32 protein-coding genes (1 of these 32 running past the window's edge) are annotated in these 45739 nt (G+C 51.4%); 14 read left to right on the top strand and 18 right to left on the bottom strand.

Annotated elements, in window-relative coordinates; translation table 11 throughout:
• The coding region (locus tag BFC17_RS05425; RefSeq protein WP_175439504.1) for a transposase at positions 1-575 on the top strand (575 nt) is incomplete at its 5' end.
• Between the two features lie 346 nt (positions 576-921).
• On the opposite strand, the gene BFC17_RS05415 is transcribed toward BFC17_RS05425, so the two are convergent.
• Positions 922-2925 carry a glycoside hydrolase family protein gene (locus BFC17_RS05415; RefSeq protein WP_070175428.1) on the bottom strand — a complete coding sequence of 668 codons (2004 nt, stop codon included), beginning with the start codon at positions 2923-2925 and terminating at the stop codon, positions 922-924.
• A 461-nt stretch (positions 2926-3386) separates the two neighbouring features.
• On the opposite strand from BFC17_RS05415, the gene BFC17_RS05405 reads away from it, so the two are divergent.
• The 4 genes from BFC17_RS05405 to BFC17_RS05390 all read left to right on the top strand — a co-directional run bounded on the left by BFC17_RS05405 (position 3387) and on the right by BFC17_RS05390 (position 11461).
• Positions 3387-6050, top strand: coding sequence for a TonB-dependent receptor (locus BFC17_RS05405; protein WP_070175426.1), 2664 nt, complete (start codon positions 3387-3389; stop codon positions 6048-6050).
• A gap of 74 nt (positions 6051-6124) precedes the next feature.
• Positions 6125-9295, top strand: coding sequence for a beta-galactosidase, LacZ type (gene lacZ / locus BFC17_RS05400; protein WP_175439529.1), 3171 nt, complete (start codon positions 6125-6127; stop codon positions 9293-9295).
• 92 nt (positions 9296-9387) lie between these two features.
• Positions 9388-9942 carry an NUDIX hydrolase gene (locus BFC17_RS05395; RefSeq protein ID WP_229681039.1) on the top strand — a complete coding sequence of 185 codons (555 nt, stop codon included), beginning with the start codon at positions 9388-9390 and terminating at the stop codon, positions 9940-9942.
• A gap of 67 nt (positions 9943-10009) precedes the next feature.
• Complete coding sequence (locus tag BFC17_RS05390; RefSeq protein ID WP_083271599.1) at positions 10010-11461, top strand: M20 family peptidase; 1452 nt, start codon at positions 10010-10012, stop codon at positions 11459-11461.
• A 214-nt stretch (positions 11462-11675) separates the two neighbouring features.
• On the opposite strand, the gene BFC17_RS05385 is transcribed toward BFC17_RS05390, so the two are convergent.
• From BFC17_RS05385 to BFC17_RS05375, 3 genes are all read right to left on the bottom strand, one after another.
• Positions 11676-13943 (bottom strand): alpha-N-acetylglucosaminidase, encoded by a 2268-nt coding sequence (locus BFC17_RS05385; RefSeq protein WP_083271598.1) that lies wholly within the window; start codon positions 13941-13943, stop codon positions 11676-11678.
• Between the two features lie 61 nt (positions 13944-14004).
• Positions 14005-16644: a TonB-dependent receptor gene (locus BFC17_RS05380; RefSeq protein WP_070175424.1), complete on the bottom strand. Its 2640-nt coding sequence runs from the start codon at positions 16642-16644 to the stop codon at positions 14005-14007.
• Between the two features lie 190 nt (positions 16645-16834).
• A complete protein-coding gene (locus BFC17_RS05375) occupies positions 16835-17848 on the bottom strand; it encodes a LacI family DNA-binding transcriptional regulator (protein WP_070175423.1) in 1014 nt (337 codons plus the stop codon).
• A gap of 186 nt (positions 17849-18034) precedes the next feature.
• Here BFC17_RS05375 and BFC17_RS05370 point away from each other — a divergent pair, with 186 nt between their 5' ends.
• The 5 genes from BFC17_RS05370 to BFC17_RS05350 are packed head-to-tail and all read left to right on the top strand — an operon-like array spanning position 18035 to position 23552.
• A complete protein-coding gene (locus BFC17_RS05370; protein WP_070175422.1) occupies positions 18035-19120 on the top strand; it encodes an acyltransferase family protein in 1086 nt (361 codons plus the stop codon).
• Between the two features lie 53 nt (positions 19121-19173).
• A complete protein-coding gene (locus BFC17_RS05365; protein ID WP_070175421.1) occupies positions 19174-20055 on the top strand; it encodes a glucosamine kinase nucleotide-binding domain-containing protein in 882 nt (293 codons plus the stop codon).
• Between the two features lies 1 nt (position 20056).
• A complete protein-coding gene (gene nagB-II, locus BFC17_RS05360; RefSeq protein WP_070175420.1) occupies positions 20057-21058 on the top strand; it encodes a glucosamine-6-phosphate deaminase NagB-II in 1002 nt (333 codons plus the stop codon).
• A gap of 5 nt (positions 21059-21063) precedes the next feature.
• Positions 21064-22185, top strand: a complete 1122-nt coding sequence (nagA, locus tag BFC17_RS05355; RefSeq protein ID WP_070175419.1) for an N-acetylglucosamine-6-phosphate deacetylase — start codon at positions 21064-21066, stop codon at positions 22183-22185.
• Positions 22186-22229: 44 nt separating this feature from the next.
• The gene (locus BFC17_RS05350) at positions 22230-23552 is read left to right on the top strand and encodes a sugar MFS transporter (RefSeq protein WP_070175418.1); all 1323 of its coding nucleotides are present in this window, start codon (positions 22230-22232) and stop codon (positions 23550-23552) included.
• Between the two features lie 158 nt (positions 23553-23710).
• Here BFC17_RS05350 and BFC17_RS05345 read toward each other — a convergent pair whose 3' ends face one another.
• The 6 genes from BFC17_RS05345 to BFC17_RS05320 all read right to left on the bottom strand — a co-directional run bounded on the left by BFC17_RS05345 (position 23711) and on the right by BFC17_RS05320 (position 30394).
• Positions 23711-24001, bottom strand: coding sequence for a mannonate dehydratase (locus BFC17_RS05345; protein ID WP_070175417.1), 291 nt, complete (start codon positions 23999-24001; stop codon positions 23711-23713).
• A 258-nt stretch (positions 24002-24259) separates the two neighbouring features.
• Positions 24260-27073 carry a glycoside hydrolase family 3 C-terminal domain-containing protein gene (locus BFC17_RS05340; RefSeq protein ID WP_070175416.1) on the bottom strand — a complete coding sequence of 938 codons (2814 nt, stop codon included), beginning with the start codon at positions 27071-27073 and terminating at the stop codon, positions 24260-24262.
• 133 nt (positions 27074-27206) lie between these two features.
• Positions 27207-28136, bottom strand: a complete 930-nt coding sequence (locus BFC17_RS05335) for an electron transfer flavoprotein subunit alpha/FixB family protein (protein ID WP_070175415.1) — start codon at positions 28134-28136, stop codon at positions 27207-27209.
• A complete protein-coding gene (locus BFC17_RS05330; RefSeq protein ID WP_070175414.1) occupies positions 28136-28885 on the bottom strand; it encodes an electron transfer flavoprotein subunit beta/FixA family protein in 750 nt (249 codons plus the stop codon). Before BFC17_RS05330 ends, BFC17_RS05335 begins: the two co-directional genes overlap by 1 nt.
• 122 nt (positions 28886-29007) lie before the next feature.
• On the bottom strand, positions 29008-29772 hold the full coding sequence (locus BFC17_RS05325; RefSeq protein WP_070175413.1) for an SDR family NAD(P)-dependent oxidoreductase: 765 nt from the start codon (positions 29770-29772) through the stop codon (positions 29008-29010).
• A 229-nt stretch (positions 29773-30001) separates the two neighbouring features.
• Positions 30002-30394 carry a (R)-mandelonitrile lyase gene (locus BFC17_RS05320; RefSeq protein WP_070175412.1) on the bottom strand — a complete coding sequence of 131 codons (393 nt, stop codon included), beginning with the start codon at positions 30392-30394 and terminating at the stop codon, positions 30002-30004.
• Positions 30395-30534: 140 nt separating this feature from the next.
• On the opposite strand from BFC17_RS05320, the gene BFC17_RS05315 reads away from it, so the two are divergent.
• Positions 30535-31542, top strand: a complete 1008-nt coding sequence (locus tag BFC17_RS05315) for an amidohydrolase family protein (protein ID WP_070175455.1) — start codon at positions 30535-30537, stop codon at positions 31540-31542.
• A gap of 802 nt (positions 31543-32344) precedes the next feature.
• Here BFC17_RS05315 and BFC17_RS05310 read toward each other — a convergent pair.
• The 4 genes from BFC17_RS05310 to BFC17_RS05295 all read right to left on the bottom strand — a co-directional run bounded on the left by BFC17_RS05310 (position 32345) and on the right by BFC17_RS05295 (position 38184).
• Positions 32345-33556 carry an acetyl-CoA C-acetyltransferase gene (locus BFC17_RS05310; protein WP_070175411.1) on the bottom strand — a complete coding sequence of 404 codons (1212 nt, stop codon included), beginning with the start codon at positions 33554-33556 and terminating at the stop codon, positions 32345-32347.
• Between the two features lie 32 nt (positions 33557-33588).
• Entirely contained in the window at positions 33589-35007 is a 1419-nt protein-coding gene (locus BFC17_RS05305; protein WP_070175410.1) for an aldehyde dehydrogenase family protein, read from the bottom strand.
• Positions 35008-35143: 136 nt separating this feature from the next.
• Positions 35144-36397, bottom strand: coding sequence for an NAD(P)-binding domain-containing protein (locus BFC17_RS05300; RefSeq protein WP_139142001.1), 1254 nt, complete (start codon positions 36395-36397; stop codon positions 35144-35146).
• Positions 36398-36522: 125 nt separating this feature from the next.
• Positions 36523-38184 (bottom strand): sigma-54 interaction domain-containing protein, encoded by a 1662-nt coding sequence (locus tag BFC17_RS05295; protein ID WP_070175408.1) that lies wholly within the window; start codon positions 38182-38184, stop codon positions 36523-36525.
• Between the two features lie 258 nt (positions 38185-38442).
• Here BFC17_RS05295 and BFC17_RS05290 point away from each other — a divergent pair, with 258 nt between their 5' ends.
• Positions 38443-38844, top strand: coding sequence for a Zn-ribbon domain-containing OB-fold protein (locus tag BFC17_RS05290; protein ID WP_070175407.1), 402 nt, complete (start codon positions 38443-38445; stop codon positions 38842-38844).
• 58 nt (positions 38845-38902) lie between these two features.
• Here the strand turns inward: BFC17_RS05290 and BFC17_RS05285 are convergent, their stop codons facing one another.
• Genes BFC17_RS05285 through BFC17_RS05275 form a run of 3 tightly spaced genes read right to left on the bottom strand, consistent with a single transcriptional unit; the run spans position 38903 to position 41361 of the window.
• Positions 38903-39700: an enoyl-CoA hydratase/isomerase family protein gene (locus tag BFC17_RS05285; RefSeq protein WP_070175406.1), complete on the bottom strand. Its 798-nt coding sequence runs from the start codon at positions 39698-39700 to the stop codon at positions 38903-38905.
• The gene (locus BFC17_RS05280; RefSeq protein ID WP_070175405.1) at positions 39697-40170 is read right to left on the bottom strand and encodes a MaoC/PaaZ C-terminal domain-containing protein; all 474 of its coding nucleotides are present in this window, start codon (positions 40168-40170) and stop codon (positions 39697-39699) included. Before BFC17_RS05280 ends, BFC17_RS05285 begins: the two co-directional genes overlap by 4 nt.
• A 24-nt stretch (positions 40171-40194) precedes the next feature.
• Positions 40195-41361, bottom strand: coding sequence for a thiolase family protein (locus tag BFC17_RS05275; protein ID WP_083271596.1), 1167 nt, complete (start codon positions 41359-41361; stop codon positions 40195-40197).
• Between the two features lie 290 nt (positions 41362-41651).
• Between BFC17_RS05275 and BFC17_RS05270 the strand changes: the two genes are divergently transcribed.
• Both BFC17_RS05270 and BFC17_RS05265 read left to right on the top strand, forming a co-directional pair.
• Positions 41652-42848 carry an acyl-CoA dehydrogenase family protein gene (locus tag BFC17_RS05270; RefSeq protein ID WP_070175404.1) on the top strand — a complete coding sequence of 399 codons (1197 nt, stop codon included), beginning with the start codon at positions 41652-41654 and terminating at the stop codon, positions 42846-42848.
• A 304-nt stretch (positions 42849-43152) separates the two neighbouring features.
• Positions 43153-45243 (top strand): acetate--CoA ligase family protein, encoded by a 2091-nt coding sequence (locus tag BFC17_RS05265; RefSeq protein ID WP_070175403.1) that lies wholly within the window; start codon positions 43153-43155, stop codon positions 45241-45243.
• Positions 45244-45341: 98 nt separating this feature from the next.
• Here the strand turns inward: BFC17_RS05265 and BFC17_RS05260 are convergent, their stop codons facing one another.
• Positions 45342-45739 carry the 3' portion of an MFS transporter gene (locus BFC17_RS05260; RefSeq protein WP_070175402.1) on the bottom strand. It continues 874 nt past the right edge of the window, so only the last 398 of its 1272 coding nucleotides appear in the window; the start codon falls outside the window, past its right edge; its stop codon occupies positions 45342-45344.

Genomic DNA, 45739 nt, shown 5'->3' with positions numbered 1-45739 from the left:
TGGAAAGGCTATGTCGGTACATCGCACGACCTGCTATCAGTGAACAACGATTGAGCCTAACTGATTCCGGTAAGGTGAAGTATGAACTCAAGACACCTTACAGAAACGGTACTACCCATGTTTTCTTTTCCCCACTTGATTTCATCGGCAAACTTGCTGCATTAGTGCCACCACCCAGACTTAATCTTACCCGATTTTATGGCGTATTTGCTCCCAATGCTAAGGTGCGTGCCGAGGTAACGGCTTCACAACGTGGAAAGAACAGCCCGCGCTTAGCAGAACATCTGAAAGATTCAGATAAGCCATACCATGCGCGTGCAATGTCATGGGTTCAAAGGTTAAAAAGGGTGTTCAATATCGATATCACCCAGTGCGAAGTGTGTGAAAAGCGCAACGTAAAAATCATTGCCTGCATTACGGATCCGGCTGTTACCCATAAGATATTGGCGTACATTGACAAGCAGATTTTGCTAGGTGCAAAAAAAGAAACTCTTATGCCGCCACTTCGAGCTCCACCGGACGTTGCCCCATTAAGCGACTATATCATTCAACGCGACTTTGACTTTGGTGCTTAATACTCAAAGCCATCCTGATACCGACAATCCTTATATTTTGCCAAGAGTATTAAGTTTACCTGTAACTCGCCATTCCTGAAATCAAAGGCAGGTAAGTCTCGAGTAAGCAGCACTGCCAATTCAATCAACTCACAGCAACTAGCGAAACGAAAGATGTTGGCAACAAAAATGTGTGGCTGCTCTTTTGGGTAGTAGATAGTGTTAATCCTACTTATACTTGAGACCGACAGGGTTGCCAGCGAGCATACTGTCAGCGCCACTGCCCGGGATGAGGCAGGCAAGCTGCACATAAAACATGGGCGTCTGGCTATTAACACCTTCGCCATTGCTTTTAAGCCCGGCATCATTACTGTGCCGTCAGAAACTGTTTCGCCCGATCCTCTGACAGCATTTCCCAGATAGAAGCCACGACCCAGCCTGGTGCAAAATCATCGTTGTAGAAGCCTTTGCCGTTATGGTGATACTGCCAGTTAGTGTGCTGCACCACTTCCGGGTGATAGCCCACTTTCGCCATGCCGGCCATGTATCCTGGACGCGGCAGCAGCTGACTGGTGAGCGAAGTCTGGATAACATCAGCCATATTGGCCGCACGCTTGTCCTGCTTCTCTTCTGCTACCCAGCGCATCACGTTGAGGTAACCGAAGATGTACGCATCAATGTGATTATTCTCAGCAGACACGTTGCCCCAGCCACGGGTTCTCAGGCCGATATCACCCAGCATCTGACCCGGCGCGAACGGCACATCCCATAAATAAAACCAGGACATCACAAAATAATTCGCTTTTGCTGCGGCATCAACGTAGCGCTGGTACTGCTGCTCGTGATCGGTGAGCATAGACAAATAATACAGCGCCATGCCGGTGAACAGTGCGGCTTCCTTATCGATACTGTTAGCATCCAGCGTGGAAGAGTAGTATTCGGCGTTTTTCACCGTTTCATTCACCAGATAGTCACCGGTGCGGCGTGCCGCTTTGAGATAAATAGCATCACCAAAATAACGATGGGCGAAAGCCAGCGCCAGTACCGCAGATGCACTGCTGCCTTCAGCCTCATCCACCACTCTCATATTGATGTCGAACTTGCGGGGGAAACTGCCGTTATCTTTCTGCAACGTCAGCATATTGCTGAGTAAACGACGGATTTTGGTTTCCAACTGGGGATGAGATTTCCCCCGCTGGTTTTCGTATTGCAGATACAGAAACAGCGCGTACAGCCCCTCAGACTGACGACGAATAGAATAGTCCGACGTTTCCCTGCCCTTTTCAAAATTCACCACTTCACGGAGGAAGCCGCCGCTGTTGAAACCCTTGTCGGTGTAACTGCTAATTACCGCTTCACCTTTTGCCACCAGCACTGGCTGATTATGTGCGCGGCCATATTCGATGGCATTAAAAGCGTTCAGCAGTACCCGTCCTATAAAGCCCACCTCAAAATTCGGGCGAATTTCTGCGTTTTCTACAGTGATGTTCTGACCGGAGAAGCCCGCCAGCTCATAGTCGTCGGTAAAGCTCTGTTGATAAAACTGCGACAGAATGCTTTTCACCTGTTCGGTTGGCAAAGGGTTATCAACCGGCTGCGGCTGAAATTCATCGTAAGCCTGTTCCCACACGGCGGCCACGAAGGACGAGAAATCCCCTGCGTCTACGGTGCTGATTTCATAGTTCAGGGTGACCGTCTGGCCCTTTTTCATTGGCAGAAAAGCCTGGGACAAAGGCGCAAGATGCAGTTTTTTGGTGTAAGTGTACGGCGCTTCTAAAAACGGAAAGCCTACCTGCAGGGCGACCTTGCCCCCGATATCGGCAAAGCCTGCGCTGCCGATGTCGCTCTGACCGGACAGAATCATTTCACCTTTACCCGGCAGAGAGATAGCGTCCTTCTGATGTTTGTCGGTACGCATCACCATCATGCCCTGTCCGTCTGCTGGACTGAACACGCTGGTCAGCGGAACACTCAGGCGATCTTCGCGAAACGACCAGTGATGACTGACGTCGGCCGACGGTGCGCCCTCGGAAACTTTGAGGTTTTTCTTGTACCAGAACCCGGGAAGAAACAGATCGCTGTCGCTGAAGTCGTAGGCAGTTGGAATGTGCAGCTGAAGATTGATGTTCACATCGGCGGTGGCCTCGATAGTCACCGCCAGAGTTTCACCTTTTTTGTGCATCATGATGCGTGCACTGTCGAATTGTTCAGTCACTAACTGCCAGTCTGTGCCGTTTTCAGTCTGCCATTGATGCGGCACATCCTGCGCCGGATTACCTGCTGTTTTCACCGCCAGCGTGGCTGAAAACGGCGGCTCTGCGGCAGCGAGACTCGCGGTTACAAAAAAAAGTCCGGCACAGATTACTCTCATGAAACGTCCCTTGTAGAATTTTAGTTTTGCCGCTAAGCGCAGAATACGCCCACCAGACAGGCTAAATCAGCTGATTAACATTTATACCAATAAACTAAAAAACGCACACAGTCAACGTTGTCAACCGAAGAATAAAGATTTATTTTCACAATGTTTTTACCGGATATTGACGATGAAAATGCAGTTTCTTATCAAGTAGCAAAAACCGAATATAAACCGCGCTTATTAGGATATTCATCATATATAAAAACCAAAAGCACCAAAAACGCCCCCTCTTGCACCGGCAAAGAGCAATTTCATAACTGCCACAAAATTTCCATATTTGTGTTTGACAACGTTGACAACTGTTGATAGCGTGAAATTCATACGATGTTCACTAATTGCTCCGGAGAGAGCGAACGGCAGAAGTCGGTAAGCAGGTAAAACGTTAAGAACGTACAAATAAAATCAGGGAATTTAACATGACCAAAAGAAGCAACATGAAACTGTTGGCCAGATCTGTTCTGGCAACCTCAGTGCTCTGCGCGCTTAACACCGCTGCATTCGCTCAGGAACAGGATGGTGCAACACCGGAAGATATTGAACGAATCGGGGTAACCTACCGTTCCAGTCTTGCCGAAGCGGCATCGATGAAAAAAGAAGAGACCAAAGTAACCGACATCATCACTTCAGAAGATATCGGTAAGTTCCCTACCGAGAACATCGCCGAAGCGATTCAGCGTATTCCCGGTGTACAGATTTCTAACATTAACGGCCGTGGTTCCACGATCAGTGTTCGTGGTCTGGGCGCACAGTATGCGCGCACTACCGTTAATAACCAGTCCATGGCCAGCGCCGACTTCACCAGTGGTTTCCGTTTTGACATCATTCAGTCTGAACTGGCTTCTGCTATTGAAGTAGTTAAATCGCCGACGGCGGATATGGATTCCGGTGGCTTGTCCGGTACCATCAACATTAACACTACCCGCCCGCTGTCTTATGACGAGCGCAAGGTGCTGGTATCTGCGAAAGGTCAGTACTCTGAGCTGTCGCCTTCTGGTGATGTTACGCCTAAAGCCAACGTGACTTATGTTGATCAGTTCGCCGATGAAACGTTTGGTGTATTCCTGAACGCCGGTTACCAGGAGCTGGACGACCGTGTTGACGTTATGTTCATGGATCGCTGGTTACGCGACGACAACGATAACATTTATGCTGAACAGCCACGTTATCGCCGTATCGACCGTGAAACCAAGCGTTATATGGCTAATGGTACGTTCCAGTATCGTCCGTCTGACGAACTGGAAATGGTTCTGACCGGTATTTACGTGGAAGATCAGACCTACAACGATCTGCTGCAGCAGGTTTTCTCCATGAGCTGGATGAGTGAAGACTTAACGCCAGTGGGTGAGCCTGTAGGCGGTGCCTATTACAACACCACCGTTAGCGACTTCGTAATTGGTAACAACCGTCAGCTGGAAGATCAGACCGCTAAAACTGAAGCCCTGACTTTCGAAACCACTTACGACACTGACAACTGGAAGCTTTCCGGTGTGCTTCATCACACTAAAGGTACGCTGGACAGCAGCGAAGAAGCAGCCATTGTAGAAGCCATGATTGGCGGTGCAACTATGGATCTGTCCAACCCGGACAACGTGGTATTTACAACCGCTGAAGATCTGACTGATGCGTCTATCTACACGCCAGAGCGTACTATTCGAAACACCTACCCGAACGGTGCGATTCGTAACATGGCATCAGAAGAGAACTCGGTTCAGTTTGACGCCGTTCGCTTCATTGATGACAGCATTATCACCAAGGTGTCCATGGGTGCGAAATACCGCGAAGAAACCTTTGAGCGTGAAGTATATCGCGTAGACCGCCGTACTGTGGGGGAAGCAGATCCGGATACTCAGCCACAGCTGGCTGATTACTCTTATATGGTTACTGACTTCATGGACAATGACATGTCGGTTCCTCACGAGTGGATAGCACCAGACATCCAGGCTTATGTTGACGACCTGGCAGCGGAAGGCATCACCATTCCTGCCCTGTTCAGCCCGCAATCAAGCTATAGCTTAGAGCGTGACATTCTGTCGGTATATGCACAGGCTGATTTTGAAACTGACATTGGCGACATGGTGCTGCGCGGCAACATTGGTGGCCGTTATGAAACCACAGACCGTGATGTAAACACTTACCTGACCGGTGAACCACACCCGGATAACGGTGGCGTGCGTCTGGCGATTGGTGAGTACACCACCAGCTTTGACTACAATAACTTCCTGCCTAACCTGAACATGGTGCTGGAAATTACTGACAGTCTGCAGGCCCGTTTTGCAGCAGCAAAAGTACTGGTTCGCCCTATCCTGACTTCACGTTCCCAGATTGCGCCGTCTCAGCAGTCTACAGAGAATTCTTTCGATACCCGTTCATACTCCATTAACTTAGGTCAGCCTGAGGTGGAAGCAATGACTGCGGATCAGGTGGATTTGGGTCTTGAGTATTACTATGGCGAAGGTGACAGCGTAACGCTGGCGCTGTTCTGGAAAGACATTAAGAACGGTACTGTGTCTGAATACATCTGCCCTGATCAGTATGAAGGTATTTCACTGTCGATGAACGGTTCAGACTGTATGGACGCAGCGGGTAACTTCTACGACATCATGAGCACTTACAACGATGACAGCAAACTGGGCATGCGCGGCTATGAGCTGGGCTGGAACCAGGGCCTGGACGAGTGGTTACCGATTGAAGGCTTCGGCTTCAGCGCTAACTACACCTACATCGACGCGGATGATTCAGATGGTTACATTCTGTCTAACTCATCAGAAGAAACCTGGAACCTTATCGGTTACTGGGAAAACGAAACCTTCACGGCTCGTGTGATGCTTAACCACCGCAGCCCGTACGTTCAGACGCAAACCGACTCGTTCTTTGCCCGTCAGGGACGTGTGGTAGACGGCAGAAACCAGATCGACATTCTGCTTGGCTACAACGTAACTGAAAACCTGAACATTCGTTTCGGTGCACTTAACATCAACGGCAACGATGAAGACGCGTACTTCTCTGAAGCCACGCCAGTATGGCAGACCTCTACTGCTATCGGCAGCAGCTACTACCTGAGCGCGCTTTACACGTTCTGATGTAGCCACCCTAAGGCAGATTACATATCACTATGTTTTCTGCCTTTTCTAGTTTCTTTATTCCCAGGCATTCTATGACTCATACCCGTTTTCCGCTTAAACGTAGCCTGACCATGCTGTCTTACTGCATTGGTCTTTCTCTGGCTGCGCCTGCTGTAGCAGCAGACAAACCTGAATGGCAGGATCTCAGCGTTTATAAAGTGAATACGCTGCCGCCTCACAGTACCTTGTATCCGTACAGTTCAATGGCCCAGGCTAAAACTGACGAACAGACTGCATCGCCTTATTATCAGAGCCTGAACGGCACCTGGCGATTCAAATACTACGAGAATCCACTGAATGTAGCCGCCACCGATTTTGCTGAAACCGGCAGTGAGAAAGGCTGGAACGATATGCCTGTGCCATCGAACTGGCAGCTGGAAGGCTACGATTATCCGATTTATGCCAACATCGATTATCCGTACCCGCGCAAGCCTCCGTTTACGCCGGACTACAACCCGACCGGTCTGTACCTGAAAACCTTCAGCGTGCCGGACGACTGGAAAGACAAACAAATCACCATACATTTTGGTGCAGTAAAATCTGCCTTTTATCTTTATGTGAACGGTAAAAAAGTGGGTTACAGCGAAGACAGCAAAACCCCGGCTGAATTCGATCTGACTCCCTATCTGAAAGACGGCGAGAACACTCTGGTTGCCGAAGTGATTCGTTTCTCTGACGGTAGCTACCTGGAAGATCAGGACTTCTGGCGTCTTGCCGGCATCGAGCGCGATGTGTACCTGGTAGCGACACCAAAAACTTATCTGTATGACATGTTCGCCAAAACCGGCCTTACCGACGATTTCAAAACCGGTACGCTCTCGCTGAGCACTATTTTCCGTAACGTGACTGACACGCCGGCTAAAACAGAATTCAGTTACTCGCTGTACTCGCCGGACAACAAACTGATTAAACAGGGTAAAACCACCTATGCAGTTTCCGGTGATTATGCTCCTCAGGATGCGATTTCTCTGACCGTGCCGGATGTTCAGGCCTGGACAGCAGAAACCCCTAATCTTTACACCCTGGTATTCGCCGCTAAAGAAGGCGATAAACCGGTGTTTTATTCCACCCGCATTGGCTTTCGCGATGTGCGGATTGAAGATGGTCAGCTGCAGGTAAACGGCCAGCCCATCCTGATCAAAGGCGTGAACCGCATTGAGCACGATGAGCGCACCGGGCACGTGGTATCACGGGAAAGTATGCTGCAGGACGTGCTGCTGATGAAGCAGAACAACATCAATGCGGTACGTACCTCCCACTATCCCAACGACCCGTATTTCTACAAACTGACCGACGAATACGGTTTGTATGTGGTGGATGAAGCCAACATTGAATCTCACGGCTTCGGTTTTGAACCGGACGCCACACCCGCAAACATTCCTGAATTTGCCGGTATGCACCACGACCGTATTAAACGCGTTGTTGAGCGTGACAAGAACCATGCGTCAGTAGTGTTCTGGTCACTGGGTAATGAAGCGGGTGACGGCCCTACGTTTATCGACGCTTACAAGTGGGTAAAAGATTTCGATGACTCCCGGGTAACACTTTACGACAAAGCGGAACGCCGTGATGACGTATTTACTGAGCGCCACACCGACGTGGTGACCTGGATGTATGCATCAATCGATGAAATTCACCGTCGTCATTTATCCAAAGACAAAACCCGCCCGTTTATCTGGGTGGAATACGCCCACGCCATGGGTAACAGCACCGGTAACCTGACCGAACTGTGGGACATGGTGCGTAGCGAGCCACGGGTTCAGGGTGGCTTTATCTGGGACTGGGTGGATCAGGGCTTACTGATCGAAAACGAAGACGGCGAAACCTACTGGGGTTACGGCGGCGACTTCGAACCGGAAGGCGTACGTAACGACGGTAACTTCCTGCTGAACGGTCTGATTAACGCCGACCGCACGGCCCATCCCGGCCTGCATGAAGTGAAGCATATTTATCAGAACTTCCATTTCAGCGGCAACGTAAAAGACGGTTTTTCGGTATATAACGAGAACTTCTTCACTGACAGTGACGACTACAATTTCAGCTGGTCGCTGCTGAAAGATGGCGCAGTGGTAAAAACCGGCACGCTGGATATTGACGTAGATGCCCAGCAAACCGAAGCGTTTAAGTTGCCGCAGTTGTCTTCTGCGTTGAAGGGCGACGGTGAGTATTTCGTAAACTTCACCGTAACACCGGCTGAGGATTTTGCTTTCACCGATACCAGCAACGTGCTGGCGGCAGACCAGCTTGCCCTGAAAGGCAGTTTCGCCAGCTACGCGCCGGCGACCACAGGTTCGCTAAAAGTGAGCAAATCAGCTGGCGGAACCACCGTTTCCGGCAAGCAGTGTGAAATCAGCTTTGATGAGCAGGGTTACGTTGCTGCGCTAAGCCGTAATGGCGACGCCATTCTGTCATCGCCGCTTAAGCTGAACTTCTGGCGTGCGCCCACTGATAACGATTTCGGTAACAAAATGCCGGTGCGCAGTAAAAACTGGAAGGCGGCGACCCGCAATCAACAGGGCGAACTGACTGATGTGACTGAGAACGGTAATTCTGTAGTGGTTAAGCAGCACGTTATGCTGGCAGAAACCAGTGCTCAGGCAGATATCAGCTACACCATCGCACCAGACTGTACGCTTACGGTAGATACGCAGCTTAACGTTGCACCAGCAGACGAAGCACTGGAAATTCCGCGTATCGGCTTCAACACCCGTTTACCGATGGCCTACTCCAACGTGCATTACTATGGTCGTGGTCCGCATGAGAACTACGCAGACCGCAAAGCATCTGCGTTCCTCGGACTGTTTGCCGGTGATGTGGACGATTTAGGTTACGACTATACCCGTCCGCAGGAGAACGGTAACCGCACCGATACCCGCTGGCTCACGCTGACCAACGATGCACAGGGCTTGCTGGTTCGCGGCGCACCAGAGTTTGAGTTCTCTGCTCACCACTACGGTATCGACCAGCTCGATCCGGGTGAAAGCAAGCAACAGCGTCACACTATTGATGTGAAAAAGCAGGATTTTGTGGATCTGAACATCGACTACAAACAAATGGGTGTGGGCGGCGATACCAGTTGGGGGCAGAAACCTTATGACGCCTACCTGCTGAATGACACCGCTTATTCGTTCAGCTTTGTGATTGGCCCGGTAACCACCCGCTCATCACTGCTTAAACCAGCGTTTACCGCTATTTCAAACTAATCACAGAAAGCGGTGCAACGCCGCTTTTTTATGAAAGAGTCTCCGTTGGTACCCGGGTGTTTTTACGTTTTTTAGCGCTCGGGTACCCTTTTATGGCATGCTATCGGTCATTAATTTTCCGATTTCACTGCGTGATGAATCCCAAGCCTTTCCAGTTCTGCCCTTCCTGTGCCAGCGACAGCTTCCGGTTAACCGAAAACCGCTATAATTGCGACCGCTGCGACTTCACCTTTTTCATCAATGCCGCCACCGCCGTTGCCGGTATTCTGGTATACAACGGCAAGCTGCTTTTTACTGTGCGCGGCAAAGCGCCTGGCAAAGGCAAGCTGGGACTGCCTGGCGGTTTTGTGGATTTTCACGAATCGCTGGAACAAGCGCTGATCCGTGAAACCCGTGAAGAGCTTGGCATTCACGTGACCGGCTGGAAATATCTGATGTCGGCACCGAATATTTACGACTATGCTGATGTGCGTTATCACACCTGTGATGGCCTGTTTGTGGCGTATCTGAATGAAAAGCCGGAGTTCACCCTGCAGGCTTCAGAGATTGAGGCTGTAAAGTGGTTGCAACCTGACAAGGTTAAGCTGCAGGATATTGCCTTTCCTTCACTGCGACAGGCCGTGAAAATGGTGATCGATTCACTTTAGCGAGTTTCGCTGTTAAAACTATTATCGAATGACGTAATTTGCAGGACGCCATTTAAAGGATTGATTTATGATGCGTTTTTTCAAAATTGTCGGAATTTTGCTGATTGGCCTGCTGGGCATACTCATTTTCAACGTCGTACGCTACACGCCAGTGGAAAACGCGCCATTAAAGCCGATGACGCTTGTTCAGCCCGATGCTAAGGCGCTGGCTAATCAGCTTTCAGAAGCGATCACCTTTCAAACCATTTCCTGGGAAAGCGGCAATCCCGATGACTATGCCAGTTTCATCGCTTTTCAGCAGTGGCTTGAGTCTGCCTACCCGAATGTATTTGCCCAGCTTGAACTCACACGAATAAATACTCACACCCTGCTTTTTCGCTGGCAGGGCGCTGAAGGAACCGGACAGCCAGTGCTGTTTTCCGCCCATTATGACGTGGTGCCGGTAAATCCGGGCACTGAGAATGAATGGTCTCATTCGCCGTTTGCCGGTGACATTGCCGACGGGTACGTGTGGGGCCGGGGCGCACTGGATGATAAAAGCGCGGTGGTAGGCCTGATGGCGTCGTTGTCTGGTTTACTGAAAACCGGTTTTACGCCCGAACAGGATATTTATGTTGCTCTCACCCACGACGAAGAGCTGGGCAGCGAGGACGGCGCGGTGGCACTGACGCAGTGGTTCCGTGATCAGAACATTACGCCTGCCTGGTCGCTGGATGAAGGCTCGTTTGTACTTGATGGTATTGTGCCCGGCGTGGATAAAGGCATTGCCAGCATTAATGTTGCCGAAAAAGGCTATCTTACCCTGAAACTTACTGCCCACGGCGAAGGCGGACACAGTTCCATGCCGCCACAAAACACTGCCGTAACCATACTGGCTGAAGCGCTGGTAAAACTGAAGGACGCACCGTTACCCGGCGGTCTGGAAGGGATCAGCGAGAAAATGTATGGTGATATCGCCCGCAATATGGAATTTAGTAAGCGCTTACTGTTTGCAAACCTCTGGTTATTTAGGCCATTGCTGAGCAGCGTACTCGACGACACCAAAAGCGGTAACGCAATGATGCGTACCACTACAGCGCCTACCATGCTATCTGGCAGCGTGAAATCCAACGTGCTTCCCGCGGCCGCCACGGCCACTATAAACTTCCGTCTGCATCCCCGGGACACGGTTCAGGACGTGGTGGATTGGGTTACCGCTGCCATTGATGATGAACGCATTGATATTGAAGTCGGCGAATTCACTGAAGCCTCGCCGGTCGCCGCCACCGACAATGCAGGATTTGCCCAGCTGGTACAAACCACCCGCGCGGTATACCCCGACACAATCATTACACCGGGCCTGACCATTGCCGCGACCGACAGCCGGTTTTACGGCGATATCACCAATGCCTACCGGTTCAACCCGATGGTAATCAATAACGATGATTTGGAAGGCTTCCACGGTACTAACGAGCGTATCAGCATTGAGAATCTGGTGCGTGCCACCCAGTTTTATACCGCGTTGATGCAGCAGCAGTAGCTATTTACGGCTAAGGAAAGTAAAGCTAAGCGCGCGAAACGGGGAGTGAGTCGTTACCCGGAACCGTCTGCCGCTGGGATGCGGCAGCCGAGGCTCCAGGGACGGATTCACGCCGCGTGCCGGGGAACAGCTCACTTCCGTTTCAGGAGCGCTTAGCTTTTCAGAGGGGAGTGTTCGCCTGCCCAACCACAGGCGAACACGGGTCTGTTAACGATTAACGGCTTCCATCTGCCTTAATGGTTGCCATCAGCTCGCTAACGAGAGACACAGGGTTTTCAGGTTTGTTCAGCGCAGGGATACCGCCTTGCTCAATCCACTCACGTTCCCATTTGATCATCGCCTGCTGCTGGGCTTCGTCATCGAACTCTGTGCCCTGCTGCATAGCCTCGCGGTATGCGGTCAGGTACTGAGTCCAGCGCGGCAGATAGAAATCGGCATACATGCCCTGCCAGGCTTTCGACGCGTAGTCTTTCAGCGATGAACCGCCCCACTGGGTAATTTGCTGACGGGCATTGGTGATGTAGAACGCCGATTCTTCTGCACTTTCACCATAGGCAGAGGCATCGCTCAGCCACGAATGCAGCGTTTCCTGATGCCAGCCCATAAGCGCATCCAGACGGGTGACCAAATCGGTAATTTCCTCTACCAGCGCATCGCCTTTCTCAAACTCTTTGTTCTGATAAGCCTGGATTGCCGCCTGCAGCTTTAAGTCTGTGTGCAGTGATACCGACTGCTTGGTCATGTCAACCAGGTCATAAACAAACAGTGGCGAATCCTGGTATTCGTCAGCTACTGCCAGCAGTTGCTCGATGCCAGAATCCAGGCTTTCCAGATCGCCGGGACTGCCTTCAAACTCAGTGAGCTTGTAGGTAGGACGCTTGAACAGCACATAGGCTCCAGCAGAACCTTCCCACCAGCGCGTCGTCCAGTAGCGTACGGAGTACACACCTTCGATGAGATCATCCCAGGCAGACTGAAGCTCAGCGGAGGTTTTACCGTAGCGGGCATTAGTGTATTCAGACACCCAGCTCTGCATATCCGGCTGTGCTTCCCACGGCAGATCAAACAGGAACTCGTAAGCCACCGAGTTGTTGTTTATGCCTTCCGGGAATACACCAAAACCAGACAGTGCGCCTTTGTTCTCTGAATTGGTGACCACGTCGAGCTGCTCCACGTAATCGCCGAAGTCAGCGTATACAGGATCAGAGCCGCCGTAGTTATGGATGAAACCAAAAATCCACGGCTTACCTTTAAAGCCTTCGGTACGTTGCCATACGTGATAGCGGTCGTTACCGATATCGTGGATCATGGATTTCGCATCCGGCACGTCACGCAGGAACGCTTCGATAGACTGTAAATCCCAGAATTCCTCATCTGCACCGAACATCCAGCCCTGCATCACCCAGGTGGCTTCAGGGGCGGCCTGTTCGATAGACTGATAAATGCGTTTTCCGTAAGACGCTAAGTCGTCGTAACGGGTTTCTTCTGATACCGGCGGCAACATTTCGTTGAACGCATCAGACAGATAATATTCCTGTTCGCCGTAGGTCTCGCTGTAGATTTCAATAAAGCGTTTGGCCACTTTATTAAACAGCGGATCAGCCGGATCCAGCCAGTAAGTCTCGCGATCAAAACCAGACCAGGGAGTCATTTGGTAAATTTTTGCATCAGGGAACAGTTCCACAAATGCTTTTGGTACATAGCCACTGAACGCAGGAACGACTGGTTTCATGCCAAGTTCATCCATGCGGGCGAGAATTTTCTTCTGCAGATCGTGCTTTTTGTTTATCCAGCTTTGCGGCAGCGGACCAGCATGGCCTTCAATATTACCCATACGCTGCCATGGCGTGAACGCCGGGCCGGAGAAATACGAGGTAAGCTCGTCTTCGCTAACGTTAAACTCACGCCACAGTGCCTGCCAAACGTACTCCTGACCTTCCATCGCCACCGGGTTGTTCACCCCGTGCAGTGCCATCCAGTCAATTTCCTGTTCCCAGCGATCCCAGTTCCACCACGGTGTGGTGTAACCATAGGCACAGACGTTTAAGTAAGCACGCTGGTCGAACGGCGTTGCTACAGGTTCGCCGTCAAAATCCGCAAACGAAGCCGGTAAATCTACACGGTTACCTTCCCAGCTAACCGACAATGCACCCTGTTCACGAAGAAACTGATAAGCACCATATGCCATGGCGGCATCACTGTTGCCGCTGATTTCCGCTTTACCGTTGCGTACATCAACTTCGTACCATTCCGGCTTATCGTCAGACACTTTTCGGGTAGACAGATTCGTCAGCTGGCTGTCTGTAACACGGGCCAGTACAGCTTCCACGGCGGAGTGCTCAGAAGGGGTCTGTGAAGCAACACTGCTTTCACTGCCGCCTGCCGGTGGCTGCGGTGCTTCAGCTGTTTTATCACAACCGCTCAGCGCCATCAGAACAGCGAGACATAAAGCGCTGACAGACGCGTTTTTTGCATTGCTCATACGATAAATTTCCTGCATGAATAACAAACGCGCTGCAACGATGGTTGCAGCGCAATAAGGTTTAGAACGAGTACAGTGCACTCAGGTAATAGCTGGTACCAATTACACTGGTAGTCTGCCATACCGGACGTTCATCTGTGTAGTAGGCTTCTTCATCGTTACCGTTGATGTTCAGCGCACCGAAACGCAGGCTGAAATCTTCGGTCACGTTGTAGCCCAGTACCAGGTCGACCTGGTTGCGACCGTCAACAACACGGCCTTCGCGGGCGAAGAATGCATCGGTGTTATCCTGAATATACGGGCTGCGGTTATTCACTGCTACTCGTGCACTGAAGGTTTCGTTTTCCCAGTAACCGATGAAGTTCCAGGTTCTTTCCGATGAGTTGGTCAGCACAAAGCTCTGGCTGTCATCTGCATCGATGTAGGTGAAGTTTGCGGAGAAACCAAAACCTTTTACAGGTAACCACTGATCAAGCCCCTGGTTCCAGCCAAGCTCAAGACCTTTGATGCTGGTGCCTGCGTCATCGTTGTAGGTGCTGGTAATTTCATAGATATTACCGTCGGCATCCAGACAGTCAGTGGCCGTGCCACTAAGAGCAGTACCCTGATAGTCATCAGGACAAACAAACTCGGTCACCGAACCGTTCTCGATTTCTTTCCAGAACAGGGTCAGCGCCAGGCTGTCGCCTTCACCGTAGTACCATTCCAGACCTAAATCGACCTGATCCGCCGTCATTGCTTTCATTTCAGGCTGACCCAAATCGATGCTGTAGGTAGTAGTACCGAAAGAGTTCTCCTGTGAAGTTTCTGACGCAGCAATTTGTGAACGTGAAGTCAGGATTGGGCGCACCAGTACTTTGGCAGCCGCAAAACGGGCCTGCACTTCGTCGTTGAGTTCCAGTACCAGGTTCATGCTGGGCAGGAAGTTGTTGTAGTCGTAATCGATATCGTATTCACCGATAACGTCACGAATCTCGCCATTGAACTCGTTGCGTTCACCGGTGAGGTAAGTGTTTACTGTGCGGTCAGTGGTTTCGTACCGGCCACCGAAATTACCACGGAACGGGAAATCGCCCAGCATGGTGTCGAATTCTGCTTCCGCGTAAAAAGAAACAATATCACGCTCAATGCCGTAAGAAGACTGTGCAGCAAAGAAAGTCGGTACGGTTACACCTTCGGCTTCCAGCGCATCGCGGTATGCCTGCACGTCCGGTGCGATCCAGGCGTGTTCCACAGACATCTGGTTATCGAGGAAGTCCGTGACCATGTAGTTATAGTCAGTCATCAGCGGCAGGTCGGACGGATCAGCTTCGCCAATAGCAAAACGGTCAGTACGATAAAAATCCCGGTTGAACTCTTCTTTACGGTACTTGGCACCGAATGCTACTGAAGTGAAGAAATCACCGTCCAGCGCACGGATTGCATCTACCTGGAAAGCGGTTTCTGACGTATCCATATAACGGGTTGCGCCGTTAGGATACTCGTTGCGCGGCATATCGTAAGGATAGAGCGCCGGATCCGTGAGATCTTCGTCTACGTTGAAAATCACATTGTCGCGGTTTGAAATGTCCATGTCGGCTGAGACCGTAGTCGCCAGAATAACCGCTTCCTCACCGTGCACCGCTTCACCCTTGGTGTAGTGCGCTACGCCAGAGATTTCCCAGTTGTCAGTGGTGTATTTAGACTCCAGGGTAAACGCCTTACTGGTCGCATCTTTCTGCTCCATCTGGCGGTTATTTTCCAGTGTGAAGTTGTCCACACGAACACTTTCGTAAACCCCGTTTACTGGCGAACCTAACAGCGTGATGTCATCACGGTCGAACAGGAAAACCTGCTGATTCAGATCCTGCTCGGTGTCGTCATCGGCATAGATTGCCGTCAGCGTGGTTTCGAAATTCGCAGTCGGACGCCACTGCACCGCACCGTTCATTAGATAACGCTTGGTTTCACGATCGATACGACGATAGCGCGGACGACGGGGATAATCATTGCCGTCATCATCCTGGAACCAGCGACCCATCCACGCATTGTCAACGCGATCGTCCAGCGCCTGATAACCGGCATTCAGGAAAATACCCACAGTGTCGTCAGCGAACTGATCGATATAAGTGATGTTCGCTTTTGGCGTAACATCATCGGTAGGAGAAAATTCCGAGTACTGACCTTTTACCGACGCGACTACTTTACGCTCGCTGTACGACAGCGGCTTAGTTGTATCGATATTGATAGTACCGGATAAACCGCCGGTATCCATGTCGGCACTCGGCGATTTAATGACAGAAATGGACGATGCCAGTTCTGACTGAATAATGTCGTAACGGAAGCCGCCGGTGAAGTCGGCATTCGCCATTGTCTGGCCGTTTACCGTGGTGCGTGCGTATTGCGCGCCCAGGCCACGAACACTGATCGTGGAGCCACGTCCGTTGATGTTAGAAATCTGTACGCCCGGAATACGCTGAATCGCTTCGGCGATGTTTTCTGTGGGGAATTTACCGATATCTTCTGAGGTAATGATATCAGCCACTTTGGTTTCGTCGCGCTTCAGCGCTGACGCTTCTACCAGGCTGCTACGATAAGTAACACCGATTCTTTCGATGTCGTTCTCGTCTGGTACGACTGCTTCCTGAGCAAACGCGGCGGGAGCCAGCGCGCATAGGATGGCACTGGCAATGAGGGTTTTAGTCGGACGCGTGTATTTCATACATGGTTCCCATCAGTTCAACATTTTATTGTTATCCAGCCACTGGCAAGGCGACTGAAAGGGTTTATTTCGTTGTTATTATCACGGTGAATTTTTCGTCACCCTGTTTTCGACGCTATCACCGCGTGTCAACGTTGTCAAACAGTCAGATTAAAAATTTATTACAGAGAAGGAGTGTGTGAGAACCTGATTAAGCCGGTTTTGTGGCTGAGTCGCGGATCACCAGATCCAGTGAAAATCCCTTAGTTTCTGCGGAGTGTACGTCTTTTTCCTGCATCATTTTAATGACCATGGCAGCGGCGCTGGCAGCAATATCAAAATTTGGCTGATTCACTGTGGTCAGATGTGGCCAGGTCTGCACGGAGAACGGGCTGTTCTCGAAACCGACGATAGAAATGTTTTCCGGCACCTTGAAGCCACTCAGGCGAGACTGAAAGACTGCACCGGCGGCGATTTCATCGTTACACGCAAAAATGGCAGTAGGATTGTGCTTTAACGCTTCACGGGTCATCGCCATACCGGAATCGAAAGTAAACTCACCATCAATAATGAGATTTTTATCTACCGGCAGGCCCCGGTCTGTCAGGGCTGCACGGAAGCCCTCAAGGCGACCGAGACTGGATTCGTGAGACGAGTGATAACCGAGAAAGGCAATTTTCTGATGACCGAGGTCGAGCAGGTAGTCCGTCATTTTACGGGCGGCACCCACGTCGTCCACGTGAATAACCGGTGCCAGCGTGTCAGGTGCTTCTGCGCCAGACAGAATGCGTACCACTTTGGCATCGCGGTTTAACAGAAAGGTAACCAGTTCACGGTTTTCCGACAGCGGCGGAGTAAGAATAACGCCACCAATCTGGTTTGAACCGATCATGGCCACCAATTCCTTCCCCACTTCTTCGGAACGGGAATCAGTAGGATGAATAACCAGTTCGAAACCCCGTTTACGGCACTCGGAAATAATGCCGTTCTGCATTTCAATCACGTAGTGACTGTTAGGGTTGTCATACACGAAAGCCAGAGAGAACGGCGCTTTGCGCATCACCCGGGCGGTATGATTTGGCTGATAGTTTAGCTTTTCGATGCATTCGAGAACTTTTGAACGCACTTCATCGCTTACGCTGGCTTCTTTATTCACAACCCGTGAAACAGTCTTGAAGGATACCCCTGCCAGCTTGGCAACGTCCTTAATTGTTGGCTTCTTCATAATTTCCTTTCGCGATGAAAAAATGCATGACATTCAGGAGCATAATAACATTCCCCCTGCCCCGCAACATTCCTGTCTACCCCATAAGTAGGACGTTGGTCTATTTTTATACCCAAATAAGATTTGACAACGTTGACAAAGCAAGGTTAACGTAAAAACCCTGATTGCAAAAGAAGCAGTTCACAGATGACAGCTGAAAATAACAAAAAGCGATTACTGTCTCTCGACGTATTTCGCGGGCTAACCATGATGGCGATGATCGTGGTGAACAGTCCGAATACCTATGGCGAACTCTCTCACGCATACTGGGATGGGATTTTCTTTGCCGACCTGATTTTCCCGTTCTTCATCATTATCGTTGGTGTTGCCATCGCGCTGGGCTTTAAGAATGTCACTCCGGATTCACCGAATCTGTCGGCGGTACTTAAAAAAGTGTGGAAGCGAACGTTCATTATGTTCGCGCTGGGTATGGTAGTGAATCTGTTCTATACCCATTTTGAACAAATCCGAATTCTCGGTGTGTTACAGCGTATTGCTCTGGTTTACCTGGCCTGCTGTTATTTTGCTATTTACTGTACACCACGGACCATTGTGAAGTCTGGAATCGCTATTCTTGTACTGTACTGGCTGTTTATTCTGTGCGTACCGGCACCTGGGCTGCCTGCGGGTCACCTGGAGCGCGGCGAAAACATCATCAACTGGTTCGATCGCTTTATGCCCGGCATGTTATGGCGCGGCGAGTGGGACCCGGAAGGACTTCTGAGCACCTTCCCTTCTATCGTCACCGGTATCATTGGTCTGCTGATGGGACGAATTCTGATTAGCGCTAAGCAGGATTTAAAAGAAGCGGTAATGCATCTTTCAGTCTTTGGTTTCGCCTGTTTTGCTATTGGTTGTGTATGGAGCCTTGGCTTCCCATTCATCAAACAAATCTGGTCGAGCTCATTTGTACTGGCTACCGGCGGCATTGCTGCACTGATCCTGGCCTGTATGGTGTGGTACATCGATATTCGTGGCCACCGCGCCGGCACAACCCTGCCGGTAATCTTCGGCGCCAACGCGATTACCGCTTACGTGCTGCATGTCATCATTGAAAAGTGTCTCGACTGGGAAGTTAACGGAACATCTGTTCATCAGATGTGGGTGGACTGGTCGCTGCAGGTTGGAATGAGTGAATTTATCAGTGCAACCATCTGGGTAGTGATGTTTGTGGGTGTGTGTTTCATTCCGGTTTACTGGCTCTGGCGTAAGCAGATTTTCATCAAAATCTAACGCTGCTATTTAACTTTTCATGTGATTTCTAGAGATTCAGTAAGGAACCGTTTGTGATTCATCAACAGTATTTTCTCGGCATCGACGGTGGCGGAACAAAGTGCAAAGCCCGGCTTGAGTCACTGAATGGCGAGCTGTTGGGCGAGGGGCTTTCCGGACCAGCGAATCCGGCTCAGTCTGCCGACATCGCTTTAAACAGCATCATTGATGCCGCTGCACAGGCTGTCGCCGCAGCGAATCTGCCCGCAGAAACAATATCAACACTTCATGTGTGTCTTGGTCTGGCGGGGGTGAATATCCCCGCCTACCGGGATTTAGCTGAAGCCTGGCAGTTACCCTTTGCCAACACCCTGCTGACCACCGACCTGCACGTTGCCTGCGCGGGCGCCCATGGCGGTCAGGAAGGCGCCATCATGATTACCGGCACCGGCAGTTCAGCCTTTGCCTGTGTGAACGATGTACATACCATGATGGGCGGTCACGGCTTTCCGTTAGGGGATAAAGCCAGCGGTGCCTGGCTGGGCTGGCGCGCGCTGTCATCCACCCTCGAAGCGATGGACGGACTGTCGGACACTACACCGCTGACAGACGCCGTGTGCGAACAGCTACATGCTTCCAGTGCTGAGGACATTGTTGCCCAGGCGCTGCACTACCGCTCTGCCGACTATGCCGCGCTGGCGCCAGTAGTAGTTGGTCAGGCCCGGCAGAACGAAGCGCTGGCAACAGCAATTATTCAGGAAGGTGCTGCATACCTCACCATGGTGTTGCAGCGTCTTTCGGATTTAAAACCACAGCGCCTGACTATGATTGGCGGACTGGCCTCCTACTGGAGTGCTCACCTGCCCGACCACATTCAGCGCAAGTTAAGCCCCGCGCTATGCTCACCGGAATACGGTGCGGTAGCGCTGGCCAGACAAGCTTTTAAGGAGGCCTGATATGGCACTCACGACTAAAATGGCCACCGAGGCCGCCGAAACACCCCAGGTATTCCGTAATCAACTTAAAGAAAACAGCGCCAGTGTTGCTGAACTCGCTGAAGCGATAAAGCAGCACGACCCGGCTTTTGTTTACATGATTGGCCGCGGTACCTCTGATCACGCCGGCGTATTCGGTAAATACCTGATTGAGACCGAACTGGGTTTATCCGTGGCTGCCGCAGCCCCTTCAGTTAACAGTGTGTACGGTAAATCACTGCGCCTGAAAGAAGCGCTGGTGTTTGTAATTTCCCAGTCTGGTCGCAGCCCGGACATCATCGCTCAGGCGAAAATGGCCAAAGCACAGGGCGCCCTGTGTGTTGCGCTGGTGAACGACGAAAGCTCACCTATCGCAGACGTGGTGGATTTCTTTATTCCGCTTAAAGCCGGCCCTGAAGTTGCTGTTGCTGCAACCAAAAGCTATCTGGCAAGCCTGTTTGCGCTGCTGCACATTGTTTCTACTTACTCAGAAAACAAGGCGCTTGCTGCATCACTTGAACAGTTGCCCGCGCAGATGGAGCAAACCATTGCTGCCGAACCGGTACTCAGCGCAGAAGCACTGGGCCCGATGGACAGATGCGTAGTGCTGGGTCGTGCTTTCGGTTATGCTGTTTCAAGAGAAATCGCGTTAAAAATGAAAGAAGTATGCGGTATTCAGGCTGAAGCGTTCAGCAGTGCAGAATTCCTGCATGGTCCTATTTCACTGCTTAACCGCGGCGTGGCCATTCTGGATGTGAACATTCCTGACGCCAGCAGCCCGTTCCACGAGGCGCAGATAGCCGAAGTGAAGAAGCGCGGCGCGACGGTTTATCCGCTGCTGACGCCGCCGGAAGATATTCATCCTCTGGTATCGCCCCTGCTTATCATGCAGCGTTTTTATCTCGATATCGAAATCGCGGCCAGAAAACTGGATATGGATCCTGATAATCCGGTAGGCCTGAAAAAAGTCACAGAAACGGTATAAACATCATGCGCTATTTTGCTCCACAATTGTTCGACGGTACCACGCTGCTTTCTGATGTCAGCTTTGACATTGAGAATGGCAAGGTGTCGTCTCTGACCCCGAATTCCGAAGCCGGTGAAGCCACCGTGCTCAACGGGTTAGTGAGCCCGGCGATGGTGGATATTCAGGTGAATGGCGGCGGTGGCGTGCAGTTTAATGAAGCGCCGACGCCAGAAACCTTAAAGCAAATGGCGGATGCTTATCTTACCGTGGGTACCGGCAGCATTATGCCCACGCTTATCACAGATGATCTTGAAGTGATGAAGCGTGGTGCCGATGCCATCGCCATTGCCCATGCCGACAATTCTGCAGCGATTCCCGGTGTGCATTTTGAAGGCCCACACCTGTCGCAGGCTAAAAAAGGCATGCACAGCAGCAGCTTTATTCGTCCGCTAACCGACGAAGAGTTTGCTGTTTTTACCCGCAAGGATTTAGGCGTGGTGCTGGTAACGGTAGCGCCGGAAATGGTATCTCCGGAAGACATCACCCGCCTCGTAGACGCCGGTGTGATTGTGTCTGTTGGCCATACCAATGCCGATTCTGAAACCTGTCTGCGGGCATTTGACGCTGGCGCGACCTCGGCCACTCACCTGTACAACGCCATGTCTGCGTTGAACAGCCGTGAACCCGGCGTGGTAGGCAGTGCCCTGTACCGTGACGATATTTATTGTGGTCTGATTGTGGATCATCAGCACGTTCATCCTATCAGTGCTTCTCTGGCGATTCGACTGAAAGGCGATGACAAACTGATGCTGATCACCGATGCCATGGCTCCAGCGGCCAGCGATGCTGACCATTTCATGTATCAGGGCATTAAAGTGCTGCGTCAGGGGCCGACCCTGAAGCTCGCTGACGGCACGCTTGCCGGTTCGGTGCTTACCATGGAAGAAGCAATTCAGCATACCCATTTCGATTTGGGCTTTCCGCTGGACAGCGTGCTGAAAATGGCTACCGCAACGCCGGCTGCTTTCCTCGGTTTAAGCGACGCTCTGGGCGCGCTGAAGCCCGGCGCTGCAGCAAACTTCATTACTCTCGACGACGAGCTTGGCGTGACCGCTTATTGGCGGGACGGTCAGCGCATGTCGTAACACTTCCCGGGCGTCGCCCTGGTAATACGTTCAAAGGAAAAATAATGACAACAACTGAGCAAGCGACTCCAAAGGGTTCCACACTGTTGCCGATGGCGATCATCGGTACGCTGTTTTTTGTGTTTGGTTTTATAACCTGGCTGAACGGCGCACTTATCCCATTTCTGCAGATTGTCTGTCAGCTTACCGGCACTGAAGCACTGCTGATTTCTTTCAGTTTCTACATTGCCTACGTGGTAATGGCGCTGCCTATGTCTTTCGTACTCAACAAGACTGGTTATAAAAATGCCATGTCGCTGGGCCTGGTGCTTATTGCTGTTGGCTGCTTCCTGTTTGTACCAGCCGCCGAGGCACAGACTTTCCTGCTGTTCATTACGGCACAGTTTATTGTGGGTTCAGGACTGACTATTCTTCAAACCGCATCTAACCCCTATCTGGTAAAAATTGGTCCGGCGGAAACCGCTGCGGCCCGCATTTCCATTATGGGTCTGTTAAATAAAGGTGCAGGCTGGCTGGCTCCTATCGTGTTTACCGCCCTTGTGCTGGGTAACTTTGCAGATGTGTCCGCGCAAAGCATTGAAGCCCTGCCTGCTGCTGAAAAGCAGGTGCAGATTCAACAGCTGGCCGACAGTCTGGTAACGCCATATATCGGTATGGGCATTGCCCTGCTGATCCTGGCTGTAGCGCTGCGCTTCTCTGGTCTGCCGGAACTGGATTTACATCAGGAAGATGACAAGCTTGATGCTACCGGTGCTGCGGAAGGTTCCATTCTGCAGTTCCCGCAGCTGGTTCTGGGTGTGGTTGCCCTGTTCTGTTACGTGGGCGTTGAGGTAATTGCCGGTGATACCATTGGTCTGGCCGGTGCAGCGCTGAACGTAGACGGTCATATTGGCCTGACGTCTTACACCATGTTCTTTATGGTAATTGGCTATACGCTGGGTCTGTTGCTTATTCCCCGTGTGCTTACCCAGCACCAGTTGCTGACACTGTCTGCAGCGCTGGGGATTATTCTGGCGGCACTTATCCCGTTCACTAATCCTGAAAGCGATACTCTTTCTGCAATTCTGTGGGGCTGGACAGGCATTGGTACACTGCCCGACCCGATTACACTGATTGCGCTGATGGGCCTGGCCAACGCTATTGTGTGGCCTGCAGTATGGCCGCTGGCACTGGAAGGTCTGGGCCACTTCACCGCCCGAGGCTCTGCCCTGCTGATCATGGGTATTGCCGGTGGTGCGATTCTGCCTATGTTTTTTGGTGCTATTGCCGACAGCGCCGGCGTGCTGAATGCCTACTGGATGACTATTCCCTGCTACGGCTTCATTCTGTTCTACGCCGTGAAAGGCTGCCGCCTGACGAAGTGGTGATAGTTATTTAGCTGACCAAATAGAAACGGCACCTTGCAGGTGCCGTTTTTGTTTTTAACGCAGTAATCTTGAGCGCAGCAGCTCATCACCCATCAGCCCTTATCGGGCTGACATATAAGATACCGCTCTAATCAGGCCACGTAATTCTGCAAGACCTTTCAGGCGGAATAGCCTGGCTTGAGGTCTTTTTTGTCCTGCTCGTCGGTCAGGGTGTGGCCGTGATCAGGACGCATCGGGATCTGACAACCGATGGACGATTCACAGTTCAGCAGAGCCTGTACCAGACCCACCATGTCGTTATCGCCGTCGAGGTGTGCAGCTTCGTAGAAAGAGCCGTCTTCCTCGCGGGTCACGTTACGCAGATGCACGAAGTAAATACGGTCTTTGAATGCGTTAACCATGGCAATCAGGTCGTTGTCACCGCGGGCGCCATAGGAACCGGCACACAAAGAAAGTTAAGTTGTCGTCTATGAGCGAGAGAATGCTGCGCTTTTCTTGTTGAATAGGGATTAATTCTCTTTAGTAGGAGAATCAAATCTGACTTTCATGTCCGGTTCTCGATCAAAGCGGCCGAAGCGGTGAGTATGAAATCGTATTGCTCAGAAAGATACTTTCACACTTAGTATCAGACGTAATTACTCTCCTACTCCAACAAAAAAGCCACTCTATTTCGAGAGTGGCTTTTATCGACTTTAAGTAAAAGGCGCTTAACGCACGTTCACTTTTGCTGATACGCCCTGTTTTGCCAGCACATCGTCAGCCGATGTTCCGCCAACCACAATGTTGTATTGCCCGGCTAAAACATTCCAATCATGAATAGTCTCGTCAAAGTAAGCAAAGTCACTGCGGCTCAGTGTCAGTGTCACCACTTCAGATGCACCCGGTGCCAACAGCGCTGTTTTGGTAAAGCCTTTCAGCTCTTTTGGCGGACGGTCGTCACGAGGTGTTTGAGACGCCACATACAGCTGCACAATTTCCCGGCCAGCCACCTTACCGGTATTGGTCACTTTCACACTCACTGTCAGGCTATCGTTATCTCCTTTCAGGCTGCCTTTCGATAAGGCAATATCGCTGTAAGCATAGGTGGTGTAAGACAAACCAAAACCGAATGGATAGGCAACATCCTGTGGATGACGATCGAAGTGGCGATAACCCACAAATATATCGTCGTTGTATTCAATCTGTACGTGGTGGGTAGTGGGCGCCTGGCCGTGTACCGGCGAATCGGTCGCCAGTCGAGGCCAGCTGTCGGTAGTTTTACCCGACGGGTTCACTTCACCACGCAGCACGTCTGCAACGATATTAGAGCCATAGTTACCCGGCATACCGATATACAGAATAGCGTCTGCAGAGTCTTCCCACACCGAAGTGACTACCGGGTGAGCGATGTTCAGCAACACAATCAGCTTTTTACCCACGCTGTGATACGCCTTGGACATATTACGGATCATGGTGATTTCATCATCGGTCAGGTCAATCGACGTATTGTCGGTATTTTCCTGCCCCGGGCGACCAATCAATACAATACCCACATCGGTATCTTTGGCTGCGGCTTTGGCCTGTGTCAGACTCATTCCTTCCTGCCAGGCATCGTCATGTTTTACTGCGAAGCCGCCATTTTTAAGGCCCTGGATGAGCGACACCACATCGTCAATATTTACCGTTACCCGGGCACTTCCGCCGCCCTGGAAGATAATACCTTTTTGCGGGGCACCCCAGATTGGGTCACCACCGACAAACTCATCACGGGCGTAACTGCCTACCACAGCACCAACCAGGCCTTGCGCCAGCGGTAATGTACCCTTAGCATTTTTCAGCAGGATCATGCCTTCGGCCGCCGCCTTCTTAGAAAGCTCATTGCCCGCTACTTTCAGCTCATCACTCAGATCGTGCAGCGCCTTAAACTGGCTCTTATCGTAAATCTGCTCCTTAAATGAGCGCGACTTCAAAACGGTTTTCAGTACATTAGTCAGGGCCGCGTTAATATCAGCTTCACTGATTTTGCCCGAGGCAATCTCGTTAACGTGCAGATCAGGACCACCCAATAAGCCACCCAGCAGGTTTCCTCCCGGCGTGTTTAAATCCAGACCATTGCTGTATGAAGAAATCGCATTGTGGTAAGCACCCCAGTCAGGCATTACAAAACCATCAAAACCAAACTCATCACGCAACATCTGGTTTAGCAGGTAATCGTGCTCTGACGAGTGAACATCGTTCACTAGGTTATAGGCCGCCATAGCGCCCCAGGGATTGCCTTTACCCACAGCGATTTCAAAACCGCGCAGATAAATTTCGCGCAGCGCTCGTTCGCTTACCAGCACATTCACAGTACGACGGTTGTTCTCATACTGGTTTACCGCATAGTGCTTAATAGTAGCCCCGGTGCCAGCTTCCTGAGTACCGTTGATCCAGGCTGCCGCCAGTTCACCGGTAATCAGCGGATCCTCTGAGTAATACTCAAATACACGGCCAGCAACCGGATCACGATGAATATTCATACCCGGGCCAAGGATAATATCGGCACCGTAGTATGCCGTTTCCTTACCGATAGCATGCCCAACTTCTTGCAGTAACTCTGTATCCCAGCTCGACGCTAACAGCATAGGGTTAGGGAATGCCGTTGCATAACGTCCACCCAGACGAATACCCGCAGGGCCATCAGCCAGTTCTAGCGAGGTGATACGTAAACGTGGTATTGCCACGGTTGCCGATGCTGCGCCTAATTCGGTTGAGGTACCGGTTAATAGCTGGGTTTTCTCATAATCGCTCAGCTCTGCAATAACCGCCGGAATACTTGCTTCATCGGTAAGTACCCTAAGTGATTTATCCTGCTCAAGCTTAAAGGTTGCCACCGGGCTGTCCGGTAAACCGGCTTTTACTGAGATGGCTTTGACCGTGGCCTGTTTGCCTTGTCGGCTCAAATCAATCGGCCCGCTGTAACGCTTACTGTCGCGATCCGGCTCACTGCCATCCAGTGTGTAATAAATGGTAGCTTCAGGCGTTGCTGATTTTAGTGTAAACGCCTTTGGTAACGACTTATAGCGGCCACTTTGATACATACTGTTTGGCGTATCTGCCGTTACCATATAATCAAAGCTCACCACGCCACTGGGCTTTTCACCATCGCGAGCCGCGATCATTTTTAAGGTAGTCGGCTCGGTAAAGGTGAGCGGACCATAAAACTTCAACGAGCCACGAATACGAGGAATGTACTCCGTGCTTTCTACCGTTGGCTCAGTACCATCGGTGGTAAAGAAAATCCGTGCAGTCGGATCAGGATGATACGGTAAAACCTGCACCCGCCCTACATAGCGCGAAGGTGCCGGGCGCGCCCGTGGACGAATAGTTTGATCCCCGGATTTGAGGTTAATTTTGATTTGCCCCTGCACCCGGTCGCTGTTCTGGATTGGCTTGGCATCAGGGTTATCTATTTGCTGGGCCATGGAACCGGCAGACAAACCGATAGCACAAGAGAATAAAGACGCCAGCAGCGTCGTCTTTGAGGCGATGTGAAGCTTCATAATGCTCGTCTCTTACTTATTAGAATTTTTGTCGTGCTAAGAAAACACCCGCGTCCGGCGGGTGCTGCACAGGCTTAATACTCTCAGGTATTGCACGCTGGTGGCATACCTGCACACCAGCAATATTGCTTGGTCAGAGCTGCTCAGAAAGCTCCGGCAACGCTTCAAACAAGTCTGCAACCAGACCATAATCCGCCACCTGGAAGATAGGCGCGTCTTCGTCTTTATTAATTGCCACGATAACTTTGGAGTCTTTCATACCGGCCAGGTGCTGGATCGCACCAGAGATACCTACGGCAACATACAGCTCAGGCGCAACGATTTTACCCGTTTGACCCACCTGCATATCGTTAGGTACAAAGCCAGCATCAACCGCGGCACGCGATGCACCCACCGCACCGCCAACCTTATCGGCAATGGCTTCAAGCAGGGCAAAGTTGTCGCCGTTTTGCATACCACGACCACCAGATACCACCACTTTGGCCGCGGTTAGTTCAGGGCGGTCAGACTTAGCCACTTCCTCACCAACAAACGAAGAAATACCGGCATCGTGAGCGGCACCCACATTAGTTTGTTCCGCGCTGCCGCCTTCTGCAGCACTTGCGTCAAAGGCTGCGCCACGCACAGTAATGACTTTAATGGCTTCTTCGTTTTTCACCGTGGCGATAACGTTACCGGCGTAAATAGGGCGCTTGAAGGTATCGGCAGACACCACGGCAATGATGTCAGACACCTGGTCTACATCAAGTAACGCAGCAACACGAGGCATCAGGTTTTTACCTGAGGTTGTCGCAGGTGCCAGCACATGGCTGTAGTCACCGGCAACTTCTGCAACCAGTGGTGCCAGGTTTTCAGCCAGCTGATGGCCATAAGCAGCGTTATCCGCTACCAGTACCTTGCTGACACCGGCAACGCTGGCCGCGGCATCAGCGGCAGCCTGACAATCACTGCCAGCAACCAGAATATGAATATCACCGCCAATTTCACTGGCCGCAGTCACGGTGTTAAGAGTGGCCGCCTTCAATGAGGCATTATCGTGTTCAGCTACAATTAAAATACTCATCAGATAACCTTCGCTTCGTTTTTCAGTTTTTCCACCAGCTCACTTACGCTTGCTACCTTGATACCCGCCTGACGGGTCGCTGGTGGCTCTGCGCTCACCAGTGTAACCTTAGATACCGTGTCGACACCCAGCTCACTGGCAGTGAGAGTATCCAGCGGCTTGCGCTTGGCTTTCATGATATTAGGTAAAGATGCATAACGCGGCTCGTTAAGACGCAGGTCTGTCGTGACAATTGCTGGCAGAGCCAGTGATACGGTTTGCAGACCACCGTCGATTTCGCGGATGACCTGAGCTTTACCGTCAGCGATGTCGAGTTTAGAGGCGAAAGTGCCCTGCGGACGGCCGGTTAATGCAGCCAGCATCTGGCCGGTCTGGTTGTTGTCACCGTCGATGGATTGCTTACCCATGATGATCAGTTCGGGTTCTTCGCGGTCGACGACGGCTTCAAGCAATTTAGCAATGGCCAGCGGTTGCAGGCTACCTTCAGCTTCCACATGAATACCACGGTCGGCACCTAACGCCAGCGCGCTGCGGATTTGTTCCTGACAACTCTTATCACCTACTGATACGATAACGACTTCAGTGGCAACACCCGCTTCTTTCAGACGTACTGCTTCTTCTACAGCAATTTCGCAAAATGGGTTAATCGACATTTTTACGTTACCGAGCTCTGGCCCGGTGCCGTCAGACTTGGCTCTGACTTTTACGTTGTAGTCCACCACACGTTTTACCGTTACTAAGACCTTCATACATTCTCCATCATTCAAACCGGGGATCAGGCAAAATTAACAAATCCCACATATTGACATTTTACACACAATTAACAGATTAGCAAAAACAGTGCAATCAAATTGTGCTGTCCGCTGACCACTTAGCCAGCCATATAACCGCCATCAACAATAAAGTTAGCACCGGTTGCATAAGTCGCACGGTCTGATAGCAGCCAGCAGGCCATTTCAGCCATTTCCAGCGGCGTCGCCAGACGTTCAAAAGGTATTTTCGATAAAATCAAGTCGCCACGACGGGCCATGGAGTCTTCAATCATCGCGGTATCCACATAACCCGGGCACAGTGCGTTGATTCGAATTTTCGGCGCATATTCCAGCGCTGCGGTTTTTGTCAGGCCGGTTAACGCATGTTTACTGGCTGCATAACCTGCGGTAGTCGGAAAACCGGTTAACGCCGCCAGCGACGTGGTATTCACAATAGCACCGCCGCCTTGTTTTTCCATCTGCTCGATTTGCGCACGCATCAGATGCCAGGTGCCCAGTACGTTTACCCGCAGAATTTGTTCAAAGGCGTCTTCTTCCCATTCTGCGGTACGTTTACCGCCCTGACCTACCTGACCACCGGTGACACCGGCGTTGTTGAATGCACCGTCCAGACGACCATAAGTTTCAACGGCTTTTGCTACCAGAGCTTTAAGCTCGGCCGGTTTTTCCAGATCGGCGGCAACGCCAATGGCTTCGCCACCGTTATCGTTGATAGACTTAACCAAATCAGCGATTTTACTTTCAGAGCGCGCACTCAGTACCAGCTTAGCGCCTTCTTTAGCGAACAGCTCAGCTGCCGCATTACCAATGCCGCCCGCGGCACCGGTGACTACAATGACTTTTCCGTCTAACATTCCGGACATTCACTATCCCCTTATTCATTTAACTGACCGATGCCTGTATAGCACCGCTCAAAAATTTGTTCAGAGCATTGATAGCAATAAGCAAGCCAGATGAAAAATAGATAAAATCTAAGCAATTGGCGGGTTTAAGACGGGCAATGAGAGGGTTTAGCGTGTTGTCGACACACAATAGTGTCGTCATGAAAGACACTACGACAGCAGCACAGTGCCGCTGTCGTATATAAAGACATTAAGAGAACTGCTGATCAGTCACCGGCTCCTGCCATTCAACAGCACTGCCGTCTAACGCTTCGGTAATCGCAATATGGCTCATAGCAGTCGTATCAGACGCACCATGCCAATGCTTTTCGTGAGGCGAAATCCACACCACATCACCCGCGCGTACTTCGTATTTCTCCTCGCCCCAGGCCTGCACCCAGCCGCAGCCCTGAGTTATAACCAGAATCTGCCCTAACGGATGCACATGCCAGTGAGTTCGGGCGCCAGGCTCAAAGGTCACCAGGCCGGTAGCGACCCGACCAGGCTCATCCGCCACTACTAAAGGGTCGCGGCGCACTGCACCAGTAAAGTTTTCATCAGTGCCCTGACTGGATGGCTGCGAGCCAGATTGAATGACTTTCATTAAATTTCCTCATTATGGTTTATTCCTATACGCAGCAAGTTTTACACCAATTACACGTGTGCCGGCTTATTGCTACGCGCCTGCCCGTGGCATATTCTGTGCATCCGCTTAACCACTTAGTTAAGAATAAAGAGAGCATTATGAGCACCACCGCAAGCGCCGAAAATTCTGGCCAGGAAATATTGCTGCCTGATTTACCCATTATAGATTCTCACTTTCACCTGTTCGATTTACCGCATATTCGTTACATGCTGGATGAATATCTGGCTGACGCACAGGGCGGACACAACGTTATCGCTTCTGTATACAGTGAAACCAGGGCCTTCATCCGTACTGATGGACCAGAGGTTATGCGCCCGCTGGGAGAAGTTGAATTTGCCAATGGCATCGCCGCGATGACCGCCGGTGGTCGCTATGGTAACTGTAAAGTCGCAGCAGCGATTGTGGGCCATGCGGACCTGACCCATGGCCATGCGGTTGGCGAACTGCTGGATAAATCCATGGCTGCCGCACCAGATCGTTACCGTGGCATCCGCCATGTCACTCTGGATTACCCTGATGAGCGGCCATTTCAGTTTATTATGAGCGGACGACCGCCCTCAGGCGTACTGGATAATCCTAACTTTGTGAAAGGGCTGGCCGAACTGGATAAACGCTCACTGATATTTGATGCCGCGATTTACGATCCATCGCTACCTGCCATTACGGCTCTGGCCGACCAGTTCCCGGACCTGCAAATCGTGCTCAACAACATGGGCGGACTGGTGTTAGTGGATATGACACCGGAAGAAAAGGCCGCCGCGATTACGCGCTGGAAAGGGAATCTCACCGAACTGGCTAAACGGCCCAATGTGGCCTGCAAACTCGGCGGTTTAGGCATGCCTACCTGGGGCTTTGATTTTATTCAGCGACCGGATGAAGCCACCTATCAGGAACTGGCTGCGGTCTGGCAACCCTTCGTGGAATCGGTGATTGAAATCTTTGGTGTTGAGCGTTGCATGTACGGCAGCAACTTCCCGCCGGACAAACGTTCAAGCGGCTACGTTAAGGCCCTCAATGCCTACAAATACATTTTAAGAGGCTATTCAGAGACCGAACAACAACAATTGTTTGCCGGTACCGCCAAAGCAATTTATAAGATTGATTAATAAGCCGCGAAAAAACAGTTGTCTCACATGAGCCAGCCTGCTCAGGAGATCCCCGCCTTCGCGGGGATGACGGATATTTGAAATATCGCGGGAATGACGGTTGTTTTTCGTAATCAACACAGAACAAATCACCCCGCCTTCCCGGGTATTTTTCCGAACAGACACAACCCAAGTTAACTCCGTCTTCCCGGAATTTGCGTAGCAAATATCCGGGATCTCCCAACATGATATCGGAGTGTTCAATCGCCCTTAAATGCCACTTTCCGTATGGCTACATCGTACAAAAAGTAGTTTCACGTGAGTCAGACTGTTCAGAAGATCCCCGCCTTCCCGGGTATTTTTCCGAACAGACACAACCCAAGTTAACTCCGTCTTCCCGGAATTTGCATAGCAAATATCCGGGATCTCCCAACATGATATCAGGGTCTTCAATCGCCCTTAAATGCCATTTTCCGTATGGCTACATCGTACAAAAAGTAGTTTCACGTGAATCAGACTGTTCAGGAGATCCCCGCCTTCGCGGGGATGACGGATATTTGAGACATAGCGGAGTGACGGTTGTTTTTTGTGACCATCACAACCCAAATCACACCGTCTTCCCGGAATTTGCATAGCAAATATCCGGGATATCCCAACATGATATCAGGGTCTTCAATCGCCCTTTTACGCCACTTTCCGCGTGGCTACCTCGTTCAAAAAAGGTCGTTTCAGACGAGTCAGCCTTTTGAGGAGATCCCCGCTAAAAACATGCGGGAATGACGGGTATTTTTGGCATCGCAAGGATGACGAGTATTATTAACCGTTATTTAAGATTCTCAAAAATAGCCGCTAAGCCCTGTCCACCACCAATACACATGGTTTCCAGGCCATAACGTGCATCACGACGCTGCATTTCGCGTAGCATGGTCGCCAGAATACGCACACCAGTTGCCCCCAGCGGATGACCCAGGGAAATCCCCGAACCATTTACGTTAAGGCGGGCGAAGTCGTCCTGGCCAAGTCCCAGACTTTGCGTACATGCCAGTACCTGTGCGGCAAAGGCTTCGTTTATTTCCAACAGGTCGATGTCTTTAAGTGATAAGCCAGCGCGGGCCAGCGCTTTTTGCGATGAGGACACAGGGCCTAATCCCATACGCTCAGGTTCAAGACCGGTTACCGCCCAACTTACCAGACGACCAAGGGGTTTCAGACCAAGCTTTTCGGCCATTTCACGGGTGGTAACGATACAGGCCGCAGCGCCGTCATTCTGCCCACTGGCGTTCCCGGCGGTAACAGTTGCGCCGTCATCGAGTTTGGCGCGTACCGCACGCAAACCCGCTAGATCGTCTAGTGAGGTTTGCGGACGCGGGTGTTCATCGGTATCCACAACGGTAGTCTTACCGCGTTTGGTCACTTCAACCGGTACCATTTCGTCATTAAACAAACCATTTTCGATAGCGGCCTTGGCCCGTTGTTGTGAGGTAAAGGCCAGTTCATCCTGAGCCTCACGGCTAATATTTAACTCGCGACGCAGGTTCTCGGCGGTTTCAATCATGCCGCCGGCAATAGGATGGTCGCGCCCACCCGAAGTGATACGCCCGCGCACCAGACGGTCCCACATGGGCGACGAATCACCGCGCAGGCCCCAACGTGCGCCAACCACGTAATGCTCTACCTGACTCATGTTTTCCACACCACCAGCAATCAGCAGTTCAGCCGCGCCGGTTTGTACCCGCATACAGGCATCGATAACGGCCTGTAAACCCGAGCCGCAGCGTCGGTCTACCTGAACACCCGGTACATGCACGCCCAATCCGGCGTCCAGCGCAGCAATACGGCCAATCGCCGGAGCTTCACCGTTAGGGTTACACTGGCCAAAGATCACTTCTTCAACCAGTGCCGGGTCGATGCCGGTTCGTGTCATTAATGCACGTAATACCGTTTCCGCCAGGGTGGCTGCCGGGACATCCTTAAATACACCACCAAAGCCGCCTACCGGCGTGCGCAATGGTTCACAAATTACAGCATCTCTCATAATGGTTCTCTGCTTACTGGTGACCTTAAGGATTACCCTTTGGTCAGAATGGCCTTAACTTCCAAATACTCTTCCATACCGGCAACGCCCATTTCGCGTCCGTTGCCTGATTTCTTATAGCCGCCCATGGGCACTTCAGTGCTCGGCGGCGCGCCGTTGAGAAACACGCGGCCAGCACGCATTACGCGGGCAACATCAAGAATTTCGTCATCGTCGCCAAACACGTAGGCCGCCAGGCCGTACGGTGTGTCGTTAGCCAGTTCAATTGCTTCGTCAACAGTTTCGTAAGTCAGCACTGCCGTAACCATGCCGAAAATTTCTTCGCGAGCAATGGTCATATCCGGCGTCACATTGGAAAAAATAGTCGGCTGCACAAAATAACCACGCTCGATACCAGCAGGACGCCCGGGCCCTCCGGTTAATAGGGTCGCGCCTTCATCGATGGCACTTTGAATGTACGCCTGAATACGTTCGTACTGCGCGGCATTAACCACTGGCCCATGGGTTGTTTCCGGTAGGGTTGGATCGCCAACGCGAACGTGTTTCGCTACTGCATCCTTAAGCGCCTGTTCAGCTTCTGCCAGTTGGCTTTTGTGCACCAGTAAACGCGTAGGCGAATGGCATGACTGCCCGCTGTTAGAAAAACCACGGGTAACGTTAAATTCGGCAGCGGCGACTACATCAGCGCCCGGCATAACGATATTGGCCGATTTACCACCGAGTTCCTGGGCTACGCGTTTTACCGAAGGCGCCGCAGCAGCTGCCACAAGCGTCCCGGCGCGGGTTGAACCGGTAAACGACACCACGTCGATATCATCATGACCGCTGATAGCTTCGCCCACACCCGGTCCGTCACCGTTAACTAAGTTAAATACACCCGCCGGTACACCAGCCTCGTGCAGAATATCGGCGAACACCAGCGCACTGACCGGGGTAAATTCACTGGGTTTCACCACGCTGGTACAACCGGCGGCTAATGATGAAGATAACTTGTTACACAACAACTGAATCGGCCAGTTCCACGGTGTAATCAGTCCGGCTACACCAATGGCTTCGTGACGGATAATAAAACGTCCTTCGCGGCTTTCGAACTGGTAGTCACCCAGGGTTTTGATGGCCTGGCGAATCGCATTAACCGATGAGTCAATCTGCGCCTTTAAACTCACCGGCGCGCCCATTTCTTCGGTGAGCGCTGCGTGTACTTCGTCGCGACGGGCAGAGAACACCTCAGCAATGCGTTCCAGTAAGGCAATTCGCTCTGCAGGTGTCGTTAACGAAAACGTTTTGTATGCGCGACGGGCGGCAGTGACCGCACGGTCGACATCGGCAGGGCAACCCAACGCAACCGTTGCAAACACTTCTTCGGTGGTGGGATTTCTTAGTTCAAAAGGACGGGACTCAATGGGATTTACCCATTCGCCATCAATATAGAATTGACCATAGTGTCTCATAAGCTATCAGAACCTGTTTCGGCAGTGATGAATGTGTGGCTGGCCGCTGTCAGATTGCGGCCAAACCATGAATCTCGGATAAATACGCTTGGTATTTAGACGTTTATAACGTGTATAAGTGCAAGTACGGTGCCAGCTACAGAAGCTGCGTAAAACAGCCATTTTCACCGACTTTATCTACCGCTGCTGTCAACGCCGCACAGACCTGATTGAGCATCAGTGCCGGCAACTGGTGTTGGCGCGCCAGCGTAGTGAGTGGCTGAATAGAGTGATGCAGCTGTCGGATAGAGAACAGCCCATGAGGTTCGTCGGGGCCTAATACCGCCGCGAACAAGGCATTTCCCGCTGCGGACGCGCCAGAGCCAGCATTAATCACATTGCAGAACTCGTTGAGGTCCAGCCCCGCTTTTTTCGCCAGTAATAAGCCTTCAAAAGCGATAACCTGATGACAAGCCGCAAACGCTTCGGACAACACCGCGGCATTATCCTGTGAACCATGCGTATCAGCGCCGCAGTATTCAACGCCAAACATGTTTTGCACAAAGGGGATCAGATCTTCCAGACGGGCGTCCGGCCCAATGGAACGCAGGCCAATATTTAAAAAGCCGCGGCCCATCTCACACACCGGCATAGCGGTACCGTGGGCATGAGCGAAATCGCTGGCCATATTGGTGTCTTTTACCATCAGCTCAATGGCAAAGTCAGTACTTGGTTTACCCTCCGCAATCCCAGGCAGTAATCGCGCGGTAAGGAAACTCTGGCTTGCTTCGCGATTGCCGCTCTCGACAATTTCCGCCATCGACAAGCCCATTACCCGGCCCATTGCCGCCAGTTCCAGCGTCATCATACGATTGGCTGTATTAAGCAGATTATTGATAGATTTCACCATTTGTGCCGAGCCCACTCGCTCACCACAATGAAAGACCTTAGGACTGATATCACACAAAACCGGTTTTGCCCGGTTAAAGCTGGCGCTGTCTCCGGATGCCATTATGGTAATGGTACCCGCTTCTGCGGCGGGCACACCGCCGGCTACGGGCGCATCCAACATCGCAATATTACGAATAGCGAGTTTTTCACTGAAGGCCAGAGTCATAGCCGGTACGCCACTGGTTTGATCGATAATCACTGAACCGGGGTTAACATGCATGTACAGGCCATCTTTGCCAAACAGCGCGGCTTCAACGTGAGTACTTTTGGGTAAACATAAAAAGATAACGTCGCAGCGCTGGCCTAAATCAACCAGTGAACGGGCAGACTCTGCGCCTGCTGCCACCAATTGTTCTCTGGCTTCAGGATTTAAATCCCACACCAGCAGTTCATGATTCTGAACCAACCGGGTAGCCAGAGCCTTACCCATTGCACCGAGTCCCACATAGCCTATCTTCACGTTTTGTCTCCACACTACTTGCTGTAATAACCCATTTCACAAAAACGACCGTGGTGGGTTATGACCTTGAGAAACACAATGTGAAGTACACACAGACAGTGGCTCAGTCAGCTACAACCCCACGACTAGTCTTCGTGGATATTGAGTTCTTCTAATTTTTTGTAGAGATAGGAGCGTGAAATCCCGAGATGGTCTGCCACCTTCTTTTTATTACCACGGAAGCGCACCATGCAATCGCTGATCATTTCCAGCTCTACACGGGCGGTGGCTTCTTTAATCGTGCCGTCGGTCATCCCGCCACCGGTCAGGCGGTTATTACGGTTTTGCGGTTGCGCGCCAAAGCTGCGGCTGCCACCGGACTCACCGCCGAAATCTTCGATGCGTAACACACCATTTTCGGCAAACACAAAGGCCCGTTCCACTTCATGGCGCAGCTGTCTGATATTCCCCGGCCAGCGGCGTGACATCAGATAGTCCACGACATTGCTTTCTACCTCTACATTGGCCTTGTCATACTTGTCGGCCATTTCCTGCATGAAGTGACGCAGCAGTAACGGGATGTCTTCTTTCCGTTCTTCCAGGCTTGGCAGGGTGATGCACACCGGGCTGATACGATAGAACAAGTCCAGACGGAATTTGTTTTCTTCTACCAAATCTTCCAGGTTGTGGTTAGTTGCACTGCACAGGCGGAAGTCGACGCTTTTTGGCTTATCACCACCAACCCGCTCAACAATTCGTTCCTGCAGTACGCGCAATAATTTCGATTGCACTTCCAGCGGCATATCACCAATTTCGTCAAGGAAAATAGTACCGCCATCAGCCTGTTCAAACTTACCCGGACGACCTTTACGATGAGCACCGGTAAAGGCACCCGCTTCGTAACCAAACAGCTCGCTTTCAACCAGCGTGGCTGGCAGTGCTGCAGCGTTTACCGTAACCAGGTTGCTGTCACTTCGCTGGCTGTACATATGCAATGCCCGCGCCACAAGCTCTTTACCCGTGCCACTCTCACCCTGAATAAGTACCGGCACATCAAGTGCGGCAACCTTCTTGATCTGGCGGCGTACCGCTTCAATCGCGAGGCTTTGGCCAATGATGGCATCGAGGTATTTTTCTTTAACTTTGTCTGATTTGGACTCGCGTTCGTATTCAGCAAGACGCTTTTCCAATGCGGTAATTTTGCGCGACATTTTCTCGATTTGCTGGGGGCCCTTAAACATAACACGGCCAATGGCTCCCACTATTTCACCGTCACGACGAATAGGATGACGCGAGGTAACCCGCTGGGTATCGCCCATTTGCAGCACCTGGCCCACTTCGGCAACGCCGGTTTTGATCACGTCACACAGCCGTGAATTAGGGATAACGTCGGTAACCTTAGCGCCAATGGCTTCGCCGTGTTTGAGGCCAAAAAACTTTTCATGCACCGGCGACAAATAAGCCAGTCGCCCCTGCCTGTTCGCCACAACCATGGCGTCGTAGGGGTCAGTTAAGATTTGTTCGAGAATGTTGGTAGAGAAATCCACACCAAGCAGGAATTCCATCACTGCGTCATTGGCTTCATCCATTAATAGCAGGATATATTTGTCATCATTAGGCGCAAATAATCCAATATAGCGCGAATCTTGTGTATCGATTGGCACAATCCGTTTACTAACGGCCTCCTGCACCCAGGCAGGTGTTTTGACTAAAGCTTGTACTGTTTTTTCTTCGCCGACACCTGACGCAAGCAATATCCCTTTGTCCTGACTGGAAATTATAAACCCTTTCAAATCTTTAAGACTCATTTGAAAAATGCCTTAGTTGCTAGAAATGTATTTAACAAAGTCACTATAACGTAAAAATGTTGTTATTGCGCTCACTTTTAAAAAACAATTATTTTACATAGTGAGATTAGCTTATTTTGTGGCAAAAGCCCACTGATGATCACAAGCACCCGCCAGAGCATACTGGCCTGAGTATTGCTACATGGGTATTGTTATAAAAAACTTCTGTTACCCTAAATTTGTTATTGCACATGTTGCATCCATACCGGAGGTTCCCCCATGGAGAACAGACCCTCAGATTTCGCCAACGGCGATTCACAGTCATACTGGCAAGCCGCGCTTGAGCAACGTCTTGAATTCCAGCGCTGCGAATCCTGCCAACATATTCAGTTTCCGCCTCGCGTACAGTGCAGCAAATGCTGGAGTGCCGACATCGTGCCGCATACCTGCTCTGGCGATGGCACCATTGAAAGCGTCACCATTGTGGAGCGTGCGCCGCTGCCACAGTTTCGTGACAAAGTACCTTATGCCGTCGTTGCCGTAATCACTGCCGAAGGCCCGCGCATGATCACCAACCTGATTGGCGAAGGTGCGCTGGATGCCCATATTGGCGATGCAGTAACTGTTTGTTTTGAAGCCGATGCTAAGGGCAATATGCTCCCTCAGTGGCAACTTGCGTGATAGTCCTTGTTGTCCACCGCCGATACGGTGGACACAACCATCCCTAACCCCCGTTAACTTAACGTCCGTTAAACTGTGGGGCGCGTTTATCTTTAAGTGCAGCAACCGCTTCTTTGTGATCTTCACTGGTCCTTACCACCGCTAACTGCGCGGCTAAGTCATCCAAATGCACATCAAGCGTAGTCTGCCCACCATGGTTTACCAGTTTTTTGATTGCTTTAACCGACAACGGCGCAGCGCTGGCAATTTGCTCAGCGTAATCTGTTACATCAGCTGCAAAGGTTTCAGCAGCGAAAACCCGATCCACCAAACCCAGACGCTCAGCTTCGTTGATATCCACCCAGCGACCGGTCCAGAACATATCCAGCGCTTTGGATTTGCCGATAATCCGCGGTAAAAACCAGGCCCCGCCCACGCCGGGCAGTAAGCCCATTTTGGCGTAGGTTTCAGCGAATTTCGCTTCACTTGAAGCCACGCGGATATCGCACATCAGCGCCACATCCATACCGCCGCCAACCGCGGCACCATTAACAGCAGCAATAACCGGCTTATCCAGTCGGGCAACGGCACGAACCAATGAATGGGCTACCGCCGTCATACGGTCCCGGGCTTCGATCACCGTTTGTTCGGTGCGCCCGGCCATCCGGCCGGTATCTGCGCCAGAACAAAAACTTTTGCCCGCCGCAGCAAACACCACTACCCGCACGTCATTACGCTGTTGGCACTCACCTAATAACTCAACCCAACGGGCGATCATCTCATCGGTAAACGCATTGCGTTTATCCGGTCGGTTAAGCGTAATCGTGGCGACACCCGCATCGGATACGCTAAACAATAAGTCTTCGGTTACGCTCATGCCGCATCACCTTCAGGACGGGCACGATACATAAAAGTAGCCAGCATGCTTTGCACGGTTTCGCCGCGCTGATTCACAAACTCGCGTTTGAATTTCACAATGCCACGACCGGGTTTTGAGGTGCCACGGGTTTCCAGCACGGTAGAACGCATAAACAAGGTGTCACCGTGTTTAACCGGGCTATGCATGCGCCACTCGTCAATCCCCAGCACCGCCATCAGCGTGCCGTCGTTAACGCCACTGGCGTACTGCAGACCGCCCATTACAGCGTAAATAAGCGGAGCATGGGCAATCGGCTCACCAAATGGTGTGGTTTTGCAATATTCCCAGTCGGTATGCACACCGTTAAAGTCACCAGACAAACAGGCGAAGTTCACAATATCGGTGTTAGTAATAGTCCGTTTGGGGGTCTCGATAACCTGACCCACCGTAAAATCGTCGTAGTAGTAGCCGCGCACGCTTGCAGTCATAAGCTCATGCTCCTGTCACTTTTGTTAGCGTTTTTGTTTAGTTAAAATGGCGGTACAGTGAGACGACAACACGCCTCCCTCGCCATGGACAATCGCCGCCTCGGCACCAGTAACCTGGCGCTTATCGGCATTGCCGCGTAATTGTCGTACGGCTTCGATTATGGCCATCAGGCCGCCCACCGCGCCGGCGTGAGCATGACTTAGCATGCCGCCGTGGGTGTTAACCGGTAACCTGCCGCCCACCGCAGCATCGCCGCTGGCAAACATCGCGCCGCCTTCACCACGCGGTGCCAGACCCAGCTCTTCCATTTCGATAATGGGCACGATGGTGAAACAGTCATACAGCATGGCCAGGTTCATATCCTGTGGGCCAAGCCCTGCCATGGAATAAGCCAGCTGGCCTGATTGCGCCGCGCCAAACTCGGTGAGACTCGGTGCACTGGTTAAATGTTCGTGGGTATGCGCTTCGCCAATACCGGCCAGCCAGACCGGCTCACAAGGCAGTTCCTCAGCAAGCTCTGGTGTGGTAACGATAAACGCGCCACCGGCATCGGATATCAAACAACAATCGAGCATATGCAGCGGGTCTGAAATCACTTTTGAACCCAGTACGTCGTCGGCGGTAATGGGCTTTTTCATGTGCGCATTAGGATGCAACAGCGCGTGGTTGCGGGTGTTCACAGCCACCGCCGCCATTTGTTCCCGGGTGGTGCCGTATTTCGCCATGTAGGCTTTTGCCACCAGCGCATATAACGATGGAATGCCAAGGCCGTAGGGCGCTTCAAAGTAAGGGTGGCCAACCGCCGCAAGCGCTGACACTGCATCGTCACGACTAATACCAGTGGCGCGGTTTTCACCGGCACATACCAGTACATACTTAGCCGCACCGCTGTTTACCGCTTGCGCAGCATGATGCAGCATAACTGTGGGGCTGGCACCGCCAGCTACAATTGAGCTGCTGTACGTAGGACTGATACCTAAATACTCAGCCAGCACGGATCCCAGCATAAAATAGGGTTCGGTAAAGGAGTAGGCGGTTAGCAATCCATCAATCTTGTCCGGCGTTAATCCCGCATTTGCAATAGCGCGACTGGCAGCCTGGGCATTCAGGCCCAGCCCGCTCATATGTGGTAACTTACCGATGTCACTTTCACCGACACCTACAATGACAGCTTTATTTCTTAAAGACACTCATGTCCTCCGGACAGTCACTTTGTTAACCCGAATGGGTGTATCAAAGGCATAATCCCGTAATAAACACGGGGCGTACCTGATATCTCGCTCAGGCCCTGCCTTGGTTGCTTACAAGGGGCAATGCAATAAGTAAGCCACCGGCCAGAACCATTGTGCTTACAAAGGGAGTCGATTTCAGTGGCACAGTACTTGCTCTTGTCACTGCGACAATACGTGTTGGTATCTGCCGGTCAGTTCCCTCGTATTGATATGTTTAAACCTTATTTGGCAACAGTAGAGGACCACTAATGGACCAAATGCTACCCGAAGAAATTGGTGCTATCCGCGAAAGCATCCGCCGCTTCATGGAAACTGAAGTCGTACCCGTCATGGACGGTTTTGAAGAGCGCAGAGAGCTGCCCAGAGAACTGATTAAAAAGGCCGGTGAAGCCGGTTACTACGGCGCTACATTTCCTGAGGAAGTGGGCGGTAGCGATATGGGCTATCTGGCAGCTGCTGTCATCATTGAAGAAATTGCCCGCATTGATGTGCGTTATGGTGGTTTCAACCAGAACGGCGGTAACTGCCCGGCGTGTATTTACCTTGGTGGTACCGAAGAACAGATTAAAAAATACGTGCCGGACTTACTGGCAGGTAAAACCGTAGGGATGATGGCACTGACCGAATCAGGCGGTGGTTCTGATGCGGCTGGCGCAATGAAAACTACCGCCCGTCGCGAAGGTGATGTGTATAAGATAAACGGTTCAAAAATGTGGGCTACTCTGGGCGATGAATGCGATGTAGGTATTCTGCTGGCCAAAACCGATCCGGATGCTGGCGCTAAAGGCGTTACGGCGTTCATCGTGGAACCGAAAAAGTACCCGGGCTACACTGCCCAGCCAATCGAAGTAGGGCTGTCCAGCTCGTTCCGCTGCTGCGCACTGTTTTTAGATGACTTTGAAGTACCGGTTGAAAACCGCCTGGGTGAAGAAGGCGACGGCTTCAAGATTGTTATGCGTGCGCTGCAAGGCGGCCGGGCAGTTATCGGCGCAAAAGCACTGGGTATTGCCATTGGAGCTTTTGAAGATGCCGTGCAATATGCCAACGAACGTATCATTAAAGGACAGCCGATTGGTAAGTACCAGATGATTCAGTCACAAATCGCAGAAATGGCCGTAGCAATCGAGGCCAGCCGTGCGCTGGTTTATCAGGCTGCTGAAGCCATGGACCGTGAACTGCCGACCAACCGCATTGCGTCTATTGCAAAGTTCCACGCGTCGCAAACGGCTAAGTTCTGTACCGATCAGGCTCAGCAAATCTTTGGTGGTTATGGCTTGTCTAAAGAATACCGGATCTCCCGCTATCGTAACTATGCCGACCTGATGTTTACCGGTGAAGGTACTGCAAACGTGCAAAAAGTGCTGATTGCAGAAGATGCCCTTGGTTATAAAGTGGCTGACCGTCACCACGGCAAAACCGGCCTGCGGGAAATGGGCCGCCGTTAATACCTGCTTCCTGACCAAAAGCCGTCCCGGAATAATTCTGCGACGGCTTTTTTATTGCCTGCGCTTATACCAAACTTATTTTATCTGACTGTCTTTATCACGCTCACTTTAGTGTTGATTGTGTTTTTTATACACACGTCTGCCAGGCCAGAAATCAACTTACCCGCCGAAAACACTCCACAGCCCCTGTTCCTTGGGGGGTTAAAGCAAAACGACATTTGGCATACATATTGCCATTTCTTCTCTACAATTTTGTAGATGAGCCGTGATTTGAGCGCGGCCGTAAGTCAAAGTGGGACTATAGATGAGTGAAATGACACAGCAACTGGATAAGCTATTCCGCCCGGAGAGTATCGCCATCGTCGGTGCTTCGCCTAAAGAAGGTAATGCCAGAAACCGATTGGTGAAAATTGTTCAGAAATTTGGTTTTGAAGGACGCGTGTACCCGATTACGCCCAGCCATGACGAAGTAGAAGGGCTTAAGGCGTATAAGACCGTGGCTGAATTGCCAGAAGTACCTGATGTCGCGCTCATCATAACGCCAGCCGCAACCGTACCGGCAATTGTTGCTGAATGTGGTGAAAAGGGCATTAAAACGGCTATGGTATTCAGCTCAGGTTTTGAAGAAGTTGATGGCGGCGATGTACTGGCTAAAGAGCTGGCCGATAACGCCAACAAATACGGTATTGCACTGCTAGGTGCTAACGGCCAGGGCTGTTGGTCAGTGAAGCATAAAGCCATGATGACCTTTGGTGGCGGTGCCTTTGCAGTAGATAAACTCATTCACTCTCCCATTGCTATTATCAGCCAGAGCGGTGCACTGGCCGGTGCTATGGGACGCTACCTGCAAACCTCGGGAGTGGGCTGTTCTTATATTGTCAGCGTAGGTAACGAAACGGTACTGGACGCTCTGGACGCGCTGGAATGGATCATCGAGCAGGACGACGTAAAAGTCGCCGCCCTGTATCTGGAAGGTCTGAACGATGCCCACCGTCTGGTTGAACTGGCCGAGCGCGCCCGCGAGCGCGACGTACAAATCGTAGCACTGAAAACCGGCCGTTCGGCGTTTGGTCAGGAAGCCACGGCATCGCACACCGGTAAAATTGCCTCGCCATACTCGATTTATCAAAAAGTGCTGAAAGATGCCGGCATTGTGCTGGTTGAAAGCCTGGAGGAAATCCTCGCTGCGGCAGAGATTTTCTCCTTTATGCCAGCTCCTCGCGCTGCCGCCGATGATAAAAGCGGTATTACTATTTTAAGTTCATCAGGCGGTGCCGGTGCACTGCTGGCCGACCACTGTGAAGAAGCGAACCTGCCTATGGCGCGGTTTAGCGAACAAACCGTGGCAACCCTTACTGAAGTACTGCCGGAGTTTGCCCGTAAAGAAAATCCGATTGATTTAACCGGCCAGGTTCGCGGCATGCCGAATCTGTTCCGTGATGCCATTGCCGCCGTTGTGGCTGAGCCTCGCACCCAGGCTATTATTATTCAGTTTTCCAGTAGTGGTAAACGTGACCTGCTGGATAACGCCGATGCCTTTAAAGCTGCAGCTGCCTCAAGTGGTGTACCAATCGTAATTACGTTTGCGGCGGAAAAAGTGGATGACGCAACACGCAGTGAATTCCGTGACGCCGGTATCTTACTATCTGAAGATCCGTCTTACAGTATGCGAGCACTGAGCTGGTTGTTTACCAAACAAGAGGCAAAGAGCCTGCCTGCGCTGAAAAAACGCACTGCTGTTGAACCACGTCCTGCCCCAGTGGAATGGCAGGAGACGATGGACTACCTCAGCGAAGCCGGCGTTACCCCGGCACCATGGGCCATCCTACCAGCGAATACCACCGCAGCCGATGCCTGCCGCGCACTTAAACCACCCTTTGTGGTTAAAGCGCTGCCATCTGAAGCCGAACATAAAACTGAGCTGGGACTGGTTAAACTGCGCGTGGCCAGTTTCGATGATATCGACGCTATCGCGGCAGATTTTCGGGCCAAACTGAACAAGCCTGAAATGGGTGTGCTCATTCAGGAAATGATTGGCGACGGCGTGGAAGTGGTGTTGTCTTGCCTGCGTAACACTGACTTTGGTCCGGTGCTTTCAATCGGTTCAGGCGGTGTGGCGGTAGAGCTTTATCGCGACGTTACTTATGTTTCGCTGCCGGCTACCCCGGCACAGGTAAAAACCGCTATCAGCGGATTAAAACTGAATCACTTATTAAGTGGCTTCCGCGGTGCACCAAAGGCCGATATTGACGCGCTATGCGAAGCGGCAGCGAAATTTGGTGATTTATTCCTGGCCACCCCAAGCATGTCAGAAGTGGAAGTGAACCCTGTAATGGTTCGCCCGGAAGGCATGGGGCTGGCGGCTGTGGACTTTCTTGCTAGCATTACCGAATAGTTTTGCCCGAACTTTCGGTAAACACTCCATAGCCCGGCTTACGCCGGGCTATTTTTATTGACGATAAAGCCGTTTTACTATGAACTTTGCGTACGCTGTCAGTGCTGTTGCAAAACCGGATATTTGCCCATAGCAACAATTAGCAGCGCACCCACAACGGAAAGTACGGCAACCATGCTCAACGTGAGATTATAGTTACCAGACACATCGAATGCCCAGCCAAAAATTACTGGGGCAACACCCGCGCCAATGGAAAAGAAGATATACAAAAAGCCATAAAGAGAGCCATAGTAAGCCAAACCAAAATAACGGCTAATAAGATAGGCCATGATATCCAGTTCTGCACCGGCAGCCAGGCCCACAATCAATGCAGCCAGTGCCATTTGTGTATCGCTCAGAGCAGGTTGCTTCAAAAGAATGGCAGATATCAGCGGCATAAATAAGAACAGTGCGGCTATTGCTGGCGCCCACAAACGATCCATCAGAAAACCAGCCA

The sequence above is a fragment of the Marisediminitalea lipolytica genome, assembly GCF_001758465.1.
Taxonomy (GTDB): domain Bacteria; phylum Pseudomonadota; class Gammaproteobacteria; order Enterobacterales; family Alteromonadaceae; genus Alteromonas; species Alteromonas lipolytica.
This window is presented reverse-complemented; position numbering and strand designations above follow the sequence as displayed.

Bases quoted from the DNA above. Each gene is read 5' to 3' on its own strand.
- BFC17_RS05415 (WP_070175428.1), bottom strand. From the start codon at position 2,925: ATGAGAGTAATCTGTGCCGGACTTTTTTTTGTAACCGCGAGTCTCGCT.
- BFC17_RS05405 (WP_070175426.1), top strand. From the start codon at position 3,387: ATGACCAAAAGAAGCAACATGAAACTGTTGGCCAGATCTGTTCTGGCA.
- lacZ (WP_175439529.1), top strand. From the start codon at position 6,125: ATGACTCATACCCGTTTTCCGCTTAAACGTAGCCTGACCATGCTGTCT.
- BFC17_RS05395 (WP_229681039.1), top strand. From the start codon at position 9,388: ATGGCATGCTATCGGTCATTAATTTTCCGATTTCACTGCGTGATGAAT.
- BFC17_RS05390 (WP_083271599.1), top strand. From the start codon at position 10,010: ATGATGCGTTTTTTCAAAATTGTCGGAATTTTGCTGATTGGCCTGCTG.
- BFC17_RS05385 (WP_083271598.1), bottom strand. From the start codon at position 13,943: ATGAGCAATGCAAAAAACGCGTCTGTCAGCGCTTTATGTCTCGCTGTT.
- BFC17_RS05380 (WP_070175424.1), bottom strand. From the start codon at position 16,644: ATGAAATACACGCGTCCGACTAAAACCCTCATTGCCAGTGCCATCCTA.
- BFC17_RS05375 (WP_070175423.1), bottom strand. From the start codon at position 17,848: ATGAAGAAGCCAACAATTAAGGACGTTGCCAAGCTGGCAGGGGTATCC.
- BFC17_RS05370 (WP_070175422.1), top strand. From the start codon at position 18,035: ATGACAGCTGAAAATAACAAAAAGCGATTACTGTCTCTCGACGTATTT.
- nagB-II (WP_070175420.1), top strand. From the start codon at position 20,057: ATGGCACTCACGACTAAAATGGCCACCGAGGCCGCCGAAACACCCCAG.
- nagA (WP_070175419.1), top strand. From the start codon at position 21,064: ATGCGCTATTTTGCTCCACAATTGTTCGACGGTACCACGCTGCTTTCT.
- BFC17_RS05350 (WP_070175418.1), top strand. From the start codon at position 22,230: ATGACAACAACTGAGCAAGCGACTCCAAAGGGTTCCACACTGTTGCCG.
- BFC17_RS05340 (WP_070175416.1), bottom strand. From the start codon at position 27,073: ATGAAGCTTCACATCGCCTCAAAGACGACGCTGCTGGCGTCTTTATTC.
- BFC17_RS05335 (WP_070175415.1), bottom strand. From the start codon at position 28,136: ATGAGTATTTTAATTGTAGCTGAACACGATAATGCCTCATTGAAGGCG.
- BFC17_RS05330 (WP_070175414.1), bottom strand. From the start codon at position 28,885: ATGAAGGTCTTAGTAACGGTAAAACGTGTGGTGGACTACAACGTAAAA.
- BFC17_RS05325 (WP_070175413.1), bottom strand. From the start codon at position 29,772: ATGTCCGGAATGTTAGACGGAAAAGTCATTGTAGTCACCGGTGCCGCG.
- BFC17_RS05320 (WP_070175412.1), bottom strand. From the start codon at position 30,394: ATGAAAGTCATTCAATCTGGCTCGCAGCCATCCAGTCAGGGCACTGAT.
- BFC17_RS05315 (WP_070175455.1), top strand. From the start codon at position 30,535: ATGAGCACCACCGCAAGCGCCGAAAATTCTGGCCAGGAAATATTGCTG.
- BFC17_RS05310 (WP_070175411.1), bottom strand. From the start codon at position 33,556: ATGAGAGATGCTGTAATTTGTGAACCATTGCGCACGCCGGTAGGCGGC.
- BFC17_RS05305 (WP_070175410.1), bottom strand. From the start codon at position 35,007: ATGAGACACTATGGTCAATTCTATATTGATGGCGAATGGGTAAATCCC.
- BFC17_RS05295 (WP_070175408.1), bottom strand. From the start codon at position 38,184: ATGAGTCTTAAAGATTTGAAAGGGTTTATAATTTCCAGTCAGGACAAA.
- BFC17_RS05290 (WP_070175407.1), top strand. From the start codon at position 38,443: ATGGAGAACAGACCCTCAGATTTCGCCAACGGCGATTCACAGTCATAC.
- BFC17_RS05285 (WP_070175406.1), bottom strand. From the start codon at position 39,700: ATGAGCGTAACCGAAGACTTATTGTTTAGCGTATCCGATGCGGGTGTC.
- BFC17_RS05280 (WP_070175405.1), bottom strand. From the start codon at position 40,170: ATGACTGCAAGCGTGCGCGGCTACTACTACGACGATTTTACGGTGGGT.
- BFC17_RS05270 (WP_070175404.1), top strand. From the start codon at position 41,652: ATGGACCAAATGCTACCCGAAGAAATTGGTGCTATCCGCGAAAGCATC.
- BFC17_RS05265 (WP_070175403.1), top strand. From the start codon at position 43,153: ATGAGTGAAATGACACAGCAACTGGATAAGCTATTCCGCCCGGAGAGT.